The 57,671-nt window shown below is 49.8% G+C and carries 51 protein-coding genes, 1 tRNA gene, 1 rRNA gene, 2 pseudogenes and 1 riboswitch (1 of these 56 running past the window's edge); of the genes and pseudogenes, 35 read left to right on the top strand and 20 right to left on the bottom strand.

Going from position 1 to position 57,671, the window contains the following annotated elements; genetic code table 11:
- From OCV63_RS00275 to OCV63_RS00260, 4 genes are all read left to right on the top strand, one after another.
- Nucleotides 1–153, top strand: the 3' end of a protein-coding gene (locus tag OCV63_RS00275; RefSeq protein WP_158361327.1) for a hypothetical protein. Its footprint begins 276 nt before the window's first position; the window shows 153 of its 429 coding nt (coding positions 277–429); the start codon falls outside the window, past its left edge; the stop codon is at nt 151–153.
- Between the two features lie 256 nt (nt 154–409).
- On the top strand, nt 410–3,043 hold the full coding sequence (locus OCV63_RS00270; protein ID WP_158361326.1) for a cation-translocating P-type ATPase: 2,634 nt from the start codon (nt 410–412) through the stop codon (nt 3,041–3,043).
- Nucleotides 3,030–4,190 (top strand): AI-2E family transporter, encoded by a 1,161-nt coding sequence (locus tag OCV63_RS00265; RefSeq protein ID WP_262670565.1) that lies wholly within the window; start codon nt 3,030–3,032, stop codon nt 4,188–4,190. The genes OCV63_RS00270 and OCV63_RS00265 overlap by 14 nt, the downstream gene beginning before the upstream one ends.
- Nucleotides 4,191–4,269: 79 nt before the next feature.
- On the top strand, nt 4,270–5,604 hold the full coding sequence (locus OCV63_RS00260; protein WP_158361323.1) for an MATE family efflux transporter: 1,335 nt from the start codon (nt 4,270–4,272) through the stop codon (nt 5,602–5,604).
- A 95-nt stretch (nt 5,605–5,699) separates the two neighbouring features.
- On the opposite strand, the pseudogene OCV63_RS00255 reads toward OCV63_RS00260, so the two are convergent.
- The 20 genes and pseudogenes from OCV63_RS00255 to rpmH form a co-directional block, all read right to left on the bottom strand.
- A pseudogene (locus OCV63_RS00255) lies at nt 5,700–5,882 on the bottom strand (hypothetical protein); the annotation flags it as partial.
- A 66-nt stretch (nt 5,883–5,948) separates the two neighbouring features.
- On the bottom strand, nt 5,949–7,475 hold the full coding sequence (locus tag OCV63_RS00250; protein WP_158361320.1) for a Y-family DNA polymerase: 1,527 nt from the start codon (nt 7,473–7,475) through the stop codon (nt 5,949–5,951).
- A gap of 113 nt (nt 7,476–7,588) precedes the next feature.
- Nucleotides 7,589–8,416: a TrmH family RNA methyltransferase gene (locus tag OCV63_RS00245; RefSeq protein WP_158361318.1), complete on the bottom strand. Its 828-nt coding sequence runs from the start codon at nt 8,414–8,416 to the stop codon at nt 7,589–7,591.
- Nucleotides 8,417–8,504: 88 nt separating this feature from the next.
- Nucleotides 8,505–9,383, bottom strand: a complete 879-nt coding sequence (locus OCV63_RS00240) for a DUF3881 family protein (protein ID WP_158361316.1) — start codon at nt 9,381–9,383, stop codon at nt 8,505–8,507.
- A 91-nt stretch (nt 9,384–9,474) separates the two neighbouring features.
- The gene (gene serS, locus OCV63_RS00235; RefSeq protein ID WP_158361314.1) at nt 9,475–10,752 is read right to left on the bottom strand and encodes a serine--tRNA ligase; all 1,278 of its coding nucleotides are present in this window, start codon (nt 10,750–10,752) and stop codon (nt 9,475–9,477) included.
- 77 nt (nt 10,753–10,829) lie between these two features.
- Nucleotides 10,830–11,342 (bottom strand): DUF4446 family protein, encoded by a 513-nt coding sequence (locus OCV63_RS00230; protein WP_158361312.1) that lies wholly within the window; start codon nt 11,340–11,342, stop codon nt 10,830–10,832.
- A gap of 15 nt (nt 11,343–11,357) precedes the next feature.
- A complete protein-coding gene (locus OCV63_RS00225; RefSeq protein WP_158361310.1) occupies nt 11,358–12,263 on the bottom strand; it encodes a ParB/RepB/Spo0J family partition protein in 906 nt (301 codons plus the stop codon).
- Between the two features lie 21 nt (nt 12,264–12,284).
- Nucleotides 12,285–13,052, bottom strand: a complete 768-nt coding sequence (locus tag OCV63_RS00220; protein ID WP_158361308.1) for a ParA family protein — start codon at nt 13,050–13,052, stop codon at nt 12,285–12,287.
- A gap of 152 nt (nt 13,053–13,204) precedes the next feature.
- Nucleotides 13,205–14,032, bottom strand: a complete 828-nt coding sequence (locus OCV63_RS00215) for a 4Fe-4S binding protein (RefSeq protein WP_158361306.1) — start codon at nt 14,030–14,032, stop codon at nt 13,205–13,207.
- A 15-nt stretch (nt 14,033–14,047) separates the two neighbouring features.
- Entirely contained in the window at nt 14,048–15,103 is a 1,056-nt protein-coding gene (locus OCV63_RS00210) for a DMT family transporter (protein ID WP_158361304.1), read from the bottom strand.
- Nucleotides 15,104–15,210: 107 nt separating this feature from the next.
- Nucleotides 15,211–15,675 (bottom strand): nucleoside deaminase, encoded by a 465-nt coding sequence (locus tag OCV63_RS00205; RefSeq protein ID WP_158361302.1) that lies wholly within the window; start codon nt 15,673–15,675, stop codon nt 15,211–15,213.
- A 453-nt stretch (nt 15,676–16,128) separates the two neighbouring features.
- Nucleotides 16,129–16,341 (bottom strand): hypothetical protein, encoded by a 213-nt coding sequence (locus tag OCV63_RS00200; RefSeq protein ID WP_158361301.1) that lies wholly within the window; start codon nt 16,339–16,341, stop codon nt 16,129–16,131.
- A gap of 60 nt (nt 16,342–16,401) precedes the next feature.
- On the bottom strand, nt 16,402–17,121 hold the full coding sequence (gene rsmG / locus OCV63_RS00195; RefSeq protein WP_158361299.1) for a 16S rRNA (guanine(527)-N(7))-methyltransferase RsmG: 720 nt from the start codon (nt 17,119–17,121) through the stop codon (nt 16,402–16,404).
- Between the two features lie 120 nt (nt 17,122–17,241).
- Nucleotides 17,242–19,119: a tRNA uridine-5-carboxymethylaminomethyl(34) synthesis enzyme MnmG gene (mnmG, locus tag OCV63_RS00190; RefSeq protein ID WP_158361553.1), complete on the bottom strand. Its 1,878-nt coding sequence runs from the start codon at nt 19,117–19,119 to the stop codon at nt 17,242–17,244.
- Between the two features lie 69 nt (nt 19,120–19,188).
- Entirely contained in the window at nt 19,189–20,568 is a 1,380-nt protein-coding gene (mnmE, locus tag OCV63_RS00185) for a tRNA uridine-5-carboxymethylaminomethyl(34) synthesis GTPase MnmE (RefSeq protein ID WP_158361297.1), read from the bottom strand.
- A 36-nt stretch (nt 20,569–20,604) separates the two neighbouring features.
- Nucleotides 20,605–21,570, bottom strand: a complete 966-nt coding sequence (gene jag, locus OCV63_RS00180) for an RNA-binding cell elongation regulator Jag/EloR (RefSeq protein WP_158361295.1) — start codon at nt 21,568–21,570, stop codon at nt 20,605–20,607.
- An 18-nt stretch (nt 21,571–21,588) separates the two neighbouring features.
- Nucleotides 21,589–22,848 (bottom strand): YidC/Oxa1 family membrane protein insertase, encoded by a 1,260-nt coding sequence (locus OCV63_RS00175; RefSeq protein ID WP_158361293.1) that lies wholly within the window; start codon nt 22,846–22,848, stop codon nt 21,589–21,591.
- Between the two features lie 18 nt (nt 22,849–22,866).
- The gene (gene yidD / locus OCV63_RS00170) at nt 22,867–23,076 is read right to left on the bottom strand and encodes a membrane protein insertion efficiency factor YidD (RefSeq protein WP_158361291.1); all 210 of its coding nucleotides are present in this window, start codon (nt 23,074–23,076) and stop codon (nt 22,867–22,869) included.
- Complete coding sequence (gene rnpA / locus OCV63_RS00165; RefSeq protein WP_158361289.1) at nt 23,073–23,420, bottom strand: ribonuclease P protein component; 348 nt, start codon at nt 23,418–23,420, stop codon at nt 23,073–23,075. Before rnpA ends, yidD begins: the two co-directional genes overlap by 4 nt.
- A 57-nt stretch (nt 23,421–23,477) precedes the next feature.
- A complete protein-coding gene (rpmH, locus tag OCV63_RS00160; protein ID WP_158361287.1) occupies nt 23,478–23,612 on the bottom strand; it encodes a 50S ribosomal protein L34 in 135 nt (44 codons plus the stop codon).
- Between the two features lie 278 nt (nt 23,613–23,890).
- On the opposite strand from rpmH, the gene dnaA reads away from it, so the two are divergent.
- From dnaA to OCV63_RS00005, 31 genes and pseudogenes are all read left to right on the top strand, one after another.
- Nucleotides 23,891–25,261: a chromosomal replication initiator protein DnaA gene (gene dnaA / locus OCV63_RS00155; protein WP_262670563.1), complete on the top strand. Its 1,371-nt coding sequence runs from the start codon at nt 23,891–23,893 to the stop codon at nt 25,259–25,261.
- 273 nt (nt 25,262–25,534) lie between these two features.
- The gene (gene dnaN, locus OCV63_RS00150) at nt 25,535–26,647 is read left to right on the top strand and encodes a DNA polymerase III subunit beta (protein ID WP_158361284.1); all 1,113 of its coding nucleotides are present in this window, start codon (nt 25,535–25,537) and stop codon (nt 26,645–26,647) included.
- 10 nt (nt 26,648–26,657) lie between these two features.
- Nucleotides 26,658–26,870, top strand: coding sequence for an RNA-binding S4 domain-containing protein (locus OCV63_RS00145; protein WP_158361282.1), 213 nt, complete (start codon nt 26,658–26,660; stop codon nt 26,868–26,870).
- A complete protein-coding gene (gene recF, locus OCV63_RS00140; protein ID WP_158361280.1) occupies nt 26,867–27,952 on the top strand; it encodes a DNA replication/repair protein RecF in 1,086 nt (361 codons plus the stop codon). Before OCV63_RS00145 ends, recF begins: the two co-directional genes overlap by 4 nt.
- A gap of 17 nt (nt 27,953–27,969) precedes the next feature.
- On the top strand, nt 27,970–29,886 hold the full coding sequence (gene gyrB / locus OCV63_RS00135) for a DNA topoisomerase (ATP-hydrolyzing) subunit B (protein ID WP_158361278.1): 1,917 nt from the start codon (nt 27,970–27,972) through the stop codon (nt 29,884–29,886).
- A 54-nt stretch (nt 29,887–29,940) separates the two neighbouring features.
- Nucleotides 29,941–32,421, top strand: coding sequence for a DNA gyrase subunit A (gene gyrA / locus OCV63_RS00130; protein ID WP_158361276.1), 2,481 nt, complete (start codon nt 29,941–29,943; stop codon nt 32,419–32,421).
- A gap of 271 nt (nt 32,422–32,692) precedes the next feature.
- Complete coding sequence (locus OCV63_RS00125; protein WP_158361274.1) at nt 32,693–33,133, top strand: DUF2975 domain-containing protein; 441 nt, start codon at nt 32,693–32,695, stop codon at nt 33,131–33,133.
- An 11-nt stretch (nt 33,134–33,144) separates the two neighbouring features.
- The gene (locus OCV63_RS00120) at nt 33,145–33,384 is read left to right on the top strand and encodes a helix-turn-helix domain-containing protein (protein ID WP_158361272.1); all 240 of its coding nucleotides are present in this window, start codon (nt 33,145–33,147) and stop codon (nt 33,382–33,384) included.
- A gap of 1 nt (nt 33,385) precedes the next feature.
- Nucleotides 33,386–34,861 carry a DUF4153 domain-containing protein gene (locus OCV63_RS00115; RefSeq protein WP_158361270.1) on the top strand — a complete coding sequence of 492 codons (1,476 nt, stop codon included), beginning with the start codon at nt 33,386–33,388 and terminating at the stop codon, nt 34,859–34,861.
- Between the two features lie 138 nt (nt 34,862–34,999).
- Nucleotides 35,000–36,640: a glycosyltransferase family 39 protein gene (locus tag OCV63_RS00110; RefSeq protein ID WP_158361269.1), complete on the top strand. Its 1,641-nt coding sequence runs from the start codon at nt 35,000–35,002 to the stop codon at nt 36,638–36,640.
- A gap of 51 nt (nt 36,641–36,691) precedes the next feature.
- Nucleotides 36,692–39,514 (top strand): YfhO family protein, encoded by a 2,823-nt coding sequence (locus OCV63_RS00105; protein WP_158361267.1) that lies wholly within the window; start codon nt 36,692–36,694, stop codon nt 39,512–39,514.
- Between the two features lie 152 nt (nt 39,515–39,666).
- Nucleotides 39,667–40,380: a lysophospholipid acyltransferase family protein gene (locus OCV63_RS00100; RefSeq protein WP_158361265.1), complete on the top strand. Its 714-nt coding sequence runs from the start codon at nt 39,667–39,669 to the stop codon at nt 40,378–40,380.
- A gap of 7 nt (nt 40,381–40,387) precedes the next feature.
- Complete coding sequence (locus tag OCV63_RS00095) at nt 40,388–40,681, top strand: nucleotidyltransferase family protein (RefSeq protein ID WP_262670576.1); 294 nt, start codon at nt 40,388–40,390, stop codon at nt 40,679–40,681.
- On the top strand, nt 40,668–41,057 hold the full coding sequence (locus tag OCV63_RS00090) for an HI0074 family nucleotidyltransferase substrate-binding subunit (protein ID WP_158361261.1): 390 nt from the start codon (nt 40,668–40,670) through the stop codon (nt 41,055–41,057). Before OCV63_RS00095 ends, OCV63_RS00090 begins: the two co-directional genes overlap by 14 nt.
- A 15-nt stretch (nt 41,058–41,072) precedes the next feature.
- Entirely contained in the window at nt 41,073–41,894 is an 822-nt protein-coding gene (locus tag OCV63_RS00085; protein ID WP_158361259.1) for a purine-nucleoside phosphorylase, read from the top strand.
- Nucleotides 41,891–42,754 carry a S66 family peptidase gene (locus OCV63_RS00080; RefSeq protein WP_158361257.1) on the top strand — a complete coding sequence of 288 codons (864 nt, stop codon included), beginning with the start codon at nt 41,891–41,893 and terminating at the stop codon, nt 42,752–42,754. Before OCV63_RS00085 ends, OCV63_RS00080 begins: the two co-directional genes overlap by 4 nt.
- 90 nt (nt 42,755–42,844) lie before the next feature.
- Nucleotides 42,845–43,735 (top strand): carbohydrate ABC transporter permease, encoded by an 891-nt coding sequence (locus tag OCV63_RS00075; protein ID WP_262670562.1) that lies wholly within the window; start codon nt 42,845–42,847, stop codon nt 43,733–43,735.
- Between the two features lie 9 nt (nt 43,736–43,744).
- On the top strand, nt 43,745–44,578 hold the full coding sequence (locus OCV63_RS00070; protein ID WP_158361255.1) for a carbohydrate ABC transporter permease: 834 nt from the start codon (nt 43,745–43,747) through the stop codon (nt 44,576–44,578).
- Between the two features lie 37 nt (nt 44,579–44,615).
- Entirely contained in the window at nt 44,616–45,959 is a 1,344-nt protein-coding gene (locus OCV63_RS00065; protein ID WP_158361253.1) for an extracellular solute-binding protein, read from the top strand.
- A 9-nt stretch (nt 45,960–45,968) separates the two neighbouring features.
- On the top strand, nt 45,969–47,426 hold the full coding sequence (locus tag OCV63_RS00060) for a CehA/McbA family metallohydrolase (RefSeq protein WP_262670561.1): 1,458 nt from the start codon (nt 45,969–45,971) through the stop codon (nt 47,424–47,426).
- Nucleotides 47,423–48,175, top strand: coding sequence for an HAD family hydrolase (locus OCV63_RS00055; protein ID WP_262670560.1), 753 nt, complete (start codon nt 47,423–47,425; stop codon nt 48,173–48,175). The genes OCV63_RS00060 and OCV63_RS00055 overlap by 4 nt, the downstream gene beginning before the upstream one ends.
- Nucleotides 48,144–49,256, top strand: coding sequence for an ABC transporter ATP-binding protein (locus tag OCV63_RS00050; protein WP_158361249.1), 1,113 nt, complete (start codon nt 48,144–48,146; stop codon nt 49,254–49,256). The genes OCV63_RS00055 and OCV63_RS00050 overlap by 32 nt, the downstream gene beginning before the upstream one ends.
- Before the next feature lie 12 nt (nt 49,257–49,268).
- The gene (locus OCV63_RS00045) at nt 49,269–49,589 is read left to right on the top strand and encodes a DMT family transporter (RefSeq protein WP_158361247.1); all 321 of its coding nucleotides are present in this window, start codon (nt 49,269–49,271) and stop codon (nt 49,587–49,589) included.
- A gap of 68 nt (nt 49,590–49,657) precedes the next feature.
- Nucleotides 49,658–49,737, top strand: a riboswitch (ZMP/ZTP riboswitch).
- Between the two features lie 113 nt (nt 49,738–49,850).
- Nucleotides 49,851–50,570: an IMP cyclohydrolase gene (locus OCV63_RS00040; protein WP_158361245.1), complete on the top strand. Its 720-nt coding sequence runs from the start codon at nt 49,851–49,853 to the stop codon at nt 50,568–50,570.
- Between the two features lie 4 nt (nt 50,571–50,574).
- Entirely contained in the window at nt 50,575–51,753 is a 1,179-nt protein-coding gene (locus OCV63_RS00035) for a phosphoribosylaminoimidazolecarboxamide formyltransferase (RefSeq protein ID WP_158361243.1), read from the top strand.
- A 214-nt stretch (nt 51,754–51,967) separates the two neighbouring features.
- Nucleotides 51,968–52,501 (top strand): helix-turn-helix domain-containing protein, encoded by a 534-nt coding sequence (locus OCV63_RS00030; protein ID WP_158361241.1) that lies wholly within the window; start codon nt 51,968–51,970, stop codon nt 52,499–52,501.
- 13 nt (nt 52,502–52,514) lie between these two features.
- Nucleotides 52,515–53,600 (top strand): annotated as a pseudogene (locus OCV63_RS00025) (ABC transporter ATP-binding protein); the annotation flags it as partial.
- 492 nt (nt 53,601–54,092) lie between these two features.
- Nucleotides 54,093–54,932, top strand: coding sequence for an ABC transporter permease (locus OCV63_RS00020; protein ID WP_158361237.1), 840 nt, complete (start codon nt 54,093–54,095; stop codon nt 54,930–54,932).
- 4 nt (nt 54,933–54,936) lie between these two features.
- Nucleotides 54,937–56,826, top strand: a complete 1,890-nt coding sequence (locus OCV63_RS00015) for an extracellular solute-binding protein (RefSeq protein WP_158361235.1) — start codon at nt 54,937–54,939, stop codon at nt 56,824–56,826.
- Between the two features lie 312 nt (nt 56,827–57,138).
- A tRNA-Ser gene (locus OCV63_RS00010) sits at nt 57,139–57,227 on the top strand.
- A 372-nt stretch (nt 57,228–57,599) separates the two neighbouring features.
- Nucleotides 57,600–57,671, top strand: a 16S ribosomal RNA gene (locus tag OCV63_RS00005); the annotation flags it as partial.

Raw genomic sequence — 57,671 nt, 5'->3', positions numbered from 1 at the left:
GAGCCTTTTACCCAATGCATCGCATTTGACAGCAGCTTCCGTTCACCGGAAAATGGCGGCGGCGCATGGGAAGCGAACGAAGAATACACCTGGTCCTGGTGGCTGGCCCGGAGCGAAGGCGGAAAATGGAAGCTCATGACTTGGGGATATTAAGGGAATTCCGTAGGGATAAATGGCAAATGAAATATACTTCTTGACAGAAACAACAGCGATGGTATATAGTTTTCTTAAATAAAAGGGAGTAACTTACGCTTGCGAATCTGCGTTTGTGGCGTCGTCAATACGGTGGAAGCATCCGGTGTCACAAAAAAACAGTGAGACTTTTATTGCATATTTATTGTGCAATAAAGGTCTCTTTTTTTATACAAAAATTTCTGTTGGCAATACTTAGGAAAAAGGAGGAAATCATATGAAACAAATTTATCAGCAAACGCCGGAAGATGTTCTGAAACATGTGAACAGCAGAGAATCCGGACTTACCGGCGAAGAAGTAAAAAAAGCCAGAGAGATCTACGGCTGGAATGAACTTGCGGAAGGAAAAAAGAAAAGCATCCCACAGATTTTCTTTGAACAGTATCGGGATTTTCTGGTGCTTATTCTGATTGCGTCGGCAATCATATCCGGTGTGCTCGGAGACATGGAAAGCGCGCTCGTTATTCTGATCGTTATCACGATTAATGCAATTTTAGGAACTGTTCAGACCATAAAGGCAGAACAATCCCTGCAAAGCCTGAAGACGCTTGCCGGCCCGGAAGCCAAAGTATTGCGCGACGGTACAGTCGTTCAGCTTCCGGCAAGGGAGCTGGTCATCGGGGATATCATCTTGCTTGAGGCAGGCGATATGATTCCGGCAGACGGAAGATTAATCGAGAACGCCAGTCTGAAGATTGACGAAAGCGCTCTTACCGGAGAAAGCCTTGCTGTAGAAAAAAGCCTGGATACTCTTTCCGCAGAGGTTCCCCTTGGCGATCGGACTAATATGCTGTTCTCTGGAAGCTTTGTGACCTATGGCCGCGGCAGGGCAGTTGTGACCGCCATCGGAATGCAGACCGAGGTCGGGAAGATTGCCGGACTTTTGAAATCCACCTCAGAAAAGCAGACGCCCCTCCAGGTAAATCTGGAGGCCTTCGGAAAGAAGCTTTCCATCTTAATTCTGCTTTTTTGCGGAATCTTATTTGCCCTCAGCGTGTTCCGGGGTGAACAGCCCGGCAACGCCTTTCTGTTTGCCGTAGCGCTTGCGGTCGCTGCAATTCCGGAGGCCTTAAGCTCCATCGTCACCATAGTTCTTTCCTTTGGAACGCAGAAAATGGCGAAGGAACACGCTATCATTCGCAAGCTTCAGGCGGTGGAGGGTCTTGGAAGTGTCTCTATTATCTGTTCCGATAAAACAGGAACGCTTACCCAGAACAAGATGACCGTAGAGGATTATTATATAGATGAAAAACGGATTTCCGCGTCTGCCATTGATGTAATGGATCCGGCGCAACGATATCTTCTGGACTGCAGTATTTTATGCAATGATTCAACCAATGAAAATGGAGTCGAAATCGGAGATCCCACAGAAACTGCTCTGATTAATCTGGGAAGCCGCTGCGGAATTCATGCCGCGGAAGTAAGAAGCGCTTATCCCAGGAACGGAGAGCTTCCCTTTGACAGTGAACGTAAAATGATGTCAACCCTTCATGAAATAGACGGTGAGAACCGACTGATCGTAAAAGGCGCGGTAGACTGTCTCCTTGAACGGACGAAACAGATCTGGACCAAAGAGGGCGTCCGGGAAATGACAGCGGACGATAAAGAGAAAATCCAAAAACAGAATCAGGAATTTTCCATGGAAGGACTCCGCGTGCTTGCCTTTACCTACCGGCCCCTTCCGGAAGAACATCTCTTAACCGCCGAAGATGAAAATCATCTGATCTTCCTGGGTCTGATCGCTATGATGGATCCGCCGAGAGAGGAATCGAAGGCAGCGGTTACCGAATGTATCAGAGCCGGAATCCGGCCAGTTATGATCACCGGGGATCATAAGATAACAGCGGCGGCAATCGCGAAAAGAATCGGCATTTTACAAGACTTATCTGAAGCCTGCGAGGGAGCGGATATTGAACATTTAAGCGATGAGGAGCTAAAAGCGCTGGTCCCGAATATTTCGGTGTACGCAAGGGTATCTCCGGAGCATAAGATCCGTATTGTCCGCGCATGGCAGGAAAGAGGTATGATTGTCGCAATGACCGGAGATGGCGTCAATGACGCCCCCGCGCTGAAACAGGCAGACATTGGCGTTGCCATGGGAATCACCGGAACAGAGGTTGCCAAGGATGCTGCAGCGATGGTGCTTACCGATGATAACTTTGCAACGATTGTAAAGGCAGTAGAAAATGGCCGTAACGTCTATCGGAATATTAAGTACGCAATCCAGTTTCTGTTGTCCGGAAACTTCGGAGCAATCCTGACGGTTCTTTGCGCGTCGATAGCAGGCTTTCCGGTTCCGTTTGCACCGGTACATCTGCTGTTTATCAATCTTCTGACAGACAGCCTTCCGGCAATTGCCCTGGGCGTAGAGCCCCATAGCAGCGAGGTCATGAAGGAAAAGCCGCGCGCTGCGGGTGAGTCGATTCTGACAAAAGATTTTCTCAGCAAAATCGGCCTGGAGGGCCTGGTCATCGGTATCATGACGATGGTTGGATTTCTGACCGGATACCATCAGAACGGCGCGCTGCTTGGAAGCACGTATGCATTTGGAACCCTTTGCCTGTCGCGTCTGTTCCACGGCTTTAACTGCAAATCCGATCACCCGGTTCTCTTTACCAGCCGCTTCTTTCAGAATCCCTGGCTGTTGGGAGCCTTTGCCCTGGGCGCAGTGCTTATCACAGCCGTACTGACCCTTCCCGTCCTTCATCTCCTGTTTAAGGTGGAATCCCTGAACCTGACGCAGCTTGGCCAGATATATCTGTATGCAGTTATCAGTCTTTTGCTCATTCAGGCGCTGAAATGGATTCGTATGAAATTAAAAAAGAATGGAGAAAACAATGGATCTAAATAACTTATCCATGAAAAAAATCCGCGAACTCATCGTATTTACCGCATTTTTTGTCATTGCGCTGTGGAAATTCGATATCGTGATCGATGTAATAAAAACCATCTGGGACATTCTGTCTCCCTTTGCGCTGGGAGGCGCCATCGCCTTTGTCATCAATGTCCCCATGAGCTTCTTAGAAAAGAAGCTCTTTGGAAACGCAAAGGAAAAAGGAACGAAGGCCGCCGAAAAATTCGCGCGGCCCGTAAGCCTGCTTCTCACCCTTACCGGGATTGTCGTCCTCCTTGTCCTCGTGATGTTTGGAGTCATTCCCCAGCTTACCAGGACCATCGGAACTCTAATCACAAACATCACTGCCTTTATTCCTCAGATGCAGACCTGGATTCTGGAATTTTCACACAATAACCAGGAAATCGTGCAGCTGGTAAATCAGATCCGGTTTGATCCGGACCAGGCCGTCAGATGGGGAATGGGCCTTCTGGGAAAAGGAACCGGAAATGTGATGAACACAACCATACTGGCTGTCGGCTCCATCGTCAGCGGTATCACGACCTTTTTTATCGCGTTTTCTTTTGCCTGTTATATTCTGTTTCAGAAAGAAAAATTGCGCATTCAGGTAAGGAAGGTATTTTTTGCCTTTCTCCCAAAAGAAAAAGCGGAAGCCTCCCTTCGAATCTGTTCCCTGACTTATCGGACCTTTGCAAATTTTCTTACCGGACAGTGCCTGGAAGCGGTGATTCTCGGAAGTATGTTTCTCCTTGTCTTAAGTATTTTAAAAATGCCCTATGCGCTTTTAATCGGAATTCTGATTGCGTTTACCGCTTTGATTCCCATTTTCGGCGCATTCATAGGCTGTGCAACGGCAACCTTTCTCATTTTCATGGTAAGTCCCAAACAGGCTGTTTTGTTTATTCTTGTATTTCTGGTTCTTCAACAGCTGGAGGGAAATCTGATTTATCCTCATGTGGTCGGCGGCTCTGTCGGGCTGCCCTCCATCTGGGTGCTTGCGGCTGTGACAATTGGCGGAAATCTGATGGGAATTGTGGGAATGCTTGTCTTTATCCCACTGACCTCCGTTTTGTACACCCTTTTCCGGGAGTACGTATATCTGCGCCTGAAAAAGCGGCACATAAACTGGCAAAATTTTTCTTGACCTCTCTTTTTCTCCGCGTTACTATAAGAAAGATTTAAAATCGTATTCGTATGACATCGAAAAGGAGAGCCTGCTATCTATGCTAGACCTGACCGAAGGGCGCCCGTTCCGGGCGCTTCTTATCTTTGCGCTTCCGGTAATCGGAGGCAACCTGTTCCAGTTATTTTACACGCTGGCAGATTCTGTCATTGTGGGACGGACGCTGGGCGCCGACGCGCTGGCTGCCGTAGGCGCCACCAGTATGATTGTATATTTTGTACTCTGCTTTATCCAGGGCTTTACCAATGGCTTCGGTATCTGTCTGGGTCAGCGGTTCGGCGCAAAAGACACAGTCGGTATGCGCAGAAGCGTAGCTGCGTCCACCCTGTTAAGCATCCTTTTTACCATTTTCGTAACACTGGTTTGCTGCGCGCTCTCCCGTCCGATCCTGGACTGGATCCATACGCCGGAGGATATCTATCAGCAGGCCTATGACTATATGTTCGTTATCCTGCTTGGCACCGCCGCGCCGGTTTTCTACAATCTGATCTCCAATCTGCTCCGGGCTCTCGGCGACAGCCGGACACCCCTGTACTTTCTGATCTTTTCTTCGCTCTTAAATGTGGTTCTTGATATCGTTTTTATCGTCCCACTGCACATGGGCGTAGCAGGCGCTGCCTGGGCGACGGTACTGTCCCAGTTTATTTCGGCCTTTTTGTGCCTGATTGCGGGTTTACGTTCCTTTGAAATACTGCGGCTCCACCGGACGGGTTTTCACGGCATCGGCCCGGATCTTATCTCCCATCTGAAAATCGGTTTTCCCATGGGCTTCCAGATGTCTGTCATGTGCATTGGCCAGATCTCCATGCAGTCTACCGTCAACGCTCTGGGATCTGCGGCAGTCGCCGGCTATACAGCCGCTACCAAGGCCGACCAGGTATCCGTTCTGGTCAATAACGCCATGATGACCGCTATCTCCAACTATGTGGCCCAAAACTATGGAGCCGGTAAAAAGGACAGAATTCTGGCAGGCGTCCGGGCTTCTCTGCTCCAGACGGAGGCTCTGAATCTCCTGATGTGCGCCGGAATCATTCTGCTGCGCCACCCCATTGTAACACTATTTATCGCAAATCCCAGTGATGAAATCTTCTCCTATGCCAACGGCTATCTGCTGATCGTGGCTCCCTTCTACTGGCTGCTGGGACTTCTGGCTGTCTACCGGACCAGCATCCAGAGCATGCAGAATGGTACTGCTCCCTTTGCCGCCTGTATGATAGAGCTCGTCATGCGTCTGACCGCCACCATCGGCCTTACGGCAGCTATCGGCTATATGGGCGTCTGTCTGGCCAGTCCTCTGGCCTGGGCCGGAGCCTGCGGACTGCTGATTCCGGTGTATTACCGGATGATTCGGAATCTGCATTTTGCTGATACTTAAGTAGCTGAGGTTTCCTTTCTTCACCGGAACCTGTTTTTCGGAGTGCGTCTGTGACCCTCTTTTTACGCTTGCTAAGTCTCCCACACCGGTTCTGTCTCCCGGCTGTCCCGCTCCTGCTCTACCCGTTCGGCGGTCTCCCGGATGGCTGCCTCGTGGCCGGTCAGGGCTGCGAAGGGTGAGAACTGAGCCGCCCGATCAGCGCGGGGCATCTGGGGATGTACTGTGGACTGGTGGTGCGGTAAATGGATGATATCTTCGTATGAATCTGATTTTCCCATAAATCAAAATCTTCTTTCTAAATGATTTTCTTTCTGATTTTCCGCATAACAAACGGCAGCTCTGCGCTAGGCCCGGTGGCCTCCGATCTGGCTGTTCCGGTGCTGGGCGGTGGCTCCTTCCTGCAGGTTCGAGCCCTTCAGGATTGCGTTTTTTCCATATCGTTTCTTGATGTCCAGCATGGCTTTCTGCAGACGCTTTTCCTTTTCCAAGGCCTCTTTCTGCGCTTCCGTTTCCTTTTTTTCTGCCTCATAATCGGTAAACAGGCTGAGCTGCTCATAGGTCTCTTTCTTCTGTACGCTCTCTTCCCGCACCAGGTGATTGGCCGTCACTGTAATGCGGCGCACCAGCAGGTTTTTATTTACGATTCTCTCACACAGTTCTAAAATCGCCTGAATCAGGATAGCAGAGGAGGATGTCTGCCGTTCCAGATTGGCCGTACCGTGGGCGTGCTTAGGGACCCTGCGTCCATATCGATCCACGGTAATTTCCCCATGATAATTCTTTCTGCGCTCCGGATCCGTCAGGTTGTCTATATCGTATCCAACCGTCAGTACCAGTTGATCGGTCACCAGACCCTTATCCACCAGATCCAGCGCCAGCAAATCGGTCATCTCCCGAACCACCATCCGGGCTTTTTCATATTCATAAGGATACTGAAGTACCTGGCCGGAGACGATGCTGTTATTCTCGGGCTTATAGGCCTTGATTTCGGGAATCGTACAGGGTTCCCAGCCCCAGGCGTGATCGATCAGAAGCTCCGCATTGACGCCAAACAGCTTATATAAAAGTTCTTCGTTGTAGTAATCGCCTGGCTTTCCCACAGAACAACGGGCGATATCGCCCATGGTATACAGACCCTGCTCCTGAAGCTTTCTGGCATAGCCGGGACCCACCCGCCAGAAATCCGTCAACGGCCGATGACTCCAGAGCTTACGCCGATAGGACATCTCATCCAGCTCCGCGATGCGGATGCCGTCTGCATCCGGCTCCACGTGCTTGGCCAGGATATCCATAGCTACTTTACAGAGATATAGATTGGTACCGATCCCGGCTGTAGCTGTGATGTCGGTCTCCCGGTAGACTGCCCGGATCATTTCTGCCGCCAGCTCTCGGGGCGTCTTCTGATAGGTATTCAGATAGGTGCTTACATCCATGAATACCTCGTCGATGGAATAGACATGCATATCCTCCGGTGCAATATAGTTCAGATAGATCTCGTATATCTGTGAGCTGTATTCCAGATAATGGGCCATCCGGGGAACCGCTATGATGTAATCCAGGGCGTATTCCGGATGGGCCGCCAGCTCCGCCGCGTCCGACGAAGCTCCCGTAAACTGCCTTCCCGGCGCCCGCCGAAGCCGCTCCGCATTGACCGCACGTACTCTCTCTACGACCTCGAAAAGCCTGGCCCGGCCAGAGATCCCGTATGCCTTCAGCGCAGGCGTCACTGCCAGACAGATGGTTTTTTCCGTCCGCTCCGGATCAGCCACCACCAAGTTCGTCGTCAGCGGATCCAGTCCCCGTTCCCGACATTCCACGGAGGCATAGAAGGATTTTAAATCAATCGCCACATAGCAATGTTCTTTTTCCATTTTTCCAAACACCTCCAACCGCTTCCGGTGTCGCTCTTCTTATTATGCTTATTATTCTTGTCCTTATTATAAAACAACCGCATCTTATTTTCAAGAACAAATGTTCGGTTTTCTTATCTGTTTTTTTGTCCCACCTGCCAGAACGCCACCGCGCTGGCCGCCGCCACATTCAGGGAATCTACCCCGTGGGACATGGGAATTTTTACCGTATAATCACAGTCCGCAATGGTAGAAGCTGCCAGGCCGTCCCCCTCGGTTCCCAGAATCAGCGCCAGCTTTTCCTCACTCATCAGATCCGGATCATCGATACTGACCGAATCGTCCTTCAAAGCTAGGGCTGCGGTTTTAAAGCCAAGCTCCCGCAACATTCCAATTCCTTTTTCCGGCCACTCCTCTTTGTCGAAAAAGGTCCATGGAATCTGAAACACCGTTCCCATACTGACCCGTACTGCCCGGCGGTAAAGGGGATTGCTGCAATCGAAGGTCAGGAGCACCGCATCCATATGAAGGGCAGCCGCGGAACGGAAAATAGCGCCCACATTCGTAGGGTTTACCACATTTTCCAGAATGGCAATACGCCGGGCGTTCCCGCACACCTCCCGCACAGACGGAAGGGCTTTCCGATACATGGCACAGAGCATTCCCCTGGTCAGCTTAAAGCCCGTAAGCTGCGCCAGAACCTCCATTTCCGCCGTGTATACAGGAATGTCGCCCAACCGCTTAAGGATTTCTTTTGCTTCGCCCTCGAGCTGGCGCTTTTCCACCAGACAGGACACCGGCTCATACCCTGTATCCAGTGCCCGTTCGATGACTCTGGGGCTTTCCGCGATAAACATTCCTTGCTTCGGGTTAGCCCGGTTGACTAACTGATTTTCGCTGTTACGCGCGTAGATATCCAGCTCCGGCGCGTCAAAATTGCTGATTTCTATGATATGAGACATATTCATTTCCTTTTCTTATCCACAAAAACGGACTGAATTTTATTACCCATTCAGTCCGTTTTCCTTTTATACTATCTCTCGTTTTCTGTTAATTATGGTAAATCACCTCGCCCTGCATCCAGACCACGCCCTTGAAACGGCGGCCCACTGCCGGTTCACCCAGCAGATCGTCCTTGTTGATGCAGACCTCGAAGACCAGATCGTGGCTCTCCAGCGTCAGAACATAGATCCATTCCTTTGTCAGGCTGTTCTGCACCAGATGATACTCGAGAATCTCTCCCAGCACATTATAATGGTCGCACTCCACGCCGTAAGGCATAAAATACGTGGACACAATCGAGAAGACGTCCTCATGGGCGATCCGCCGTGAAATCATGGAATAGGTATCCATGTCCTCGATGGTCAGGTTCTCGATGGCCTCCTCATCCCCCTCGCGGGCCGCCTTAATCAGTTTGGTCCGCTGCAGAATTGCCTGGGTGTTCTCCTCCGGCGTCAGGCTCTGGGCCACCGGCAGGAGGATCTTGCCCTCCGTGGACAGTCCTGCGAGTTTCAGTGTGACAGTGCAGGATGAAAAATGACTCCGCCGCCGTTCACTTAAGTAGTCCGCCACATTCTGTACATAGAAAATGATCGTGACGCCCATGGCCAGATCGTCGATGACGCCCGCGTAGGATTCCTTTTCCGCATGGCGCTCGATGGTGATATTGTCGTAGAACTTCTCCTGTCGTCCCTGGAAATAGGGAAAATAATACTCGCTCTGGTATTCGCCCCGTTCATTGTACTCGCCCCGGAGCATAATACCCATGCCCGGCGCAAATTCCTTTCTCCGTTCGGAGAAATCATGCCCTTCGTAATCGCCGGAGGTCCGCTCTATCTGGTAACTCTCCTCTGCCATTTTCAATAACTGATTTAATTCTTCTTTACTTTCAATTCGGCTGAATCCGATTGCTCTCAGATACTCATGCACTGTAATCACCTCCTTCGGGATCAGTTATCCACAATTCCACTGAATTATCCACTTTTGTGGATAACCCGTGGGATATGTGGATAGTTTGTTTTTATCGAATCTCTTTCATACCGCCCATGTACGGCTGCAGCGCCTCCGGGATACGAACGCTTCCGTCTGCCTGCAGGTTGTTCTCCAGGAACGCGATCAGCATACGCGGCGGAGCAACTACGGTATTATTTAAGGTATGCGCGAAATACTTGCCCTTTTCCCCGTTGATACGGATTTTCAGACGACGTGCCTGTGCATCGCCCAGGTTGGAGCAGCTTCCTACCTCGAAGTACTTCTTCTGACGCGGGGACCATGCCTCTACGTCCACAGATTTCACCTTCAGGTCAGCCAAATCGCCGGAGCAGCACTCCAGAGTACGTACCGGGATGTCCATGGAACGGAACAGGTCTACGGTATTCTGCCACAGACGATCAAACCACATCTTGCTGTCCTCGGGCTCGCAGACTACGATCATTTCCTGCTTCTCGAACTGGTGGATACGATATACGCCTCTCTCCTCCAGGCCGTGTGCGCCCTTCTCCTTACGGAAGCAGGGAGAATAGCTGGTCAGGGTCTTCGGCAGCTCATCCTTCTGAAGAATGCTGTCGATAAATTTACCGATCATGGAATGCTCGCTGGTACCGATCAGATACAGATCCTCGCCCTCGATCTTATACATCATGGCGTCCATCTCCGCGAAGCTCATAACGCCGGTTACTACGTTGCTGCGGATCATGAAGGGCGGTACACAGTAAGTAAAGCCTCTGTTAATCATAAAGTCGCGGGCGTAAGCCAGCACTGCGGAATGCAGTCTCGCGATATCGCCCATCAGATAATAGAATCCGTTTCCGGCTACCTTTCTTGCACTGTCCAGGTCGATGCCGTTGAAACGCTCCATAATTTCTGTATGATACGGAATCTCAAAATCCGGAACCACCGGCTCGCCGTAGCGCTGAACCTCTACGTTCTCGCTGTCGTCTTTCCCGATCGGTACACTCGGGTCAATAATGTTCGGGATAGTCATCATGTCCTTCAGGATCTTCTCATCCAGCTCTTTTTCCTTCTCGGAAAGCTCTGCCAGACGGTCTGCCTCTGCAGCTACCTGCTTCTTGACTTCCTCTGCTTCTTCCTTCTTGCCCTGGCCCATCAGCGCGCCGATCTGCTTGGAAAGCTTGTTACGCTCTGCGCGAAGATTATCTGCTTCCTGCTGAGCTGCCCGCTTCTGCGCGTCCAGTTCGATAACCTCGTCTACCAGTCCCAGCTTCTGATCCTGGAATTTATTACGGATGTTCTGTTTTACGATTTCCGGGTTTTCTCTTAAAAATTTTATATCCAGCATGATTTTTCTCCTTTACTGCTTTTTTATGGATTATTTCATTTACATTCACTTTATCATATAATACTCCCGGCTTTTTTTCAAGCCTGGCTTTTGGCTTTCTCAAGCGCTTTCTGCTCATCCTCAGACAGTAGGAGCTCAGATTCTCCGTTTTTGATTTCTTTAATATAAGAGTAGCCGCCTTCATTTCCGTAAACAGAGTTGATCAGGAAACCATTGTTCTCCTGATCCAGCAGTGCCAGCGCGTAACTTAAGTCACCGCTCATTTCACGGAAGGCATTATACTTAACCATACCCATTTTCTGAAAGGTGATTTTCTGATTTTTCCGAAGGCCGATGATATCTTCCCTCAGAATCTGATTCATCTGATCTACCTTATCTGCCTTTTCAATACAGGATAAAATCGTATCCTCCAGGCTTTCCGCATCCTTGCCCCGCATATAGCGATCCAGCTTGCGGCGCAGATTCTTTAGTTTACATAATGCTACCACTATCAGGATCAGCAGGATCAGAAGCAAGAGCAGCATCCCGGCCAGAATGTAGGCTGTGTCAATTCCGGTTACCTGATATACATATTCTAAAATTGGGCTCATGATATCTTCCTCTCCTTAGTTGTTGGTAATGGCTTCAAAGATTCTCTCCAGATCCTCGCGGGAGTAGTATTCGATCTCGATCTTTCCTTTTCCTTTGGCCTTCTGTTTGATCGATACCTTGGTTCCCATGGCTGCCTTCATTTTTTCTTCCAGATCTGTGTAAATGAAATCATCCACCGGATCTGATTTTGGCTGTTCCGGTTTTTTCTCTTGAATTTTTCTTACAAGCTTTTCCACTTCCCGGACACTGAGCTTTTCATCAAACACCCGGGTAGCCACATTTACCTGCAGCTCCGGATCCTCGATTCCCAGAAGAGCTCTGGCATGACCGGTAGTCAGCATATCGTCAATGACCATCTGCTGTACTCTCTCGTCCAGCTTCAGCAGACGCATGGAGTTCGTCACGGCGGCACGGCTCTTGGATACCCGCTCTGCCAGCTCGTCCTGCTTTAAATGAAATTCGTTCAGCAGTCTTTTGTATGCCAACGCTTCTTCAATGGGATTCAGGTTTTCTCTCTGAATATTCTCAATCAGAGAAATTTCCATAATCTCCAGATCCGAATATTTTTTTACGATAACAGGTACCTCCTTGAGTCCCGCTATCTTAGCGGCGCGCCAGCGGCGTTCGCCTGCGATAATTTCATAAAATCCATTCTTTTCCTGTACCACCAAGGGCTGTATAATTCCGACCTGCTTGATGGATTCTGCCAGCTCCGCAAGAGCGTCCTCGTCAAACTGCTTTCTTGGCTGATCCTCCCGCGGCCCTATCTTGGAAAGCTTCACCTTCATTTCGATCGGCTTTTCCACTATCTTTTCTACTACTTTTTCTACTACCTTCGTCTTTTCCTGGGGCGTCGGTTTGATCGTCTCCGGAATCAGACTATCCAGACCCTTTCCGAGTCCTCCTCTTCTTGCAGCCATACTTGCTCCTCTCTATCTATGTTACTCCTCCGGCCGATTGATGACCTCTTCTGCCAGAGCGCGATAACTCTCTGCGCCGGTGGATTTGGGATCGTATACCGTAATCGGATATCCATGACTGGGCGCTTCGGCTAGGCGCACATTTCTCGGTATGATTGTGCTGTATACCTTCTGCTTTACATTCGCCCGGACATTTTCCACCACCTGTAGGGACAGATTTGTTCTGGCGTCAAACATGGTAAATACAATACCTTCGATATCCAGATACGGATTCAGACGCTCTCTTACCAGATTGATCGTGTGGATCAGCTGACTTAAGCCCTCCAGCGCATAATACTCACACTGGATCGGCACCAGCACGGTATCTGCCGTAGTCATGGCATTGATCGTCAGCAGATTCAGGGACGGCGGACAATCAATGATGATAAAATCATATCGATCACGGATCGTTTCTACCGCCTTCTTAATAATGAATTCTTTTTCATTAATTCCAATCAGTTCAATCTCAGCGGCTGCCAGATCCACATTCGACGGAATTAAATGAAGATTTTCAAATTCCGTATATTCGATACAGTCCTGGATTTCTTTTTCTCCCAGAATCAGGTCATAGATGGTCGTTTCAACCTGATTTTTGTCAACTCCCACTCCACTGGTGGCATTTCCCTGGGGATCACTGTCTATCAAAAGTACTTTTTTTCCTTTTTCAGCCAGAGCCGCAGCCAGGTTAATCGATGTTGTAGTTTTGCCAACGCCACCTTTCTGATTGGCAACTGCTATGATTCTTCCCATTTTTTTCTCCTTCGATCAAAGGTAGGGCGCAGATTGCCTTGCCTTCGAGAGATGTTTCACGTGAAACATTTAAGCTATATTTTCGTTTTGTCGCGTTAAAATTTATTATAACACAGGATATTTTAGATTGCTATACAGAAACAAATTTTCCCTTATAATGCCTTCCGGGGACAGGCTTTGACACATTCCATACAAAGAATACATTCTGTGCCGTTTTTTCGTTTTCTGGAATTGTCTGTGATATCCACATCCATCGGACATACTCTTTTACACTTTCCACAGGAAATACATTTTTCCACATTACATTTGACGCGGACTAGAGAAAAATAACTTGCAGGCTTCAGAAATACCGTGATCGGACAGAGATATTTACAAAAGGCCCGGTTATCCTTGAAAAGAAATGCAAGCGTAATTCCTATTACGTAATAAAGAATATTTCCGATCACAAAACTCCAAAACATGATGCGCTCCAGATGTCCCACCTGAAGCAAAAATAGAGAAGCTACAAAAATCAATGATATTCCAAACGTGACATAACGTAACTTTTCCCATTTTTTATTACGGGAGGTCTGGGGAATTTTATAGGGAAGAAAATCCAGAACCATGGCAGTCCAACAAGCATAACCGCACCAACCTCTTCCAAAAACAAGCGGTCCAAATATTTTTGCAACGGCATAATGTATCGTTGCCGCTTCAAATACACCGGTAAACAGATAATACCAAAATCCCTCGATCTGCATATTTTCTCCGCAAATCAATCCCAAATACACGAGCATATAGAGACCAACCAATAGTTGTACCATATGTCTGGCATATCGATTATTCATTTGAAAGAGCAGTAATCCAACTGCCAGCACGGTACCTATGTAAGAAAAATTAAACAAGTAAAATACCTGTTCCTTTGTCAGCCACAAAATCACCGCTATGCTTTCAAATATCAGCCAAAATCCAACCGGAATATACCATCTTTGACGTTTCATCTTTGATCCTTCTCTCTATTTATCTGATAAATGTGCCAACCGATGTTCCTCACTATTTTTGTAATCTCCATGCGTATGTCCATGTTTTTTCCCCGATGTGATATGATGATGTTCATGCACATGGGTAATAACATGGGTATGGATTCTTCCGTTATGAACATGAACAATGGTATGGGAATGCTCATGGAAATGATATCTTACCATAGTGTCATACACAACCATAATGCTGCCGATCAGCATAAAGATGAGTCCAACAAAATAAGCTGCCGTAAGCTTTTCTCCATTTATAAGAAAGGCTAAAAATGTACCTATAAAGGGTGCCACCGCATAGTATGCGCTTGTTTTTGCTGCCCCCAAATCCTTCTGAGCCCTGATATACATAAAGATACTCAGTCCATACGCTACAAATCCAAGCAGCATGGCAAGCATCATATCCTTCCATTCCGGAATCTGTTCTCTTAAAATAAAGGAAATCATCAGAGAACCACCGCCTGAGAAGATTCCCTTTAAAAACACGATTTCATAAGTACTCTTATCTGAAATCTTTCTGGTACAATTATTTTCCAATCCCCAACAGCTGGTCGCCAGAATCACAAACAAAGATCCGAGAGAAAACTGAAAACTACCGCTTCCCTCAAAAGAAAGCACAATGCTGGATACCGTAATAAAGCCAATCGCTGCCCAGAGCCTGGCCGTTACCTTCTCCTTAAATACCAGCAGCGCAATCAGCGTTGTTGTTACAATTTCAAAATTTCCCAATAGCGAAGCATTTGACGCGGATCCGATACGGATTCCAATCATTAGAAATATAGGTGCTGCGATATCCAGCACAATCATTCCTATGGTATACGGAAAGTCTTTTCTGGTCAGCCTTTCTGACTTATCCTCCCCTTTTACACGAAACAAATACAGAAATCCAACTCCGATTCCGGCGCCAAGATATAGAAACGCAGCCATCATCGTAGGCGGTATCTGATTCAGAAGAATTTTTGAAAACGGGGTATTGATCGCATAGAAAATAGCTGCAAGTAACGCCAGCACCACTGCCATTGCCTGTCTCTTTTTATTCATACTACCACCTTAGCTTTTTTTCTTAACCCCTGAAACAAACATTGCTACAATTCCCAGCAGCAAATAAATCAGAGCATACAAATTCACACCGATCAATTTCATGTCTTTCAACCCTTCTCATGCTTTTCAAAATACGCTTTTAAAATTACCAGACTTTCCTCGCGCAGTACACCTGCCGTAACTTGTGGCTGCCAGAAAGAATTGTCAAATACCATTTTAGAACAATTACATCCTTCATTTCCAAGGATTTTCTCCAGTTCCATATTGCTTGCAGCATAAACCAGACGTCCCAGCTTTACCCACACCATTGTGCCACTGCACATAAAGCAAGGTTCACAGCTGGAATACATGGTATACTCCTGCAAATTCGTAATTCCAGTCTGAGCGCAGAATTCACGAATCAGACCAGCTTCCCCATGAAACGTAGGATCGTGTCTGGTATAAATTTGATTTTCATTGGTAAAAACCATCTCATTGTTCTTAACCAGTACAGCGCCGAAAGGCTCATTGCCATGCTCCACCGCCAACCTGGAAAGCTCAATCGCTTTTCTCATAAAAACTTCATCTTGCATATCTCATTTGCTCTCCTCATCATTCATTCCTAATTCTATTCTAACACCGGAAGATTCAAAAAACTACCTGCAACTTTGCAATAGGAATTTGAATTTTCTTTTTCTATCCACACCATCTAACGTTTCACGTGAAACATTTTCGCACATCATAGAAATTGAAACCGAATCCCCCTATCCTACAAAAGATTGGTCATTTTCACCTTTCGTCCTCACAATCCAGAAATAAAAATCCTCCTCACCGGGAGGCCTGTTGATTTTCCATCGCTTCTGCTTGCGCCAGGCAGTGCCTGAGAGAGCCACTGTCCAAGACCCGCAGGGGCGAGTTTGGCGATCAGGCACGCATAAGCCGCGCGAACAGAAGCCGGAAAATCGCACACTCCCGGTGGGGAGGAGGATTTTTATTTCGTCCGTTATTTTGAACATTAGATCAAAACTTTTTTTACAATGAAGTGTCTAATACTTTCTGCTTACAATAATCCCAACAACAAACACTATACTTGCAGGAATTAGCAAAAACAACGCATTAACAAGTATCCAGACATAGAAAGGTGCAGCATTAAGCAGTGTATCATATTGAAAAAAATTGATTATTGTTTTAATAACAAATGCTATTGCTAATAACGCACTTATGATATTGCAAATTATTTGTATGTTTTTCTTTTTCATACACTACTCCATTCTATACACATGCATCATCTAACGTTTCACGTGAAACATCTCACACTCTTAATGCAGCGGCTCCTTGGTTGGCATTCCTGCCTTTCTCGGATATTTCTTTGCCGTCGCCTTCATTTTTTCAATATACAGTAGACAGCGATACATATCTGAACCCGGAAGCATGAATTCCTTCCGCTGTCCAATCCGTCCACCCAGGATCTCCACAGCCTTCCCGGCAGCTTCAATCTCTTCCTGTATCTTTCCGGATTTATAGGGTACGAATGCTCCACCCACCTTCACAAAAGGCAGGCAGTATTCCGAAAGCGACGCCAAATTTGCCACCGCCCGGGAAACGCAGCAATCGTACTGCTCCCGGTACTCTGCTTTTTTTGCGTATTCTTCCGCTCTTCCATGCAGAGCTTCTACCTGCTCCAGTCCAAGTGCGTCTACAACTTCCTGTAAAAATTTCACTCTCTTGTTCAGGGAATCCAATAGTGTCACCTGAAGCTGTGGGTACACGATTTTCAAAGGGATTCCCGGAAAGCCTGCGCCAGTTCCCACATCGATCCATTTTTCGTTGTCGCCCGGTTCCCGCACTTCCTTTATCATCACACTGTCAATGAAATGCTTCTGCACCACTTCTTCAAATTCTGTAATGGCAGTCAAGTTCATCACTTCGTTTTTTGCGATCAGCATCTCATAATACTGCTCAAACTGCTCTGCCTGCTTTTCGCTCAGTTCTATTTGAATTTTGGAGAATTCGTCCCGAATATACGCTCTCTTATCCATGTTCTATTTCCTTATATTATGCTTTTCTATTTCAGATGCTTTTTCTTACTTACCTATCCTTTAAAAGTCTGAAAAAGCGTCATCCATATTTTTACATTTTTATACCAGTATCCATTCTATTTACTTTTTATGCTCCAGCCACACCAACAGCACCGATATATCCGCTGGCGACACGCCCGAGATTCGCGAAGCCTGTCCGATAGACAGGGGTCTCACTGCCGTCAGCTTCTGTCTCGCCTCTGTCCGCAGGCTTGGAACTTCGTTATAATCCAAACTCTCCGGCAATTTTTTATTTTCCAGTTTTTGGAATTGTTCAACCTGTCGCATCTGACGCTGGATATATCCGTCGTATTTCATATGGATATTCACCTGCTCAGCCACACCACGCATCAGTTTCGGCCTCTTCGGATCCAGAGGCGCCACAATATCGTAGCTGAGCTCCGGGCGCTTGATCAGCTCTGCCAGAGAGATGCCGGAATTCAGAGGCGTACTGCCGTACTCATTCAGAAGCTCCTGTACCTGCTCCGAAGTTCCCACGAATACCTTCTCCACCCGCGCGATTTCTTCTGCGATCTCCCGTTCCTTTTCCAGCAGGTTCTGATAACGCTCTTCTGAAATCAGCCCCATCTCATGTCCAATCTTTGTCAGCCGCAGATCCGCGTTATCCTGACGGAGAAGCAGACGATATTCTGCCCGGGATGTCATCATACGATAGGGTTCCCGGTTTTCCTTTGTAACCAGATCGTCAATGAGAACTCCGATATAAGCCTGGGATCGATCCAGAATTAAAGGTTCTTTTCCCAGTAATTTACGTCCCGCGTTGATTCCCGCAATCAGTCCCTGAGCCGCAGCTTCCTCGTATCCGGAGCTTCCGTTAAACTGTCCGCCACTGAAAAGTCCCGAAAGCTTCTTAAATTCCAGGGTCGGATAAAGCTGTCTTGCGTCAATGCAGTCATACTCGATAGCATACGCATTCCGCACGATCCGCACATGCTCCAGTCCGGCCACAGAGGAATACATGGCATGCTGCACATCCTCCGGCAGGGAACTGGACATGCCACCCACATACATTTCGTTTGTATACAGGCCCTCCGGCTCCAGAAATACCTGATGCCGGTTCTTATCAGCGAATCGAACCACCTTGTCCTCGATAGACGGACAATACCGGGGACCAGTTCCTTCAATCATTCCCGAATACAGAGGAGAACGATCCAGATTTTCCCGGATAATTTTGTGAGTTTCTTCGTTGGTATAGGTCAGCCAGCAGGATATCTGGTGCTTCTGAATCTCATCCGGATCTGTCGTAAAAGAAAACGGCACGATCCGCTCGTCCCCAAACTGCTCCTGCATCTTACTGAAATCAATGGAACGCTTATCCACCCGGGCCGGCGTTCCGGTCTTGAACCGATACATCTCAATGCCCAGATTTTTCAGCGATTCCGTCAGATGGGTCGCCGCCTGCAGACCATTTGGTCCCGTATAATTGCTGATATCGCCATAGATACAGCGTGCCCGCAGATAGGTTCCGGTACAGAGTACCACAGCCTGAGATTCATAGATGGCTCCTGAAGTAGTTTTGATCCCTTTGATCACACCATCATCAGCCAGAATCTCAGCTACCTCCGCCTGCACGATAGCCAGATGCTCCGTATTCTCCAGCACCCGGCGCATACTGCGGCTGTATTCCGCCTTATCTGCCTGGGCCCGCAGGGAATGGACCGCCGGTCCCTTGGACACATTCAGCATTTTCGACTGAATAAAGGTTTTATCGATATTTTTCCCCATCTCTCCGCCCAGTGCGTCGATTTCCCTCACCAGGTGGCCCTTGGAGCTGCCTCCGATGTTCGGATTGCAGGGCATCAATGCGATGCTGTCCACGCTCACAGTAAAAATAATAGTCTCCAGACCCATTCTCGCACAGGCCAGAGCTGCCTCGCAGCCCGCGTGGCCCGCGCCCACGACGACAACCTGACAGGTCTCCCGATATACATTCTTCATACTCATCACCCGATCTTATCTATCATAAATGCGCCTGTTTCAACACTTTCTGTTTCCATCATTCGCATTCTATTTTCCCATACAGAATTTTCCAAATATTTCATTTGCCAGATCATCTCCGATCTCTTCCCCGATGATAAACCCGAGAGATGTATACGCATCCTTCAAATCAATCGTAAAGAAATCCTCCGGCATTCCATTTTCGATGCTCTCTATAACCATCGCCAGACTATTCGCCGCATCCGCAAGCGCCTGCTTCTGCCGCAGGTTCGTGATCAGCACCTCGTCGTTGAAATCCACCTCACCTTGGAAGAACAGACTTCGTATCTTCTCTTCCAACTCCTGGATTCCCTCGCCCTCCTTTGCGGAAATAACCAGAACCGGATGTCCTGTCTTCTCCCGCATCGTTTCCGGCGTAATCACCGGCTCCAGATCCGATTTATTCAGAAGCACCAGCGCCTTTTTATCTTCCAACAGCTTCAGAATCTCCCCGTCGCTCTCATCCAACGCCCGGGAGCTGTCCGCCACGTAGAGGATCAAATCCGCGTCCTCTGCCTGTTTTCTGGCCCGCTCCACGCCGATCTGCTCCACCACATCCTCAGTGGAACGGATTCCAGCCGTATCCAGCAGCTGTAAGGATACCTCGCCAAGCTGTAACTGTTCTTCCAGCACATCCCGGGTGGTTCCGGCGATCTCCGTTACAATCGCCCGCTCCTCTCCTAAGAGTACATTTAAAAGGGAGGATTTTCCCGCATTGGGCTTGCCCAGGATAACAGTCTTAATACCCTCTTTCAGCATTCGCCCGCTCTCGGAGCTTTTCAGCAGCTTTTCCACCTCTGCGGCAATTTTGCGCACCTTCGTAAGCAGCTCGTCGCTGTATCCGTCCAGACTGATATGCTCCGGATCATCCATAGCCGCCTCCACAAATGCCATCTCATACAGAATCTGTGCCCTCAGTTTTTCGATCTCCTGTCGCACCGTACCTTTTAACTGCGCCAGAGAGGATTTCAGAGCCATCTCATTTTTCGACTGAATCAGATCCATCACAGCCTCGGCCTGGGAGAGATCCATCCGCCCATTTAAAAAGGCCCGCTTGGTGAATTCTCCCGGCTCTGCGGCACGGGCGCCATGTTTCAGAACGGCCTCCAGAATCTTCTGCATGACCAGCCGTCCACCGTGACAGTCGATCTCCGCCGTATCCTCCGCCGTATAGCTGTGGGGCCCGCGCATCAGCATGACCAGCACCTCGTCAAGCACCTGATCGCCGTCCACAGCCATACCGTAATGCACCGTATAGCCCAGTTGTTCGCTCATAACTTTCTTTTCATTTTTCGGTCGAAATACTTTCTCCAGCACTGCAAAGGCCTCCGGGCCGCTGATACGGATAATTCCGATCCCGGCGCTGCCCATAGCTGTTGCAGTGGCTGCAATGGTATCTGTATGATTCATCGTCTTTCTAACTCCGTTTAGAGAAAAAGGAACGCCTTAGCGTTCCTTTTTCTTATTATAATTTCGATTATAACGTCCTCTGTTCCGGTTACCGTAATTGTCCAGCTTTACGCCTTCCTTTAAGGTAACGACCACCCGGCGGTAAGGATCCTCGCCTTCGCTGTGGGTGCATACATACTTATCATTCTGAAGAGCGGAATGAATCACTCTTCTCTCATACGGGTTCATTGGTTCCAAAGATACCGGCTTTCTGGTTCTCTTCACCTTCTGGGCGATATTCTTTGCCAGATTCTCTAGGGTCGCCTTTCTGCGCTCCCGATAATTCTCTGTATCCACCTTTACGCGGATGTAATCCTCAGTGTTCTTATTGACCACCAGGCTGGAAAGATACTGCAGAGAATCCAGTGTCTGGCCTCTCTTGCCGATCAGAACGCCCATATCTGCACCGTCCAGTGTAATATTCATCTCTCTGTCCTGCGGATTCTGAGTGATATTCACGGTCACTTCCATACCCATCGCGCCAAATACATCCTTCAGGAACTTCTCCACCGGCGCGGTATCTACCGGAACAGCCGGCTTGTCCGACTTCGGAGCCGATGCAGGAACCGCGGCCTTCGGCGCTTCTTTTACTGCAGATGCTAAAGCGGCCTTCGGCGCTTCGCTCTTCGGAGCAGCCTGTTTCTTTGCCTCTACGGGCTTCTCCTGCTTCTTGGGAGCCTCTGTCTTCTTCACCGGTTCAGACGGTTTCGGAGCTTCTTTCTTCTCATTGACACGATTCAGGAGCTTTTCCATCTCCTTATCGGCCTTCTCCTTCGCCTCTATCTCCTCATCGGATTTCTGATGCGCACGGATGACAGCCTTTCTTCCGCCGATTCCCAGAAAACCGGATGTGGGCTGTGTAATAACCTCATAAGCAACCTTGTCTCTGGTGGTTCCCAGCTGAATTGCAGCTTCCAGAACCGCATCCTCGATTGTTTTTGCGGAAACCTCAATACTTTCCATATCAGACACCCCCGTCTTTTACTTCTTCTTGTTCTTCTCGTCAAACTTTTCTACCATTCTCGCCTTGGCTGCCAGGCTTCCCGGCTTTGCCTCGGTATTCTTATAGAACTCGGTAGAATCCTGGATCTGCTTCGCGCGCTCTGCGGCACTCAGCTCCGGCTTCTTATTTACGGATTTTGCGCTGGATCTTGCCACATTGTTCAGCTTCTCGGGCGGCAGGCCGTCCTTTTCGCGCTTGCGGTTATATTTCTCAATGTTTTTCTTGATTTCTTCATCAATATCCATCTTGGACAGATACTTGTTGATCACGAGCTGCTGGACCATACGAACCACACCGCTCATCACCCAGTACAGGCCCACACCTACGGGAAGTACTGCACAGAAATATACAGACATCAGCGGCATGAAGTTGTTCATCATCTTCATGGACTGCATCATCTCGTTGTTGGAATCGTCGCCGCCCCCATTGGCTGCCTGGGGCATCAGACGAACGCTCACCCACTGGGTCAGACCTGCCAGTACCGGAATCGCGATAGCCACGAGCAGAAACAGATAATTATGCTCACCCAGATACTGCTTTGCGCTGTACCAGGGAGAGTTGGCGATGTTCAGTCCAAAGAAATTATTAAATCCATTCAGAGTCTGACGCGCGGTCTCCATAACGGAGCTTAAATCCGGAAATGCGGCTGCTATGCTGTCCCACTCTGCGGTGGATGCCTTGTTCAGTACGTCGATGATGGTATTCTCCGTAAAGCCCTGCTTCTTGAACTGCGCCGCGCTCTTCAGGCCCATGATCACGTCCTGAGCGCCCTTGCTGGCCATCAGCTCAGTAACCAGCGGATAGTAAGCGGCTCTTACCTTATCTACATAAGCCGGAATTGCGTATACCACCCGGTATACAGCCAGCAGAACCGGAAACTGAATCAGCAGCGGCAGACAGCTTCCCGTCTGGGATGTGCCGTATTTCGCATAGACAGCCTTCATCTCGTCCTGCATCTTTACCATGGATACCTGATCCTGCTTGCCCTGATACTTCTTCTGAATGGCCTGAATCTCCGGATTCATCCGGACAGACATTCTGGCGAACTTCTGCTGCTTGTAAGTCAGCGGAATCATCAGAGTATATACCACGATGGTAAATAAAATAATCGCCAGACCTACGCTGGGCGTTCCCATAGAATACAGTAAATCAAAAATACGCTCAATCAACCATCCCAGAATCGCCGCGAACTGGCTCAGAATCGGCGTCGCATTCCGGGTCAAAAATAAACCTGTCAATGAATGAATCCTCCTTAGCTATGGTACGGGATCATATCCACCACTGGAAAACGGGTTGCATCTTAAAATTCTCCAGGCGGCCAGAATGCTTCCTTTGACAGCTCCGTATTTCTGAATAGCCTCCAGACCATACTGAGAGCAGCTGGGATAATAAGGACACTTTGTACGTTTCATCGGCGATAGATATTTCTGATAAAATTGAATCAATCTGATCAATACAATTTTCATTCTTCTTTTAAAACTCCCTGAAGCTTTCCCAAGTGAAGCAGCGCGCTTTCGATCTCTCTCATGCTCCGATCCTTCGCGCTGACCCTTGCGATGACTACCATGTCCAAACCACTATTGAACATGTCTTCATGCAGTCTGTAACTTTCCCGAATCAATCTGGTGATTCTGTGCCGCACAATGCTGTTGCCAACCTTTTTGCTGACAGAAACACCGAGACGATTCTTCTCCAGACCGTTCTCCTTCACATAAAGTACCAGATAACGGTTGGCACGGGACTTTCCTTCCTTATATAAAAGCTGAAAATCCCGGTTCTTTTTCAAAGATTCTGAATGCGGATACTTCATACACTCTCCAAAAGTCTGAAAAACTTAAAAGAGAAAAAAAGGCCACATATATGCGGCCTACGCGGATAATTTCTTTCTTCCCTTTAATCTTCTGGCAGCTAATACCTTTCTTCCGCCAGGAGTGCTCATTCTAGCTCTAAATCCGTGAACCTTTGCTCTGGATCTTTTCTTCGGTTGAAATGTCATTTTCATGGTGCCTACACCTCCTATCTACAAAATATCATTTCAATTATATTCATAAAAGCCCATAAAGTCAAGCAATTTGGCGCTAAATTTCATTTTCTTCCCGGATTTTATATATCTTGTGCCTCTCCGAAAGTTATCCACAAGATGTGGATAAAATGTGGATAATAAGTGGATAACCTGATTTTTCTGCTTGATCGCCGTCCGGATTTGGTATATTATTGATTATAGGATAAATTGCTCTTTTTGCGTAAAATTCGTGAAAAAGGGCACTGAGGAGATAAATGATGAATCTGATAAAAGAAAAATGGAGCGAAATTCTCGAACACGTCCGGAAGGAGCATGAGCTTTCGGATATTTCTTTTGAGACCTGGCTGCTCCCCCTGACGGTCCACAGCACCGACAACCATGTGGTGAAAATCATCGTCCCCATGGGCGAACAGATGATTACCTATCTGAATTCCAAGTTTAAGACGCCTATCTTCGTGGCCATCGCCGAGTTTACCGGCGAGAAATACGACGTGGAATTCATTACCGAAAAAGAGGCCATGGAGCAGAAAAGTGCGGAAACTCCCGCTTCTTCTGCCGGTTCCGCCGATCGCCCGGTAAACAGCCCGGATTTTGAAAAGTCCAACATCAACCCGAAGTTTACCTTCGATACCTTCGTGGTCGGCAGCAACAACAAGTTTGCCCACGCCGCGTCCCTGGCCGTAGCCGAGACGCCCGGTAAAGTGTACAATCCTCTTTTCCTGCATGGAGGCGTAGGACTGGGCAAGACCCATCTGATGCACGCCATTGCCAACCATATTTTAAAGGAAAATCCGAATATGAAGGTGCTCTACGTCACCAGTGAGTACTTCACCAACGAGCTGATCGAGACCCTGCGAATGGGCGATCCCTCCGGTATGACCCGTTTCCGTGAGAAATACCGGAACATCGACGTGCTGCTCATCGACGACGTGCAGTTCATCATCGGTAAGGAAAGTACCCAGGAGGAATTTTTCCATACCTTCAACGCCCTTCACACGGCCAACAAGCAGATCATCATCTCCAGTGACCGGCCGCCCAAGGACATTGAGACTCTGGAGGAACGTCTTCGGACCCGTTTTGAATGCGGTCTGATCGCCGACGTATCTTCCCCGGATTTTGAAACCAGAATGGCCATTCTGCGGAAAAAAGAGGAACTGGAGGGCTACCACATCGACGACGATATCATTACCTATATCGCCACGAATATCAAGTCCAACATCCGTGAGCTGGAAGGCGCTTTCAACCGTCTGATCGCCCTGTCCACCCTGGAAAAACGGCCCATCGATATGCTTCTCGCGGAGGAAGCCATCAAGGATATCATTTCCCCGGGCGAAAGCCGGAAGGTGACCCCGGAGCTAATCATCGAGATCGTGGCGGAACATTTCCATATTACGCCTGCCGATATCTACAGCAACAAGCGCACCGCCAATATCGCCTACCCCCGCCAGGTGGCCATGTATCTCTGCAAGGAGAACGGCACCACCTTGAAGAAAATCGGTGACATCATGGGCGGCCGCGATCACACCACCGTCATGCACGGCGTGGAAAAGATCGAAAAAGAGCTGCAGAACAACGATTCCACCATCCGTACCATCGGAACCATCCGAAAGAAAATTAACCCAAACTAAGGGAGCCGACTTATTCACATTTCACTGTGGACAAGTATGTTGATCCTGTGGGGAAAACTTTTCCGCGAATCAGGCCATGTGTATAACCCCTCTGGTCTGAGGGCAGTTATACAGTACTTTTTCACATAGTTATCCTTTGCCTGAAGCCTTGATTTCAGGGGCCTCAGACCACTTATCAACATATTCACAGTCCCTACTACGGATACGACGGATTATTTTATATATTTATCTATATCCCCCTCCGGGGAACGAACGAAAGGAGTTATACACATTATGAAGTTCGTCTGCAAAAAATCAGACCTTTTAAAAGGTGTTAATATCGTTTTGAAAGCAGTTCCTTCCAAGACCACCATGTCCATTCTGGAATGTATTCTGATCGATGCTTCTGCAGGACAGATTAAAATGACAGCCAACGATATGGAACTTGGCATTGAGACCGTGATCGAAGGAGATATCCAGGAGAAAGGCATCATTGCCATTGACGCAAAGATTTTCTCCGAGATCGTAAGAAAGCTACCGGATAATGACGTGACCATTGAGACCGATGCCAATTTCCAGATGCTCATCAGCTGCGAAAAGGCACGGTTCCATATTGCTGGAAAATCCGGCGATGATTTCTCCTATCTTCCTTATATTGAAAAAGCGGAGCCGGTGGTGGTATCCCAGTTCAGCCTCCGCGAAGTGATCAAGCAGACTATTTTCTCTATTTCCGATAATGAGAGCAATAAAATGATGACCGGTGAACTCTTCGAGATCAATGGCAATCACTTAAAGGTGGTTTCCCTGGATGGCCATCGCGTGTCTATCCGCAATCTGGAGCTGAAAGAGGAGTACGAGCCGAGAAAGGTGATCGTACCCGGAAAGACGCTGATCGAGGTCAGCAAAATCCTCTCCGGCGAGCTGGACGCTTTGGTGAATCTGTTCTTTACCAAGAACCACATCGTATTCGAATTCGATGAGACCACGGTGGTATCCCGTCTTATCGAGGGCGAATATTTCCGCATCGAGCAGATGCTTTCCAGCGATTATGAAACAAAAGTAAAGGTCAATAAGAAGGAGCTTCTGAACTGTATCGACCGCGCAACCCTGCTGATTCGCGAGAGCGACAAGAAGCCCATCATCGTCCAGATCAGCGACGGCGAGATGCGCCTGAAGCTGACATCCGGCGTGGGCTCCATGAATGAGGAAATCGTCATCGAAAAAGAAGGCAAGGACATTCTGATCGGTTTCAATCCGAAGTTTTTGATCGATGCCCTGCGTGTCATCGACGATGAAATGGTGACCTTATATCTGGTTAATCCGAAAGCGCCCTGCTTTATCCGGGATGAGAAGGGGACTTATATCTATCTGATCCTTCCGGTCAACTTCAGCAGCGCTTCTGTATAAAGGAGACATTATGGAATATATCGAAGTAGCCATCCGCGACGAATTTATCCGCCTGGGCCAGGCCATGAAGCTGGCCGGCATCCTTTCCCTGGGATCGGATATCAAGTATGAGATCGTGGACGGCAAGGTAAAGGTAAACGGCCAGGTGGAGGAGCGCAGAGGCCGTAAGCTCCACAAAGGCGACGTATTTACCTATCAGGGACAGGACTATAAAATCGTATGATCATCGAATCCATGGAACTGAAGAATTTCCGGAATTACCGGGAGCTTAATCTTCAGTTTGATGCCAACACCAACATTTTCTACGGCGATAACGCCCAGGGAAAGACCAATATTCTGGAGGCCGTGTATTTAAGCGGCACCACCAAGTCCCACAAGGGCAGCCGGGATCGGGATATGATTTATTTCGGGGAAGAGGAAGGGCATCTTCGAACCTTTGTAAAGAAGGGAGAGATCGAATATCAGATCGATATTCATCTGAAGAAGAATAAGACCAAGGGCATCGCCATCAACGGTGTGCCGATCCGGAAGGCCAGCGAGCTCTTCGGCATCGCGAATTTTGTCTTTTTCTCTCCGGAGGACTTAAGTATCATCAAGCAGGGTCCGGGCGAACGGCGTCGGTTCCTGGATATGGAGTTATGTCAACTGGATAAGGTGTATCTCCACCACCTGACAGGCTATAACCGTATCGTGGCACAGCGCAATAAGCTCTTAAAGGACTTGAGCTTCCGACCGGAACTGCGGGACACGCTGGATATCTGGGATATACAGATGGCAGAATATGGGAAAAAGATCATTGAGAGCCGGGAGACTTTCATCGAATCCCTGGGGGAGATTATTCGTGGAATCCACGAAAAGCTCTCCGGTGGCAAGGAGGAGCTGACCCTGTCCTACGAGAAAAATGTGGGAGCGGAGGAGCTTTTCGACGCTATTACCCGGAGCCGGGAGCGGGATATCCGCATGAAGACCTCGAATGTGGGTCCCCATCGGGATGATCTACTATTCGCCATCGGCGGCGTCGATATCCGGAAATTCGGATCCCAGGGACAGCAGCGGACTGCGGCCTTATCCCTGAAATTATCTGAGATCGAGCTGGTCAAACAGGTGATTCACGATACGCCTGTCTTACTTCTTGACGATGTGTTGTCTGAACTCGATCACAATCGGCAAAACTATTTATTAAACAGCATTCATGATATTCAGACCATGATCACCTGTACGGGTCTGGATGAATTTGTAAATCACAGGTTTTCGATCAACAAGGTTTTCCGGGTGATCGAGGGCGCTGTATACAGCGAAAATTAGTTATAGGAGGATGGAACATGAGCGCAGAATACGGAGCAGATCAAATCCAGATTTTGGAAGGACTTGAAGCAGTCCGGAAGAGACCTGGTATGTACATCGGAAGCACTTCCTCCCGCGGACTTCATCATCTGGTTTACGAGATCGTAGATAATTCAGTGGACGAGGCCCTGGCAGGCTTCTGTAAAAATATTGATGTGACGATTCACAAGGATAATTCCATCACCGTCATCGACGACGGTCGTGGTATCCCGGTGGGAATCAATCATAAGGCCGGCATTCCGGCGGTAGAAGTGGTCTTTACCGTGCTGCATGCAGGCGGAAAGTTCGGCGGCGGAGGCTATAAGGTATCCGGTGGCCTGCACGGCGTGGGCGCATCCGTAGTCAATGCGCTTTCCGAGTGGCTGGAGGTTCGTATCTACAGCGAGGGAAAAATCTATTACCAGCGGTATCAGAGAGGCCATGCAGTAGAGCCGCTGAAGGTGATCGGCGAGTGCGCTCTGGAAAAGACCGGTACTCAGGTCACTTTTCTGCCGGATAAGGAGATCTTTGAGGAGACCGTCTACGATTATGATATCCTGAAGGTGCGTCTGCGGGAAATGGCGTTCCTGACCAGGGGATTGAAGATCATTCTCAGGGACGATCGTCAGGAGCCTCAGTACAAAAAGGAATTCTGTTATGAGGGCGGTATCAAGGAGTTCGTAAGTTACCTGAACCGATCCAAGACGGCTCTTTACGAGCAGATCATTTACTGCGAAGGTACGGTCAACGACGTGGTCGTAGAAGTGGCGCTGCAGCACAATGACTCCTACACAGAGAACTGCTACAGCTTCGTCAATAACATCAATACCCCGGAGGGTGGTACTCACCTGACCGGTTTCAAAAACGCGCTGACCAAGACGTTTAATGATTACGCGCGGAAAAATAAGCTCCTGAAGGACAGCGAGCCCAGTTTGAACGGCGACGATATCCGCGAGGGTCTGACCGCCATCATCAGCATCAAGATCGGTGAGCCACAGTTTGAGGGCCAGACCAAGCAGAAGCTGGGCAACAGTGAGGCCAGAGGCGCGGTAGATAACGTGGTTTCTGAGCAGCTGATGATCTTCCTGGAGCAGAACCCCATGGTAGCCAAGGTGATTCTGGAGAAATCTATTCTGGCCCAGCGTGCCCGCGAGGCTGCCAGAAAAGCCCGCGATCTGACCAGAAGAAAGACCGCTCTGGACGGTATGGCCCTGCCCGGAAAGCTGGCAGACTGTTCCGATAAGAATCCGGAGAATTGTGAGATCTATATCGTAGAGGGAGATTCCGCAGGCGGTTCCGCAAAGACAGCCCGGTCCCGTGCGACCCAGGCTATCCTGCCCCTGCGAGGCAAAATCCTGAACGTGGAGAAAGCCCGCCTGGATAAAATATATGCTAATGCGGAGATTAAGGCTATGATTACCGCCTTTGGTACCGGTATCCATGAGGACTTTGATATCAGCAAGCTTCGGTATCATAAGATCATTCTGATGACCGATGCCGACGTGGACGGCGCGCATATCAGTACACTCCTTCTTACATTTATTTACCGATTTATGCCGGACCTGATCAAAGAAGGCTATGTCTATCTGGCACAGCCGCCTCTGTTCAAGCTGGAGCGCAATAAAAAAGTATGGTACGCCTACAGCGACGAGCAGCTGGCAGACATTCTGAACGAGGTAGGCCGCGATCAGAACAATAAGATCCAGCGTTATAAGGGTCTTGGCGAGATGGACGCCGAACAGCTCTGGGAGACTACCATGGATCCGGAGAAGCGAATTTTACGTCGCGTAACCATGGAAGATGCGGATTCCGCCGAGATCGATCTGACCTTCAATACACTGATGGGCGATAAAGTAGAACCCCGGCGTGAATTTATCGAGACAAACGCGAAATTCGTGAAAAACTTAGACATTTAACAGTTCAGCCATGGCGCGGCTGAATGTCCGTAACCTAGTAAGGGAGAATAGAAAATGGAAGACAATATCTTTGACAAAGTCCATGACGTGGACTTGAAAAAGACCATGGAAGATTGTTATATCGATTATGCCATGAGCGTTATCGCAGCCCGTGCCCTTCCGGATGTCCGGGATGGCTTAAAGCCGGTACAGCGGCGAGTGCTTTACTCCATGATCGAGTTGAATAACGGACCGGATAAGCCCCACAGAAAGTGCGCGCGTATCGTCGGCGATACCATGGGTAAATATCACCCCCACGGCGACAGCTCCATCTACGGAGCCCTGGTCAATATGGCTCAGGACTGGTCCACCCGTTATCCGCTGGTAGACGGTCACGGTAACTTTGGTTCCGTGGACGGAGACGGCGCGGCAGCCATGCGATATACCGAGGCCCGCTTAAGCAAAATTTCCATGGAAATGCTGGCGGACATCAATAAAAATACCGTAGATTTTGTACCGAACTTCGATGAGACTGAGAAGGAACCCTCCGTGCTTCCATCCCGTTTTCCGAACCTGTTGGTCAACGGTACCACGGGTATCGCAGTCGGTATGGCGACCAATATCCCGCCGCACAATCTGCGCGAGGTCATTAAGGCTGTGGTGAAGCTCATTGATAACCGGATCGAAGAGGACCGCGACACCACCATCGAAGAGATTTTAAAAATCGTCAAGGGACCGGATTTCCCCACAGGCGCGGAGATTCTGGGAACCAGAGGCATCGAGGAAGCCTACCGGACAGGCCGCGGCAAGATCCGCGTGCGTGCCGTGACGAACATCGAGACCATGAGCAACGGCAAGAGCCGCATCGTGGTTACCGAGCTTCCCTATATGGTCAATAAGGCCCGGCTCATCGAGAAGATTGCCGAGCTGGTAAAAGAAAAACGCATCGACGGCATCACCTACATCGGCGACGAGTCCAGCCGCGAGGGTATGCGGATCAACATCGAGCTCCGCAAGGACGCCAACGCCAACGTGATCCTGAATCAGCTCTATAAGCACACCCAGCTTCAGGATACCTACGGCGTTATCATGCTGGCTCTGGTAGGCAAGGAGCCGAAAGTCCTGAACCTTCTGGATATGCTGAAGTATTACTTGCTTCACCAGGAGGACGTGGTTACCCGCCGCACCAAATACGACTTAAATAAGGCCGAGGAGCGCGCCCATATCTTAAAAGGCCTGCTCATCGCCCTGGACAATATTGATGAAGTCATCCGGATCATCCGCGGATCCCAGTCCACGCCGGAGGCAAAGCAGAAGCTGATGGAGCGCTTCGGACTGGACGACGTACAGGCCCAGGCCATCGTAGACATGCGTCTGCGCACACTGACCGGTCTGGAACGGGAGAAGCTGGAGGCAGAGTATAAGGCGCTGATGGAGCAGATCGATTACTTAAAGGGAATTCTGGCAGATGAGAAGAAGCTGCTGGGCGTCATCAAAGAGGAGATTACCGTCATCGCGGATAAATACGGCGACGACCGCCGTACCAGCATCGGCTTCGACGAGTTCGACCTGTCCATGGAAGACCTGATTCCTGAGGAGGACGTGGTGATCACCATGACGAACTTAGGGTACATCAAGCGTATGACCACCGACAATTTCAAGAGCCAGAACCGCGGCGGCAAGGGTATCAAGGGCATGCAGACCATCAATGAGGATTACATCGAGGATCTGATGATGACCACCACTCACCATTACATCATGTTCTTTACGAACACCGGTAAGGTGTACCGCCTGAAGGGCTACGAGATTCCCGAGGCCAGCAGAACCTCCCGCGGAACCGCCATTATCAATCTCTTGTCCCTGCAGCCGGGCGAGAAGATTACCGCGGTCATTCCGATCAAAGAGTACGAGGAAGGCAAGTACCTCTTCATGGCCACCAAGAATGGTCTGGTGAAGAAAACTTCCATCCGGGAATACGCCAACGTGAAGAAGTCCGGCCTGGTAGCCATCAATCTCCGTGACAGCGACGAGCTGATCGAGGTGAAGTACACCGATGACGATCAGGACATTTTCCTGATTACGAAGTATGGCATGTGTATCCGATTCAAGGAGACGGACGTAAGAGCCACTGGCCGTGCGTCCATGGGCGTCATCGGTATGAATCTGGCTGATCAGGACGAGATCGTAGGCATGCAGGTTCAAAGCCAGGGCGAGTATCTGCTGGTAGTATCCGAAAAAGGTCTGGGCAAGCGCACCGATATGGATGAATTTACTGTACAGAACCGTGGCGGTAAGGGTGTAAAGTGCTACAAGATTACCGACAAGACCGGCAATGTGGTCGGAGCCAAGGCGGTCAACGAGGATAACGAGGTCATGCTCATCACCACCGAGGGCATCATTATCCGGATTCCGTGTAACGGCATTTCCATCATGGGCCGTATCACTTCGGGCGTGAAGCTCATGAACGTGGATTCTGAAAACGTATCTGTGGCAAGTATTGCCAAGGTACGGGAGCAGATGAATAAGGATGATTCCGCCGAGGAAGAAGAAATTTGATGTGCAAGTCTGAGACTGCGCTGCAGTTCCAGAATTGAGGGCGTTTTCCCTATAGAATCTTGCACATCGAATTTAAAATAAATATTGATAAACAATAAAAACATATTGAAAAACAATAAATAAAGTGGTAAGATACAGGTATCTGAAAGGGATAGCTGTATCTTACCACTTTTTCTTTTACTATTTTCAATGTATTGCGGGCAGAAAGAAGATCGACAGTGAGATACCATATAAAGTTTACATAATATTCTACAAATTACAGGAGGTCTCTATGAAAATCACGAAATTTACAAAGGCTTTGCTGGATTTCATGCTCTGGGCGGGGATTCTGGCGGCTTTCAGTCTTCCGGTTTCCCTGAAAATCCTGGGAGACTATTTTCCGGAGTATCGGCGGTATTATCTGCCGCTGCTGGTGTTCCTGTTTCTCTCCGGCATTTTCGCGGTGCTGATTATCCGGGAGCTTCGATCTATGTTCCGGACAGTTCTCGCTTCAGACTGCTTCGTGGAGAAAAATGTAACCAGTCTGAAGAGAATGTCAGTCTACAGCTTCTGCATTGCGGGACTGACCGTGATTCGATTATTTCTGGCGACGACTCCGGCGGCTATGGTGGAGGTGCTGGTGTTCCTGATCGCGGGTCTGTTCAGCCGGGTGCTGGCAGACGTTTTCGATCAGGCTGTTACCTACAAGCTGGAAAATGATTTAACCATATAGGGGGATTTGAAATGGCAATTCGTATCAATCTGGACGTCATGATGGCCCGGCGGAAAATCGGCCTCACGGAGCTTTCCCAGGAGGTGGATGTGACCATGGCCAATCTGTCCATTTTAAAAAATAACAAGGCAAAGGCGGTGCGGTTTTCGACCCTGAACGCCATCTGTAAGGTGCTGGACTGCCAGCCCGGCGACATTCTCGAATACGTCCCGGACGGTGACGGCACGGAGGTCAGTGAGGAGGGGATCTAACATGAAGCTATGGGAAAAGCGGAAGAACTTCAGCCATCTGCAAGTGTTGTTTGGATTTTCACTTTTTTATGTATTCTGTCTGTATGACAATTTTTCAGGTGTACTGTATCCGGTATTTCTGGCTGGGATGCTTATGCTGTACCAGGGCCTGATGAAGCAGGCCGGGCGCTCGATCAAAAAAGACTCCAGGCTCTATATGCTGGCCATCCTGCTTCTGGGAGTATCTACCTTCTTGACCGGCAATCTTATCATCATCTGGTGCAATAAGCTGGCCGTCTGGGTATTATTCGGCATTCTGCTTCTGCATGACGGCTATGAGGATCAAAACTGGACGGTATTTCGCTATGTGGGCGGTTTATGGGATCTGGCAATGAAGACGCTGGCCCATCTTTTCGCGGTGTTCCCGGAGCTGGCCAAAAGCCGGAGAGCGCGGAAGGAACAGGCCGGAACAGGTGAAAAGAAGCGGAATGGGAAACTGATTTATGTGATCCTGGGCATTCTGGTGGGCGTAACCCTGCTCTGTCTGATCCTGCCGCTTCTGATTTCAGCTGACGAGGTCTTCGATCAGATGCTGGGCGGCGCGTTCGATTGGGTGGTTCAGGTGATCAGTCAGATGATCCTTCCGACAAAGCTGATTTTCATGACGCTCAAGTTCCTCTGGGGGCTGATGTTTTTCTTTGCTATCTACAGCGCTGTAAAGAACCGAAAGCCCCAGGCGGAAGAAAAGGATCTCCGCACCCAGGAGCCGGTTCTGGCGATCACGGCGCTGGCGGTTATCGGTGTGGTCTATCTGTTGTTCTGCATGGTTCAGATTTCCTACCTGTTCACCGGCGGCTTCACCCTTCCGGCGGAATATTCCTACGCAGGCTTTGCCAGACAGGGTTTCTTTCAGCTCCTTTTTGTCAGTGCGCTGAATCTGCTGCTGGCGCTGGTTACACTGATCCTTTTCCGGGAAAATAAGGTTCTGAAAATCATGTTGACATTTATTTCCGCCTGCACGTATATTATGATGATTTCCTCGGCCTGCCGGATGTTCCTGTATATTCAGGCCTACCGGCTGACCCGGCTCCGGGTGCTGGTGCTGTTTGCGCTGCTGGCGCTGGCAGTGTTGTTTGCGGGAGTGATCCGGAATATTTTTCAGGAAAGCTTCCCGTTGTTCCGGTACAGCGTGGCGGTAATAACGGTGCTGTATCTCGTCCTCTCCTTCAGTCACATGGACGCCTGGATTGCCTCCTACAATATAGCCCACGATCAGACCAGCTATCTTTACGAGCTGTCCACAGACGCGTCGAGCCCGATGCTGAAAGCTGCAAAGGAAGGAACGGCGGAGGCGGAGATGACGAGAGCATATTTTTCCATGAATGAGTATCGGCAGGAGGAGCATACGGGGATCCGGAAATTCAACGTGTCGGAGTTTCTGTTTAAGCTGCGGTGTAAAGAATACTTCCGCGGGGATACCGGCGCGCCGCTGGAATAAAATCTGGCGGTTCGGCAGAGTCCGCGCCGCCGGAACTTTAGGATGACAAATGAAGTGCTTTATATTATAATTACATTGAGTTCGTGTACCTTTTCTGAGTAATACGAATTCAATGTAATTTTTTTGATCGGAGACTTTATGCAAAATAAATTGTTACGGGTGGCAGACGGTGTGGTACTCTGGCTGTCCATTCTGCTGTTCGGGTTTCTGACGGCGGCCAGCATGTTAAGCACCGCCTATTTCACACCGGATTCCTCCTACGGGGAGCGGCCGGAGTACCGGTGGGATGTGATTCCGCTGAATCTGCTGTTCCTGGCAGCTGTTGTGGGAATCTTATATATATTATATAAAAAACAGATATTTAAGAAAATTTCCACGAAAATGCTGACTGCAATTGCGGTTTTGTTCGTGATCGGAATGAGCGTTTTCTGGATCCAGGTGAGTCACACCTACCCAGAGGCCGATCAGAAGGCGGTATCCTGGGTGTCCTACCTGATGACCCAGAATAATTTTCTCTTTTTTGAGCATGGAAAATACATGCAGATCTACCCGAACCAGCTGGGCCTGACGGCGATCCTGGAGGTTCTGTACCGGTTGACCGGCGGGGAAAACTGGAAAGCCTTTATGTACCTGACTGCCCTGGCAAATGGAGTCGTGGTCTATCTGCTTTATCGGATTACGGATCGGCTCTATCACGATCAAAATGCGGATTGTCTTGTCTTGCTGGCGTCCATGGGCTGCATCCAGATTATCTTATACAGCACCTTCCTCTACGGAATGATGCTGGGACTGGCCTTCGCGCTGGAGGCCTTTTACGCGCTGCTTCTTTTTCTGGATCATGGGAAATGGCGTTATGCGGTAAGTGCCGGAATTTTGATTGGAATTTCGATTCTGGTGAAGAATAATTACAGTATCTTTCTGGTGGCGCTGGTGATTCTGCTTTTGTATGACGCGGTAAAAAAGAGCGTCAGTACGATCAAAAAGGAGCAGATGGAACAAACGGCACACAGACAACCGATGCTCAAAACAGAAGAAAGCAAACTGGGCACAGATCAAAAAGAAAATGAAAAATCAGGAATGGGGAAAGCAGGCAAAAGTTTCGTTGCGATTCTGATTATTCTTGGTATGACAGTAATTTTAAGTAAGAGTCTGACCGCTTTTTATGAGCACCGCTCCGGCATCCCCATCGAAAGCGGTATGCCCAAATCCCTCTGGGTCGCCATGGGCATGCAGGAGGGCGAACGCGCCGAGGGCTGGTATAACGGATTTAACTTCGACACTTATGTAAACTCAGACTGCGATCCAGTGGTCAGCGACGCCATGGCCAGAGAGGCCATAACGGAGTCGCTGCAGCATTTTCAAAAGGATCCGGTCTATGCCGCCCGCTTTTATTTGAGAAAGACCCTGTCCCAATGGAACGAGCCCACTTATGAGGCCCTCTGGGTCAACCAGTTTCACAACGGCGATTTTTCCACGATCGTCCAGAGCATCTATGAGGGCAAGCTGTATCGGGTGCTCAGCGAATACATGAATCTGTTCCAGCTCCTGGTCTTCGTGGCAGTCTTCGCAGGGCTTTTGATCGGCAGAAAAGGGGAGAAGCGCTGGCAGCTTACCGAGCTGTTCCTGCCCATGGTGATCCTGGGAGGATTTTTCTTCCACACCATCTGGGAGGCCAAGTCCCAGTATATTTTCCCGTATTTCGTATGTATGCTTCCGGGCGCGGCCGCAGGGCTTAGCGGTGTGCTGGGAAAATGGAGCCCCGGAAACATGGGCAAATAGATGAAATGCCCTACGGGTATCCCTGGATGCCCTGAAAACACGGGCAAATAGATGAAAGGTTTCAACACGATTATGAAAAGATATTTTTCACAGAAAATATGTATCATTTCCGCAACCCTGACGATCCCGTCTACGGCCCTCCTATGCTGGCTGGTCATGCGGGTTCTCTATCAGCAGATGCCGGAATACGGCGAGTTCGTTACCGGCTACACCACCTGGACTGCCTACTACAAGCAGGGCGACATGACCCTGGCGAACTTATACATCGGCGGACTGTTGGGCTTCTTTCTGCTGTACGCAGTGATCCTGACCCTGCTCTCTAAGAAATGGAGCTGGCTTTGCGGCAGCTTTGATCGGACGTGGGAATATACGGCGAAGCAGCGGGAAAGCTATGCCTGGTTCGAAGACGCCTGCTTTCTGATTCTGTTTTCAGAATTTTTGCTGGCTCTGATCTGCTTTGTCATTGAGGCATTCTTCGGTATGCAGCCATGGCTTGAAAAACTTTTCCCCATTCTGCAGTGTATAACTCTGATCGGTGTGGGTATCTTCACAAATTTTGTACGCCGATGTGGAAAAGATCCGGCAAAACAGGAACAGATCAGACGGCAGCTAAAAAAATACATGGAATGGGGGCAGTGGCTTCTGCCGCTTTCGTTCCTGATGCTCTGGAATTATGAGTATCTCCGGGATGGAGCAGTCATCCGACTTTATCAAAGTACAAAGATGGAAACGGCGGTTCTTGTACTGGTTGTATTCTGTACGCTGTGGAACAGGGCATTTTTCAGAAAACACAGAGCAGATCTCCGTCCGGCGATTTCCCTTTCCACATTTCTGTCTCTGGCAGTCTTCGCCTCCTGGACTCTGCCAAACGGCACCATTTCCGGCACCCCGCTGGAGATGTACCACTACGGCGAGATTGCGGAGCCTCTGCATGAGCTTCTGAACTACGGCGTTGTGCCCTACATCGATACCATGCCCATCCACGGCGTCTGCGATTATTTCCAGGCGGCAGTGGGAAAGCTTCTGTTTGACGGAACCTACGCGTCCATCGAACCAGCCATGATCGTGGGTTGCGTCCTCATCGCCATGGCGACTGCGGCGGTATTCTATTATTTTATTGACAATAAGCTGCTGGGCCTGCTCTGCGTGCTGCTGTTCTCCCTGTTCGGGGACAAGTATTATTACGTGCGCTGGGCCTTTGCGCTGCCTTTTATTCTGATCGTATTTTCGAAAAAAATGCGGAAGAATTTCCCCATGCTGCTCTGGAGCTGGACTTTTATCTCCATTCTGTCCATCGCCTGGAATTCGTCCATCGGCGGAGCCTGCGCCCTGGCGACCCTGCCCATGATTCTCTGGGAGTGCTTCCATGAGAAGGGCTGGAAAATCTTCTTCCGCCTGAATGAAAAAGAAGTCCGGAAAAAGATCCTGCCCTGGTACATCCCGCTTCTGATCCTGGGAATTTGCTTTATTCCCATGTTTTTCGCGATTCTTCGCTATATTGTGGAAAATTCAGCGGCCATCCTGGAGACCACCGGCGACATCCTGAAGGAGGAGTTGGCGAGCAGATACGTCTGGTATGCCACCTTCGGTTTCGGTTTTTCACTGCTGGCAGCCCTGATTTTCCCGGCAGACAAAGAGGGCGGGGAGAAGAAGCTTGCCTGGTATGCCCTGCTGTTCCTGCTCATTTTCAACCTGGTGATCGTGCGCTATACCTTCGTCCGGACCCAGTTCGGCGAGCGCGGCATCATTGTGACCACCATTTGCAGTCTGTTTCTGGTGCTGCTGATTTTCCTGCCCTCCCTGGAAAAACGCTTTTCCCTGTGGACGGCGGGCATGATGGCCTTTCTGTTTTTGGCCACCGTCCTGACCAGGGGCAGCAACCTGCTGACCATGCCTGCGAAGGTCTTTGAGCGGGATACGATCAGCGACAACTATACTTACGCCACAGTGGAGGAGACGGGCATCCCGGGCCTCGGAGACATCTATATCACGGAAACGCAGAAGAAAGAGCTGATGAATCTGAACACCCTGGTCAATGATCTCTGCAGGGACAAGAAGGTCGTGGACATGACCAACCAGCTCTCCCACTACAACATCCTGAACAGGGAAAACCTGATGCCCTTCAGCAGCACCTACAACACCAACAACAAGGTGATGCAGACCCGGGCCATCGAAGTGCTGGAAGAAAAGCAGCCGGAACTCATCATCGTGGCCCCGGCCTGGCAGCATGATTCCGGTTCCTTAAGCACCCGGAATTACTATATGTACCAGTACATTCAGAAGCACTATACGCCCTGTAAGTACGAGAATATCATTTTCCTGACCAATGACGACGAGGTGCGGGCTCAGTTTGAACCGGCCTACGAGGAGTTCGCCGAACTGACCCACATCGAGGACCTGAAGATGCTTCCGAAGGCCTGGGGAAATGAATACCTGAAGGAAGAGGAGACAGAACCCCTGAATGTGGATTGGAGCCTTCTGGACACCAACGCCACAGAGCTGGGCGAGGATCAGTATGTGTTGAACGCCGAGGAAAATTATTTCCTCTATACATTCCCGGAAAATCAGGACGGCTCGGAAATTCCCTTCCTGCGGATTACGGTAAGAGACGAGAGTGGTTCCGAAGAGCCCCTGAAATTCCAGGGCGTGGTTTACTTCATGGACGAGGGCAAGGGCGTCAGGGAAGCCCACCGCTTCACCTTCGACGGCAGCGAGGGCAGCTTCCTGATCCCGCTGACCACCAGCCCCTGGTGGAGCTATTCCGATCAGATTCAGTCCATGCTGCTGGATTTTGTTCACAGGAGTCTGGAAGGAAAGCAGGTATCCATTGAGACGGAGTTTGAGACGCTGAAGCCACTGGAAGAGCAACACTAATATAAAAAAAACAAGCTGTTGCAACAGATTGAATATTTTAAATAATTTATGTATTACAGAGTATTTAAAAGAGATAGAAAACATTTCAGAGAAATTTTTAATAAGCGTTTTTAAAAAGAAGGTCTATGTGAGGCCAGAGAGAAGGTAACATTATGAGGCGAATTATCCTGATGGTATTGTACAATCTGCCCTTCGTCCCCTACTGGTGGTGGCAGCTCTGCCATTTCGCGAAGCATACGGACGATATCCCGGAGCCGGAGAAATACGCGCTCTTGAAGAAAATCGTACTCCACGCCAACAAGGGAGGCCGGGTCAAAATCGACGTCCATGGAAGAGAACATATCCCCACAGGGGAAAGCTTTGTCTTTTTCCCCAATCACCAGGGACTCTTTGACGTGTTGGCGATTATTGAAGCCTGCGATCAGCCCTTCTCAGTAGTGGCGAAAAAAGAAGTAAAGGATGTGCTGTTCCTGAAACAGGTCTTTGCCATCATGAAGGCAAAAATCATGGACCGGGAGGACGTGCGCCAGTCCCTGCAGGTAATTCTGGACGTGACCCAGGAGGTCAAAAACGGCCGCAATTACCTGATTTTCCCGGAAGGAACCCGATCCAGGCGGGGTAACCAGGTGGGTGACTTCAAGGGCGGCAGCTTCAAATGCGCCGTCAAAGCCAAAGCCCCTATCGTTCCGGTAGCCCTCCTGAATGCCTTCGAACCCTTCGATCGGAACAGCATTGCCCCGGTGACTGTCCAGGTTCACTTTCTGGAGCCGATCCCTTACGAGGTTTATCAGAGTATGAAGACGACGGAAATCGCCGAAATCGTAAAAACGCGGATCGAAGAAACCATTGCGGAGTATGAAAAATAGAGATATGATGAATGAAACAGGAATCCGACCACAAATTATACAGGAAATAAAAGAACTTGCCCAGAAATATGGAATCCAAAAAGTGATTCTGTTTGGCTCGCGGGCAAGGGGAGATTACCGGAAGGTCAGTGATATTGATCTTGCAGTCAGCGGAGGAAATATTGCGGCTTTTGCCCTGGATGTAGAAGAGGAAACTACCACATTGCTGAAATATGACGTAGTAAATCTGGACGGTTCCGTACAGAAAGAATTGTTGGATGTGATTGAAAAAGAAGGGGTGATGCTCTATGAAAAAATATGAAAAATTTTATATGGCATTGGATAATCTGAAAGATATTTATAATTACCGGGAACCCTATGATAATGTGATTTTGACGGGACTGGTTGGTTTATATGAAATTTGTTTTGAGCAATCATGGAAAGCGATAAAAGAGTTATTGGATATGAATGGAGCGCCGGAAGGAAAGACAGGTTCGCCAAAGTTGATTTTAAAGACAGCTTATCAGATGGGAATGATTCAGGACGAACAGCTCTGGCTGGAAGCTTTACAGGCCAGAAATAATGTGGCGCATGCGTATAATAAAGCAGTTGCATTAGATATTATTAATTCTGCAAAACAATCGTATTATGATATGTTTTGCCGTCTGAAAAACGAAATGGAACAGAACTGGATTTAAAAGGAGGGTATGTCTATGAGCAAAGCACTGGAGAAATTGCAGAACTGTATGAGATGTATTCGGGAGAAAACAGATTTTCAGCCGGAAGTGGCGCTGATTCTGGGATCCGGTCTGGGTGATTACGCGGAGAGTATTGATATCCGGGCTGAGGTCAGCTACCAGGAGATTGAAGGCTTCCCGGTGTCCACCGTACCCGGACACAAGGGCCGCTTTGTCTTCGGCTACGTGAATCAGGTTCCGGTGGTCATCATGCAGGGCCGCGTCCATTATTATGAGGGCTACGCCATGGAGGACGTGGTGCTTCCCACTAGGCTGATGGGCATGCTGGGCGCGAAAAAGCTGCTGCTTACCAACGCCGCAGGCGGCATCAACTTTGATTTTATCCCGGGAGATTTCATGCTGATCACCGATCACATTTCCACCATGGTCCCCAATCCGCTGATAGGATCAAACCTGGATGAGCTGGGCCCCCGTTTCCCGGATATGAGCGAGGTCTACAGCCGCCGCATGGGTGCGCTCGTGAAAGCAGAAGCGGAAAAGCTGGGCATCACCCTGAAAGAGGGCGTCTATCTCCAGTTGACCGGCCCCTCCTATGAGTCGCCTGCCGAGATCCGTATGTTCCGAAACCTGGGCGCGGATGCCGTCGGCATGAGCACCGTCTGTGAAGCAATCGCGGCCCGCCATATGGGCATGGAGATCTGCGGAATCTCCTGTATCACCAACCTGGCGGCCGGTATGTCGGCCAGGGAGCTGAACCATGCAGAGGTACAGGAAACGGCAGACCGGGTGGCGAAGCAGTTTAAGGAGCTGGTGACGGCTGTGGTGACCGGAATATGAGAAAAATAGCGCTGGTGGCCTGTTCAAACGGTCTGGAAGTACGGAAAAAGGGGAGCGTGGAGGAGCTTTGCGCATACCTGGAGGGGCTGGGCTTCACGCCCTGCGTAAGTCCCTGTCTCTATGAAAAGGATCCGGTTTTTTGTTCGGTCTTCAGCGGCACTGCGGAAGAACGGGCCGAAGCTCTGATGAGCTTTTACCGGGATCCGGAGGTACAGGCGATACTGGATCTGTCAGGCGGCGATCTGGCCAATGAGCTTCTGCCTTATCTGGATTACGAGGTGATCGGGAAAAGCCGGGCAGAATTCTGGGGCTACAGTGATCTGACCACGATTCTGAATGCCATCTATGCGAAGACTGGAAGGTCTTCCGTCCTTTATCAGGCCCGGAATCTTGTTTCAGGCGGCGGATTCTTCCGCCGTCCGGCCTTTGAAAATACAATATTACAGAAACAATCGGATTTATTTCAAATTTCCTGCCAATATGTGCAAAAAGGACAGAAGCAGCAGGAGCTCTGCGGCACTCTGGTGGGCGGGAATATCCGCTGTCTCCTGAAGCTGGCGGGGACGGAATACTGGCCGGATATGCAGGACAAAATTCTTCTTCTGGAGTCCTGGAGCGGCGGCGTCCCGAAGATGGTTACGTATTTCAGCCAGCTAAGGCAGCTGGGCGTATTCCGGCAGATAAAAGCCCTGCTTCTCGGCACCTTTACGGAGATGGAGGACAGGAGTTGTTCCCCGACCATAGAGGAGCTGGCCTGCCGTTACGCAGGAGCAGAGCTTCCGATTCTGAAAACCCGGCAGATTGGCCACGGAAAAGATGCGCTGGCCGTCCGTGTCGGAGATCTGTTTCATTTCTTTTGACAATCCCCAAACTCAATTTTAACAAAACCTGCATATTTCATTTACCTTTCGGTGTTACCCTTACAAAGGCGACATCGAAAGGAGATTAAAGTGAAAAGAAGCAGAAAGAGATCCGAAATAAGAAACCTGGGAGCTGTGCTGCTCTTTGTTTTACCGGCACTGATTCCGCTTTTTATTTTCTGGATTTATCCGATTCTCAGGTCGGTCTGGCTCAGTTTTACGGACTGGGATTTTATGACGCCTGACTACAATTTTATCTGGTTTAAGAATTATACGTCTTTATTGAAGGACAGCCGTTTTTACGAAGCTCTGTGGAATACCCTGGTATTTACGGCAGGCACCCTGTTTCCTACCATTATCGGCGGTTTGGGTCTGGCGCTTCTGCTCCGCAGAAATTTTAAGGGAAGCGGCGTATTCAAATTCGTCCTGTTTTCTCCCTGGATTACACCGACCGTAGCCATCTCTATCGTGTGGACCTGGATTTTCCGGGAGGACGGAGGTCTGGCCAATCAGGTTCTGGGGCTATTCGGACTTCCGGCTCTGAAATGGATCAGCAGTTCTGATACAGCCATGCTGTCCGTTATCATCGTTACGGTATGGAAAAGTCTGGGCTATGCCATGATCTTTTATCTGTCCGCGCTGGAAAAGGTTCCGGAGGAGCTTTACGAGGCAAGCGCCCTGGACGGCGCGAAGCCCTGGCGGCAGTTCCTGGATATGACGCTTCCAGGAATCTCACCCACCACATTTTTCCTGATGATTATTACCATGGTCAATTCCCTGCAGGCCTACGATCAGATACAGATTCTGACCCAGGGCGGCCCCAGCGGAAGCACCCGAACCCTGCTTTATATGTATTATCAGCTGGGCTTTCAGGAATTTAAGATGGGACAGGCTACAGCTACGGCAGTGATTATGATTATCATAACCGTCATTTTATCCCTGGCGCAGTTTACCGCGTCGAAAAAATGGGTCCATTACTAGGAGGCGGACATGAAAGAAAACAAAATCAAGCTGGTATTGAAATTCGCAGTATTGCTGGTCGTAAGCCTGTTTACCGCCTTCCCCTTTATCTGGATGATTTTGAGCGCGCTGAAGACCAAGGCGGAGATTATGAATGTGGGAGCCTTTTTCCCGGCAGTACCCCAGTGGAGCAATTTTATTTCCGTAATCTTTCATTCTCCGCTGCCGGGCTATATTGTAAACAGCCTCTGGGTTTCTCTGGTGGTGGTAGCCCTGCAGATTATCACAGGGGCCATGATTACCTACGCCATGGTATTTCTGGAGTTTAAGGGAAAGAACGCGTTATTTGCCATCGTGATGGGAACCTATATGCTTCCGGTGGCAGCGACCTATATTCCAAGCTATATCATTCTGTCCAGATGGAATCTTCTGGATACCATGACAGGACTGATTGTCTCCAGCAGTGTCAGTATCTTCGGTATCTTTCTGCTGCGGCAGTCCTTTATGCAGGTACCGAAAGGGCTGGTAGAGGCGGCCCGGATAGACGGCGGCAGTCATTTCCGCATTCTCTGGGAAATCATCTGCCCCATGACGAAGTCGTCCTTTATTACATTTGGTTTGATGAGCTTCATTTCAACATACAACAACTACATGTGGCCTTCCCTGATTACCAAGAGTTCAGAAAAATATCTGGTTTCCCAGGGACTTCGGAGCTTCTTTATCGAGGGAGGCGCCTACGGAACAGAATGGGCCCTGGTAATGGCCGGAAGCGCGCTGATTGTGGTGCCTTTATTGATTCTGTTCGCATTTACACAGAAATGGTTCATCAACGGTATCGGTGGAGACACCGGTATGAAGGGATAGGATCCCGCAACACCTATATTTGAGGAGGAAATGAAAAATGAACAAGAAACTGGTATCCGTACTCCTGGCCTCCGCCATGGCTGTGACAGCGCTGGCAGGCTGCGGAAGCAAGGCAGAGGGAACAGCAGACACAGCAGCGAAAGCCCAGGCAGAGGCGGGTGACGCGGCAGAGAGCGGTGACACCGTAGACGTGGAATTCTGGTATTCCGGAGGAAAAACCGCCGTAGGTGTAGTACAGGAGATCGTGGACAGCTTTAATGCTTCCCAGAGCAAATATCATGTAAGCACCGTAACACAGGCAGATTATGACGAAACCTACCAGAAGCTGCAGGCAGGTATTGCCGGAAACGCGGCTCCGGATCTGGTGCTTCTGAACGCGGAGACAGCACGGACACTGGCCTCCAAAAATCTTCTGGCAGACATGCAGCCGATGATTGACGGCGACAGCGAGTTTAGCGCAGACGATTATCTGAAGGTATTCTACGATCAGGGCGTGGACGAGACCGGAAAGATCTTCGGACTTCCGGCTTACGGAACCACACAGGTTATGTATTACAATATGGCAGCCTTTGACGCGGCGGGCGTGAAGGCCGAGGACATCAAAACCTGGTCGGATCTGGCAGAGGCAGCAAAGAAAATCAAGGCGGCAGGCTACGAGTATGGCTGGGAGCCTATGTGGGGAGCGGGCAACATGATTGACGCAGCCTTCAGCAACGGCGCTTCCATCTTCAACGAGGACGGCACCCAGGTCACCATCAACAGCCCGGAATGGGTAGAGGTATGGGAGGCCTTCCGTACCTGGATTCATGACGACAAGACCATGGCCATTCACTCCGGCGGACAGGGCTGGGAGTACTGGTACGCGACCATCGACGATGTAATTGCCGGAAAGGCAGGCGGTTATACCGGTTCCTCAGGAGACCAGGCAGATCTGGATTTCAGTATCGTAGCAGCTATGGAGCAGCCGGCATGGAGCGCAAGCACCACATCCGCGCCGATGGCAGAGACCAAGACCTTAAGCGTTCTGGAGGGATCCTCTGACGCGGAGAAGCAGGGCGCGTTTGCGTTTATTAAGTATTTCACCAATGCGGAGAGCCAGGCAAAATGGACGATGTCTACCGGTTATGTGGCAGTAAACCAGAAAATCAACGACAATGCGGATTATCAGTCTTATGTGGCAGAGAATCCCCAGGCAGCCGTTCCCTTCGCGCAGGCAACCCACGGAACCGTATACCCCAACGACCCCACCAACGGAGCAATCAAGGACGCCCTGAAGGTAGCGGCAGATAAGGTAGAGATTGACGGAGTGTCCGCAAAGGAAGCACTGGACGAGGCTCAGAAAACCGCGCAGGCAGCGCTCGACGAGGCACTTGCGAAATAAGGAAAACGTATGACACAGACGCTGAAATTTGTAATCGGCGCCGGAGAGACTGCACGCCAGGAGGAAACCTTTACGGTTTCTTCCGCCTGTAGTCATCTCTGTTTCCGATATGATTTATCAAAAAAATATACCTTTCTGGTGTTTCTGATGATAAAGGATCCCAGTGGAAAAATCCGGTTTCTGAAGCAGTTGGGTTACAGCGATCCGGTCATTGTGCTGGGAAAAGATGGAAACGATACTACCATCGGAGGCGTCCCGGGAGCCCTGCCTGCGGGAACCTGGCAAATGACGGTTTTCGTATTTGCGGAGCACCTGAAGCGGCTGATGGGGGAGAAGATCCAGCCCTTTTCTGTCCTGGTTACAGAAGAGGCGGCGGTTGTCACCGAGCCGGTGGGAGAACAAGTCTGGACTCCGGATTATGAAAACTATGACTGGACAGCAATCCGGAAAAAAGGAAAGGGCTGGTATCAGGGAGACTTCCATACTCACACCCGGCTGTCGGACGGCAAGGAAACCACCGAAAACGCCAGCCGGAAGGCCGAGCGCATGGGACTGGATTTCTATACGCCCACCGAGCACAACGCGATCCATACAGGCTGGCCAGAGACGTCCTTACTGATTCTGCCCGGAATCGAGATTACGACGCTGCTGGGACACGCCAACCTGTTTGGAATTACCCATATGCCCCGGGCACTGGAGCGGATTCTGGAGGATAAGGAGGAGGCCGCCCTGAAAGCGGATCTGGAGCAGATTCAGCAGGAGTGTCGGAAAGAACACTGGTTATTCAGTATCAATCACCCCTTTCTTTATATCTGGAAATGGCTGTACGGAGATCTGAGACTGGATGGCGTCCACTGTCTGGAGATTATCAACGATCCCACCTACGAGGCGGATCCGGAGGCAAAAGCGGGGAAAGCCAACCAAAGAGCGGTGGCGCTGGCGGATCTTCTTTGGGCGGACGGGCACCGGATCTGCGCCATAGGCGGTTCGGATTCCCACAACACGCTGGAGGAACGGTATCCGGGAGCCACAGAGCCGTCGGTACCGGGGGATCCGGCCACCTTTGTATACATGGAGGATCTGAGCGCGGAGCATCTTCTGGAAGGCGTAAGAAGCTGTAACTGTTATGTGACAAGACACTGCCGGATCGAGACCGGGCTGCTGTTTGGCGGACAGCTTCCGGAGGATAAAGAGGAACTGCCCTATCGGATCTGCCTTAGGGGTCAGAAGGAGAAGCCGGAGATTTTTTATCTTCACAACGGAAAACGCGTGGACTGCCGGGTAACCGGACGGGAGGATGCCTGGGAGGCAGCCGGAACCGTAAGACTTACAGAGGAAGCTTATCAATGGATCCGGTTCGGCGCGGAAGCAAAAGACGGAGGCTTTCTGTTTTACGGAAATGCCATCACAAGAGGAACCGGAAAACAGAAGCTTCAAACCTTTGGGGAGGCGGTGAAACAGCTATGATAAAAGGAATCCTGTTTGACAAGGACGGTACACTGATTGATTTCTATGAGGTCTGGGGCAAAGCGGCTGTGAAGGTGGCAAAGCGGCTCTGCGACGCCAGAAGAATGCCGGAGCGCCAGCGGATGCTTCTGCGGGAAATGGGCGTGGCAGATGGCCGGGTGGATCCGGACGGAGCCCTGGCCTGGAAATCCTATCGGGGCGTTGCGGAGGATTTGCAGGAGTATCTGGGTACAGATTCGGAGAAACTGGCAGGGGAGCTGGCAGAGCTTTTCTATGAGGAGGTCGGGCTGAAGCGGACGGCATATCCCACCTTTACCGACGTAAAAGCCATGATGGAGGCCCTGCGATCCCGGGGCCTGTGGATAGGCGTGGCTACTACGGACGATCTGAAGTCCACCCGGAGATGTCTGGAGGTGCTGGGCGTCGAGGAGTACATTTCCTTCTGGGGAGTCTCGGGAGAAGGGCTGCCTGAGAAACCGGATGGAAGGCTGGTAAGCCTGGCCGCAGGGCACTGGGGAATCTGGAAGGACGAGATCGCCATGGTAGGCGATAACCCCAATGATATGCGGTTTGCCAGAAACGGCGGCGCAGTGGCAATCGGCGTAAAAAGCGGAACCGGAACCGAGAATATGCTCCGTGAGCAGGCAGATTATTTGCTGGATTCCGTAGACGATCTGGTGGATCTGATCGATCAAATAAATACAGAGGAGAAAAGAAATGGCACATATTCAGTTAAAGCATGTGTGTAAACGATATGAAAACGGATTTGAAGCAGTGAAGGATTTTAACCTGGAGATACAGGACAATGAATTTATTATTTTTGTAGGTCCCTCCGGCTGCGGAAAATCCACAACCCTGCGCATGCTAGCAGGACTGGAAAATATCAGCGAGGGAGAGCTGTATATCGACGGCGAGCGCATGAACGAGGTGGAGGCCTGTGATCGAGACATTGCTATGGTCTTTCAGAACTACGCCTTGTATCCCCATATGACGGTAAGAAAAAACATCGGCTACAGTTTGCATATCCGTCATGAGAAGAAGGAAGTTATCGAGGCCAAGGTAAATGAGGCCGCAGAGATCCTGGGTCTGACCGAGGTGCTGGATCGGAAGCCTTCGGAGCTGTCCGGCGGACAGAAGCAGCGTGTAGCCATGGGACGTGCCATCGTCCGCAATCCCAGAGTCTTTCTGATGGACGAGCCTTTGTCCAACCTGGACGCCAAGCTCCGGGGACAGATGCGGGTGGAAATCGCCAGCCTGTATCATAAGCTGAATTCCACATTTATCTACGTGACCCACGATCAGACCGAGGCCATGACCTTGGGAACCCGGATTGTTGTCATGAAGGACGGCGTGGTGCAGCAGGTGGATACGCCGGAGCGCCTGTTCCGCTATCCGGCCAATCAGTTTGTGGCAGGCTTTATCGGAACGCCGCCTATGAATTTCGCAGAAGCAGTCGTGAAATACGAGCCCAACGGCGGTCTGTATCTGGAAGAAAATGGGAACCGCATAGAACTGACGAAGGAAAAGGCAGAAAAGCTTCGCCGGGGCAATTATATCGGCCGGGCAGTGATCCTGGGCATCCGTCCGGAGCACGTGCTCCTGAATCCCACAGACGGCGGCAGCGTCCACGGAGCGGGAGCCGTAGAGGTATATGAGATGCTGGGCTCCGAGGCAATGGTCTATCTGAACCGGGAGGGCAGCCGGGAAAAGCTGATTATCAAAACGGATACCGCGGCTCCGGTGCGGCCGGGAGAAAAAGTAAGCTACGCTTACCTGCCGGAAAAAATCCATCTTTTTGATCGGATAGATGGCAGGACAATCACCAATTAGCAGGAGGGGCGTATGCCATACGTATTTCTGGCGCTGGCCATCTGTGCCGAGATTACAGCGACCACACTTTTAAAATCCTCGGAAGGCTACACCAGGCTGCTTCCCACTGCCTTCAGCCTTCTGGCTTATCTGATCTGTCACTGCAGCTTTTCCCGGGCGGTGACAAAACTCAATTTGGGAATCGCCTACGCAATCTGGTGCGGCGTAGGGATTCTGGTGACGGCTGCGATTTCCCGGGTTCTGTTCGGGGAACGGGTTTCACCGGCGGGCAATGTGGGAATGGCCCTGATTCTGGTGGGCTGTATCGTGATGAATCTGTCCGGAAGCAGATAGAAGGCAGACAGAAAAAAGAAAAACGGGCGCAGGGCTTGACAACCCCCGTCCGGAAATGCTATGTTAAAGCTAACTTATACAACTGACGGAAGTGGAGTTTACCACAGGGAGTATAAGGGTTCGAGAGCCGACCGTCTGGGCAGATGATGCTTGGGATGGATCGGTTCATTTTCGTTTATGAGTAAAATTTCGTTCTTCAACACCGGTCACTCTTAAGCTTTTCATACGTTAGAAAACCCATTTTCACAGGAGGAAAAACAAATGGACATGATTTCACTGGCACAGGAGCTTCAGGAAAACTCTTACCCCGGCAGAGGCATCGTACTGGGCCGCTCCGAGGACGGAACCAAGGCCGTGGCAGCCTACTTCATTATGGGAAGAAGCGAGAACAGCCGCAACCGTATTTTCGTGGAGGACGGCGAGGGCATCCGTACCCAGGCCTTCGATCCTTCCAAGCTGACGGATCCGAGCCTGATTATCTATGCCCCGGTTCGTGTACTGGGCCATAAAACTATCGTTACCAACGGCGACCAGACAGACACCGTCTACGAGGGAATGGAGAAGGGTCTGACCTTTGAGCAGTCCTTACGCTCCCGGGAGTTCGAGCCGGACGCGCCCAACTACACCCCGCGGATCTCCGGCGTCATGGAGATCGAGAACGGAACCTACAGCTACTCCCTGTCCATCTTAAAGAGCAACAACGGCGATCCCGCATGCTGCAACCGCTACACCTTCTCCTATGAGAACTGCGCGGCAGGCGAGGGTCATTTCATCCACACCTACATGCACGACGGCAATCCGCTTCCCAGCTTTGAGGGCGAGCCCAAGCTGGCTGCCATTCCCAACGACATGGAAAAATTTACGAACATGCTCTGGAACAACCTGAACCCGGAGAACAAGGTATCCCTGTTCGTGCGCTACATCGACATTGCCACCGGCAAATACGAAACCGTCATCAAGAATAAAAATCAGGAGGACTAAGGAAATGAAAGAACTGGAACTGAAATACGGCTGTAACCCCAACCAGAAACCGTCCCGCATCTACGTGGCAGACGGATCCGACCTTCCCATTACCGTCCTTTCCGGCCGTCCCGGCTACATCAATTTCCTGGACGCCTTCAATGGCTGGCAGCTGGTCAGAGAGCTGAAGGCAGCCACCGGACTTCCGGCAGCTACCTCCTTTAAGCACGTATCCCCGGCAGGCGCAGCAGTGGGTCTTCCGCTGGACGATACCTTAAAGAAAATCTACTGGGTAGACGATATGGGAGACCTGTCTCCCCTGGCCTGCGCTTACGCAAGAGCCAGAGGCGCGGACCGTATGTCCTCCTTCGGTGACTTTATCGCCCTGTCTGACGTCTGCGACAAGGACACCGCTTCCATCATCAAGAGAGAGGTATCCGACGGCGTTATCGCTCCGGGCTTCACAGAGGAGGCGCTGGAGATTCTGAAGCAGAAGAAAAAAGGAAATTATGTGGTCATTCAGATTGACACCGACTACAAGCCGGCTCCTCTGGAGCACAAGGAGGTCTTTGGCGTGACCTTCGAGCAGGGCCGTCAGGAGCTTCCCATCAACGATGAACTCATTTCCAATATCGTGACGAAAAATAAAGATCTTCCGGAAAACGCGAAGCGCGACATGAAGATCGCCCTGATTACCCTGAAATACACCCAGTCCAACTCCGTCTGCTTCGTCAAGGACGGACAGGCCATCGGCGTAGGCGCAGGCCAGCAGTCCCGTGTACACTGCACCCGCCTGGCAGGTCAGAAGGCTGACAACTGGTTCCTGCGTCAGAGCCCAAAGGTACTGGGTCTCCAGTTCGTGGACGGCATCGGCCGTGCCGACCGTGACAATGCCATCGACGTCTATATCGGAAACGAGTACATGGACGTGCTGGCAGACGGCGCCTGGGAGCGGATCTTCAAGGTAAAGCCGGAGGTGTTCACCGAGGAAGAAAAGAAGGCATGGCTGTCCCAGATGAAGGACGTGACCGTTGGAAGCGACGCCTTCTTCCCCTTCAGCGACAACATTGAGCGTGCGAAAAAGAGCGGCGTAAAATATATCGCGGAGCCCGGCGGATCTGTCCGTGACGATCTGGTTATCGAGACCTGCGATAAGTACGATATGGTAATGGCATTTACAGGAATCCGCCTGTTCCACCACTAATTTCAGAAAAATACACAAGTGAGAAGCGCCTCCGACTTCAAATGAAGCCGGGGGCATTTTTACGGGCAAAAACAGCCACAGAAAAAATATGGAAATTCGATATTACTAAAAAAATTGTTTAAAACTATTGAATTTTTCGGGCGACTGTGTATAATGTAAAATGATTTTGCAATTTTAAATAAAAAGTTTAGTATTAGAAAACAGGAGGTGCGCCGTGGACATCGGCAAGAAATTAAAGGAGCTTCGATTGCAAAAGGAGCTGACTCTGGAGGATCTGGCATCTCGCAGCGAGCTGACCAAGGGCTTTCTCTCCCAGGTGGAGAGAAACCTGACCGCGCCGAGTATCGCCACCTTGGAGGATATTCTGGAGGCCCTGGGAACGAATCTGTCCGAATTCTTCCATGAAGAGCCGGAAAAGCAGATGGTATTTTCCACCGAGGAGTTCTTCGTGGACGAGCAGCCGGACTACTGTATCGAGTGGGTGATACCAAACGCCCAGAAAAATAAGATGGAGCCCATTCTCCTGACCATCCATCCGGGAAAACAGAGTCAGGAAATGCAGGCCTACGATGGAGAAGAATTCGGTTATGTGCTGAAGGGCAGCGTTACCCTGGTCTGCGGCAGCAAGAAATACAAAATAAAGGCCCGGGAGACCTTCTATCTGGACGGAACCGAAAGCCATTATTTATACAATCATGGGAAGAGTGACGCCAAAGTACTTTGGATCACCACGCCGCCCATGTTCTAGGAGGAGATGTGTAATGGAACGAAAGAAACTGATTAGCTTTCGAAATATCGTGAAAAGCTTCGACGGTCAGGTCATCCTGAAGGGAGTCAATCTGGATATTTATGAAAAGGAATTCGTAACCCTGCTTGGCCCCAGCGGCTGCGGAAAGACGACCCTGCTTCGGATTCTGGGCGGCTTTCTGGACGCGGACGAGGGCAGCGTCATTTTCGACGGAGAGGAAATCAGCGCGAAGCCGCCCTATGAGCGGGAGTTGAATACGGTATTTCAGAAATACGCTTTGTTTCCCCACTTAAGCGTCTATGAAAATATCGCTTTCGGACTGAAAATTAAGAAAATGAGTAAGGACATCATCGATCAGAAAGTTATGAAGATGCTGAAACTCATCGGTCTGGAGGGCTATGAAAATAAAAACACCACTCTGCTGTCCGGCGGACAGCAGCAGCGTGTGGCCATTGCCCGGGCGCTGGTCAACGAGCCGAAGGTGCTGCTTCTGGACGAGCCGCTGGCGGCCCTGGATCTGAAGCTCCGCAAGGAAATGCAGTACGAGCTGAAGCGGATTCAGCAGGAGGTCGGCATTACCTTTATCTTCGTAACCCACGATCAGGAGGAGGCCCTGACCATGTCGGATAAGATCGTGGTCATGAACAACGGAGAAATCCAGCAGGTGGGAACGCCGGAGGAGATCTACAACGAGCCCACCAACCGCTTTGTAGCCAACTTCATCGGCGAGAGTAACATCATTCCGGGCGTCATGCTGGAGGACTACAAGGTACGCTTCGACGATATCACCTTCGACTGTGTGGACTTCGGGTTTAAGCCGAATGAGCCGGTGGAGGTGGTCATCCGTCCCGAGGATATCGACATCGTGGATGTAAAAGACGGCAAAATGACAGGAGAGGTCTTAAGCGTGCTGTTCAAGGGCGTACACTACGAGATCATCGTGGAGACCGTACCCGGAACCAGTGTTACGGTCAATATGCATGTCATCAGCAATCAGGACGTGACCAGCGCCGACGGCAGGGAGAAGATGAGCGCCAGCAACTTCTATGTGGATGTGGAGGATGTAAGATCCCTGGATGACAAGGAGATTATCGCTCTTTCCAACGCTCAGGCATGGAATCCGGAGACCGATGAGTACATCTCCATCCATAAGGTGGAGTACGATGTGAAGGAAGAGCTTGGCGAGTATCCGGTGCGCTTTACGGCAGCAGGCGGCACCACCATCGAGCGTACCATTTACGTGGTAAATCAGCCCTTCGTGAAAAATGAGAAGGCAAATGAGGCAGTCATGGCCTTCAACTTTGCCAGAACCGTGGACGAGATTCAGGAGTCACAGGCCCTGGATACGGATATCAAGACCTGGGCCAACGCCCAGGGCTGGAAGCTGAGCGACGAAAACCAGAGCGTGGACGTCAGCGTAGACTACGATTTCGATCCGGAGAACATCAAAGAAGGCAGCTACCCGATTACCTTCTGGACCACCGGACGGGAGTTCAAGATTCACACCACCGATTATTCGGAAGTCGGTCAGGAGGTCGGCCTGACATTCTTCCCGGAAGATATTCATGTTATGGAGAGGATGCTGTTCTAAATGAAGAAATTTTCACAGCTTGCAGTCCCGTACGTCGTATGGGCGGCACTGATGCTGGTTATGCCGATGTTTCTGATCGCTATGTATTCTGTGACAGAGCAGGGTAACAGCATTGTGTCCTTTAAATTCACCCTGGATCATTACGTCAAATTTTTTACCGACCCGGATTTCCTGATAATCCTCTGGCGTTCGATCTGGATAGCAGTGAAGACGACGATCATCTGCCTGCTTCTGGGCTATCCGATTGCGTTTTTTATCGCCCGCAGCAGCGAGCGTGTCCAGAATATCCTGGTGCTTGGCATTACGATTCCCATGTGGATCAATATGCTGGTGCGTACCTATGCCTGGATTGGCCTTCTGAGCGAGGGCGGACTGATTTCCCGTATCCTCGGCGTCTTCGGCCTGGGCCATACAGAACTTCTGTATACACAGGGCGCGGTGCTTCTGGGTATGGTATATAACTTCCTGCCCTTTATGGTGCTGCAGATCAACACCGCCCTCTGTAAGATGGATCCGTCCCTTCTGGAGGCCAGCGCGGATCTGGGAGCCAACCGGGTGCAGACCTTCCGGCGGGTAACCCTGCCCCTGTCCCTGCCCGGCGTCATCAATGGAATTACTCTGGTATTCCTGCCGGCAGTCAGCTCCTTCTTTATCCCGAAGCTTCTGGGCGGCGGACAGTATTTCCTCATCGGAAATATGATCGAGAACCAGTTTATTACCGTGGGAGAATGGAACTTCGGCAGCGCCATTTCCATGATTATGGCAGTCATTATGATGGTAATGATGATGGCGGTTCGTAAGGTGGAGAAACGCAACCGTGGCGGAAAGGAGGAAGAGTAAACCAATGAAAAAAGGAAAACGTACTTTTGGAAAAATCCTGATGGTTTTGACCCTTGCCTTCTTTTATCTGCCGATCCTGTATATGATTATTTTTTCCTTCAACGCAGGAAAATCCCTGACGGCCTTTACCGGCTTTTCCCTGCGCTGGTATCAGCATATGCTGGACTCCAAGGATATGATGGAGGCTCTGTACACCACCTTTACGGTGGCGATTATCGCCACACTGATTTCCACGGCAGTGGGAACCATTTCCGCCATCGGCCTGAGTAAATCAAAGAAAATCCTCCGGGACGTGATGGATCAGGTCAACAATTTCCCCATGATGAATCCGGAGATTGTGACGGCTATCGGCTTTATGCTGCTATTTATTACCTTTAAAATCGAAAAGGGCTACGCGACCATGCTGCTTGCCCATATCGCTTTTTGTATTCCCTATGTAATGCTCTCCGTCATGCCGAAGATCCGCTCCCTGGATCCCAATCTGGCAGACGCGGCCATGGATCTGGGCGCTACGCCCTGGCAGGCATTGATCCGCGTTATCGTGCCGGAGATTACGCCGGGTATCATTTCCGGCGCGCTGATTGCGTTTACCATGTCGGTAGATGATTTTATCATTTCCTATTTTGTAACCGGAGGCGGCGTCAAGAACCTGAGTATCGTGGTCTACACCATGAGCAAGCGGATCAATCCCAGTATCAATGCGGTATCGACGCTGGTGGTTATCATTATCACCGTTGTGCTGGTGCTGATCAACGTGGTGCCCATGCTGATGGCGAAGCGGCAGAAGAAGGACGAAGTGAGCAGAAGGAGCTTTGTACTGCCGGGCTGCGCGGCGGCCGCTGTGATTCTCCTGATCTGTCTGGTGAAAATCGGTTCCGCCGGTCAGGATCTTCCCTATGCGGGACAGACCCTGTCGGTCTATATGCCCGGTGAATATATGGGAGAAAATGTAATTCCGGATTTTGAGAAGGCAACCGGGGCAACTGTCGCCATGGAATACTTCGATTCCAATGAGCAGATGTATATCAAGGTGGCAAATGAGGAAAACTATGATGTACTGATTCCCAGTGATTATATGATTCAGCGTCTGATGAACGAGGGTTATCTGCAGAAGCTGAAGCCGGAGCTTTTGACCTGTATGGACGAGATCACCGATTCGGTGAAGCATCCGGCCTTCGATCCGGACGACGCGTATTCCGTATCCTATTTCTGGGGAACCGTAGGTATCGTATACGATAAGACCAAGGTAAGCGAAGAGGATCTGGAGCGGGAGGGCTTCAATATCTTTAAGGATACCAAGTACCGGGGAGATATCTATCTCTACGATTCCGAGCGGGATTCCTTCATGATGGCTCTGAAGGCCCTGGACTATTCCATGAATACAGAAAATGAGGCGGAGCTTCAGGAGGCTTATCAGTGGCTGGTGGAGTGCGTCCAGACCATGAAGCCGGAAATCGTAACCGACGAGGTTATCGACAACATGGCCCAGGGAAGAAAAGCCCTTGCCTTATGCTATTCCGGCGACGCTGCTTACATTATGGCAGAAAATGAGAACATGGGCTACTACCTGCCGGAGAGCGGAACCAACCTGTGGTACGATTCCATGGTAATTCCCGCCAACGCGAAAAATGTAGAGCTGGCCCACGAGTTTATCAATTTTGTCACCTCCTATGATTACGCCTATGACAATTCCAGCTATGTAGGTTACACCTCGCCGAACCAGGAGGTTCTGGACGTGCTGTCCGGAGAAGGCGGCGACTACGAAGGAATCAACGCGTACTTGCCCCGGGTAGGATATCCGAAGGACGAGGTATTCGTATTCAACGACGACACCCGTAAGATTATCGGTAACCTGTGGAGCAAGGTAAAGATCGCAGCCAGCAACGCAAATTAAACACATCTATTTACTAAGAGAGGGTTCCGTCCGATTTGAAAGGAGGGAACCCTTTTCGTAATAGGAAATACTGTGTCACATTCTTTTTATATCTTGATTTTTGTGCCTGGGATTAGACATATGAACTTATTATTATAAAGAAATGAAGGTGGATAGAAGGCTATTTTTTCAGTATATAATATGTAAGAAAAGAATCAGGCAAAGTTCTGTAATAAAAACGTAAAAAACGGGTTGACAAACCAAAGTTCATCAAGTATAATAACCTATGCGTCGAACCTGACGTGAAGTGAATATCGTAGGAAATGAACTTCAGGAGAAATACTCAAGAGGCTGAAGAGGCGCCCCTGCTAAGGGTGTAGGTCGGTAATCCCGGCGCGAGGGTTCAAATCCCTCTTTCTCCGTTTCTTATCAAAAAGAAATTAAAAATTCTTAAAAAAGTTGTTGACAAACACCTTTGAGTATGATAAGATAAACAAGTTCCGCTTCGAGAGTGGCGGAAACGTTCTTCTCCAAGAACTGAAAAAACTTCTTTAAAAAAGTTAAAAAAGTTCTTGACAAGCGAGAATGAATGTGATAAGATAGTCAAGTCGCTTCGGTGAGGAACGACAAAGACAAGAGAACGAACCTTGATAACTGAACAGTGTAAAACCTTGAAAATTCTAAGAGAATAATTCAAGAACAGTTCGATTCTTAGTAATAAGAACGAACACCTTTTAACAGTAATACGGGAAAGAAATTGCTAGTTGTGATTTCTGGACCGGATTCAAACACTTAAACATGAGAGTTTGATCCTGGCTCAGGATGAACGCTGGCGGCGTGCTTAACACATGCAAGTCGAACGAAGC

Origin of the sequence: Laedolimicola ammoniilytica (assembly GCF_025567165.1) — a bacterium.
In the GTDB taxonomy this organism is placed as follows: domain Bacteria; phylum Bacillota; class Clostridia; order Lachnospirales; family Lachnospiraceae; genus Laedolimicola; species Laedolimicola ammoniilytica.
The sequence above is the reverse complement of the archived record's forward strand: the minus strand, read 5'-3'. Positions and strand labels throughout refer to the sequence as shown.

Coding starts and splice junctions, on each gene's coding strand:
- OCV63_RS00270 (WP_158361326.1), top strand. CDS start 410: ATGAAACAAATTTATCAGCAAACGCCGGAAGATGTTCTGAAACATGTG.
- OCV63_RS00265 (WP_262670565.1), top strand. CDS start 3,030: ATGGATCTAAATAACTTATCCATGAAAAAAATCCGCGAACTCATCGTA.
- OCV63_RS00260 (WP_158361323.1), top strand. CDS start 4,270: ATGCTAGACCTGACCGAAGGGCGCCCGTTCCGGGCGCTTCTTATCTTT.
- OCV63_RS00250 (WP_158361320.1), bottom strand. CDS start 7,475: ATGGAAAAAGAACATTGCTATGTGGCGATTGATTTAAAATCCTTCTAT.
- OCV63_RS00245 (WP_158361318.1), bottom strand. CDS start 8,416: ATGTCTCATATCATAGAAATCAGCAATTTTGACGCGCCGGAGCTGGAT.
- serS (WP_158361314.1), bottom strand. CDS start 10,752: ATGCTGGATATAAAATTTTTAAGAGAAAACCCGGAAATCGTAAAACAG.
- OCV63_RS00230 (WP_158361312.1), bottom strand. CDS start 11,342: ATGAGCCCAATTTTAGAATATGTATATCAGGTAACCGGAATTGACACA.
- OCV63_RS00225 (WP_158361310.1), bottom strand. CDS start 12,263: ATGGCTGCAAGAAGAGGAGGACTCGGAAAGGGTCTGGATAGTCTGATT.
- OCV63_RS00220 (WP_158361308.1), bottom strand. CDS start 13,052: ATGGGAAGAATCATAGCAGTTGCCAATCAGAAAGGTGGCGTTGGCAAA.
- OCV63_RS00215 (WP_158361306.1), bottom strand. CDS start 14,032: ATGAAACGTCAAAGATGGTATATTCCGGTTGGATTTTGGCTGATATTT.
- OCV63_RS00210 (WP_158361304.1), bottom strand. CDS start 15,103: ATGAATAAAAAGAGACAGGCAATGGCAGTGGTGCTGGCGTTACTTGCA.
- OCV63_RS00205 (WP_158361302.1), bottom strand. CDS start 15,675: ATGCAAGATGAAGTTTTTATGAGAAAAGCGATTGAGCTTTCCAGGTTG.
- OCV63_RS00200 (WP_158361301.1), bottom strand. CDS start 16,341: ATGAAAAAGAAAAACATACAAATAATTTGCAATATCATAAGTGCGTTA.
- rsmG (WP_158361299.1), bottom strand. CDS start 17,121: ATGGATAAGAGAGCGTATATTCGGGACGAATTCTCCAAAATTCAAATA.
- mnmG (WP_158361553.1), bottom strand. CDS start 19,119: ATGAAGAATGTATATCGGGAGACCTGTCAGGTTGTCGTCGTGGGCGCG.
- mnmE (WP_158361297.1), bottom strand. CDS start 20,568: ATGAATCATACAGATACCATTGCAGCCACTGCAACAGCTATGGGCAGC.
- jag (WP_158361295.1), bottom strand. CDS start 21,570: ATGGAAAGTATTGAGGTTTCCGCAAAAACAATCGAGGATGCGGTTCTG.
- yidD (WP_158361291.1), bottom strand. CDS start 23,076: ATGAAAATTGTATTGATCAGATTGATTCAATTTTATCAGAAATATCTA.
- rnpA (WP_158361289.1), bottom strand. CDS start 23,420: ATGAAGTATCCGCATTCAGAATCTTTGAAAAAGAACCGGGATTTTCAG.
- rpmH (WP_158361287.1), bottom strand. CDS start 23,612: ATGAAAATGACATTTCAACCGAAGAAAAGATCCAGAGCAAAGGTTCAC.
- dnaA (WP_262670563.1), top strand. CDS start 23,891: ATGAATCTGATAAAAGAAAAATGGAGCGAAATTCTCGAACACGTCCGG.
- dnaN (WP_158361284.1), top strand. CDS start 25,535: ATGAAGTTCGTCTGCAAAAAATCAGACCTTTTAAAAGGTGTTAATATC.
- OCV63_RS00145 (WP_158361282.1), top strand. CDS start 26,658: ATGGAATATATCGAAGTAGCCATCCGCGACGAATTTATCCGCCTGGGC.
- recF (WP_158361280.1), top strand. CDS start 26,867: ATGATCATCGAATCCATGGAACTGAAGAATTTCCGGAATTACCGGGAG.
- gyrB (WP_158361278.1), top strand. CDS start 27,970: ATGAGCGCAGAATACGGAGCAGATCAAATCCAGATTTTGGAAGGACTT.
- gyrA (WP_158361276.1), top strand. CDS start 29,941: ATGGAAGACAATATCTTTGACAAAGTCCATGACGTGGACTTGAAAAAG.
- OCV63_RS00125 (WP_158361274.1), top strand. CDS start 32,693: ATGAAAATCACGAAATTTACAAAGGCTTTGCTGGATTTCATGCTCTGG.
- OCV63_RS00120 (WP_158361272.1), top strand. CDS start 33,145: ATGGCAATTCGTATCAATCTGGACGTCATGATGGCCCGGCGGAAAATC.
- OCV63_RS00115 (WP_158361270.1), top strand. CDS start 33,386: ATGAAGCTATGGGAAAAGCGGAAGAACTTCAGCCATCTGCAAGTGTTG.
- OCV63_RS00110 (WP_158361269.1), top strand. CDS start 35,000: ATGCAAAATAAATTGTTACGGGTGGCAGACGGTGTGGTACTCTGGCTG.
- OCV63_RS00105 (WP_158361267.1), top strand. CDS start 36,692: ATGAAAGGTTTCAACACGATTATGAAAAGATATTTTTCACAGAAAATA.
- OCV63_RS00100 (WP_158361265.1), top strand. CDS start 39,667: ATGAGGCGAATTATCCTGATGGTATTGTACAATCTGCCCTTCGTCCCC.
- OCV63_RS00095 (WP_262670576.1), top strand. CDS start 40,388: ATGAATGAAACAGGAATCCGACCACAAATTATACAGGAAATAAAAGAA.
- OCV63_RS00090 (WP_158361261.1), top strand. CDS start 40,668: ATGAAAAAATATGAAAAATTTTATATGGCATTGGATAATCTGAAAGAT.
- OCV63_RS00085 (WP_158361259.1), top strand. CDS start 41,073: ATGAGCAAAGCACTGGAGAAATTGCAGAACTGTATGAGATGTATTCGG.
- OCV63_RS00080 (WP_158361257.1), top strand. CDS start 41,891: ATGAGAAAAATAGCGCTGGTGGCCTGTTCAAACGGTCTGGAAGTACGG.
- OCV63_RS00070 (WP_158361255.1), top strand. CDS start 43,745: ATGAAAGAAAACAAAATCAAGCTGGTATTGAAATTCGCAGTATTGCTG.
- OCV63_RS00065 (WP_158361253.1), top strand. CDS start 44,616: ATGAACAAGAAACTGGTATCCGTACTCCTGGCCTCCGCCATGGCTGTG.
- OCV63_RS00060 (WP_262670561.1), top strand. CDS start 45,969: ATGACACAGACGCTGAAATTTGTAATCGGCGCCGGAGAGACTGCACGC.
- OCV63_RS00055 (WP_262670560.1), top strand. CDS start 47,423: ATGATAAAAGGAATCCTGTTTGACAAGGACGGTACACTGATTGATTTC.
- OCV63_RS00050 (WP_158361249.1), top strand. CDS start 48,144: ATGGCACATATTCAGTTAAAGCATGTGTGTAAACGATATGAAAACGGA.
- OCV63_RS00045 (WP_158361247.1), top strand. CDS start 49,269: ATGCCATACGTATTTCTGGCGCTGGCCATCTGTGCCGAGATTACAGCG.
- OCV63_RS00040 (WP_158361245.1), top strand. CDS start 49,851: ATGGACATGATTTCACTGGCACAGGAGCTTCAGGAAAACTCTTACCCC.
- OCV63_RS00035 (WP_158361243.1), top strand. CDS start 50,575: ATGAAAGAACTGGAACTGAAATACGGCTGTAACCCCAACCAGAAACCG.
- OCV63_RS00020 (WP_158361237.1), top strand. CDS start 54,093: ATGAAGAAATTTTCACAGCTTGCAGTCCCGTACGTCGTATGGGCGGCA.
- OCV63_RS00015 (WP_158361235.1), top strand. CDS start 54,937: ATGAAAAAAGGAAAACGTACTTTTGGAAAAATCCTGATGGTTTTGACC.